Here is a 54509-nt window from a genome sequence, read left to right as displayed (position 1 = left end):
GACAACTGGCGCGCCGTGCTCTCGCAGGGCGTGCTTGGCGCGGCGCTTCGCAGCCTCGAGGTCGGGCTCGTCACGGTTGCGCTGTCGCTACTCGTCGGCACGATGGGCGCGTACGCGATCTCGCGCTACAAGGCGGGCGGCCGGCTGTCACGGTTCGGCATCCTCGCCGCGCAGGTGCTGCCGCCCGCGGTGCTCGCGTTCCCGTTCCTCGCGTTCGCCTACACGCTGCGGCTCAATGACACGCTGGTCGCGGTCATGGCGGCACACCTGAGCTTCGTGCTGCCGGTCGTCACGTGGTTCCTCATCGGCTTCTTCGACGCGGTGCCGAAGGAGCTGGAGGAGCAGGCGCTCGTCGACGGGTACGGCAGGTTCGCCGCGTTCCGCAAGGTCGTGCTGCCGCAGGTGCTGCCCGGCGTCGGCGCGGCCGGCATCTTCGGCTTCGTGCTGAGCTGGAACGACCTCTTCTACGCCCTCATCCTCGCGCCGGGCAACGCGGCGACGCTGCCGGTCAGCATCGCGGGGTTCAACACGTTCCGCGGCGTCGAGCTCGGCGCCATGTGCGGGGCGATCATCGTGTCGGTCGTGCCGGTCCTCGTCGTGAGCGCGCTCGTCCAGCGCCGGCTGGTCCGCGGCATCAGCGGCGGCGCGGTCAAGTACTGAAGGAGGCAGGCATGGCGACCGTGACCCTGGAGAAGGTGACCAAGCGCTACGGCGACGTCGAGGCCGTCCGCGATCTCGACCTCGACATCGACGACGGGCGGTTCACCGTGCTCGTCGGGCCGTCCGGCTGCGGCAAGACGTCGACGCTGCGCATGGTCGCCGGCCTGGAGCCCGTGACCTCGGGTCGCGTCTGGATCGGGCCCACCGACGTGACGAGGCTGGAGCCGAAGGACCGCGACGTCGCGATGGTGTTCCAGAACTACGCGCTCTACCCGCACCTCACCGTCCGCGAGAACATCGCCTTCCCGCTGCGTGCCCGCGCGCTGAGCCGCACCGAGGTCGACCGCCGGGTCGGTGACGCCGCGCGCAGCCTGGGCATCGAGGCGCTGCTCGGGCGCAAGCCCAGGGCACTGTCCGGCGGTCAGCAGCAGCGGGTGGCGATCGGACGCGCCATCGTCCGGCAACCTCACGTCTTCCTGTTCGACGAACCGCTGTCGAACCTCGACGCCAAACTGCGAGTCGAGATGCGGACCGAGCTCGCGCGCCTGCAGCGCGAGCTGGGCACCACCGCCCTCTACGTCACGCACGACCAGGAGGAGGCCATGACGCTCTCGGACGAGATGGTCGTGCTGCGCGACGGCGAGGTCGCCCAGCGCGGCGCACCCGCCGACCTCTACGCGCGTCCGGTCGACGTCTTCGTCGCCGGGTTCGTCGGCAGCCCGCGGATGAACCTCGTCAAGGCCGACGCCGGCGACGGCACCGTCCACGTCGGCGCCGCGCGGATCGAACGGGCCGGCGTCCCGTCGGGACCCGTGACCGTCGGCGTGCGTCCCGAGGACGTGCTGGTCGGGGCGGCGGCGTCCGCGCCCGACCTGCGGGCCAGGGTCGAGCTCGTCGAGCTGCTCGGCCCCCGCGCGATCGTCACCCTCGACGCGGACGGCATGACGTTGACGGCGGTGGTGGAGGCGCGTCACCTCGACGGCGTGCACGAGGGCGTGACCGTGCCGGTGACGTTGAGCAGGGACGACCTGCACCTGTTCGGTCCCGACGACAGACGTCTGGAGGACTCATGAGCAGCCAAGCGGAGGCACTGGACAGCAGTGAGCTCGTCGAGCTGGCGGTCGAGGCCGCGCGGGCCGCGGGCAGGGTGCTGCTCGAACGACGCAAGGGGCCGCTGGCCGTCGAGACGAAGTCGTCGGCCACCGACGTGGTGTCGGACGCCGACCGCGCCGCGGAGGACGTCGCGACGACCACGATCGCGGCGGCAAGGCCGCACGACGCGGTGCTCGCCGAGGAGTCGGGCACCCGTCCTGGGGAGAGCGGGCTGCGCTGGGTGATCGACCCGCTCGACGGCACGGTGAACTACCTGTACGGGCGCGACGACTGGGCGGTGTCCGTGGCCGTCGAGGACGCCGAGCACACCCTCGCAAGCGCCGTGTACGTTCCGGTACGCGACGAGATGTACCACGCGACGCGGGGCGGCGGGGCGTACCGTAACGGCACCCGGCTCACCGTCAACGACCCGGTCGAGATCGGTCAGGCCCTCCTGGCCACCGGCTTCTCGTACGACGCCGCGCACCGCGGCGAGCAGGGCAACCTCGTCGCCGCCGTGCTCCCCCGGGTCAGGGACATCCGCCGCGCCGGCGCCTGTGCGGTCGACCTCGCCGACCTCGCCGCCGGCCGGGCAGACGCGTTCTACGAGGACGAGGTGAACCACTGGGACGTCGCCGGCGCCGGCCTCGTGGCCGCCGAGGCAGGCGCCACCGTCGGGCTCGACGTCGGCCGGGGCGGCCCACCGTCGGTCGCGGTGCTGGTCGCGGGACCGTCGCTGTACCCCGCGATCGCCGCGGCGCTCGGCTTCACGGGCAGCCTGCTGACCTGATTGCGGCGGCGAGGCGTGGTCACCGACGCGCCCTCCGACTGCGGTACCGGGCCCCGGCGCCGCCGATCCACAGCAGCATGACCGCGACGCCGACATAGGTGGCTCCCAGGATGCTCTGCGGCGACCCGTTGCCCACGCTCGCCAGACTCACCACGGTGTAGAGCCCGCCGACGACGGTGAGAGTGATGTGCGCCCACTGGCGCCCCTGCTGCGCGAACAACGCCAGGACGGTCACCGCGAGTCCGAGCAGCAGCGAGCCGCCACCCATGCCGAGGAGCAGCATGCGTTGGTCCGCGAGCGGCGAGGCGCCGAGGCCCGCCGCTCCCGCGAACCCCTCCACGAACGACTCGTTCAGCGAGCCGATAAGGATGACGGCCCCGAACAGCATCAGGGGACCCGCCCCCACGTAGGCCATGATCGTCGCGGCGAGGATCGTGCCCGGACGCCGCACCTCCTGGTGACCGCCGTACGCGCCGGCAGCCGGGAAGGCGGGCGGAGGCGGTTGCCCCCACGGTCCGCCCTGCGGTCGCAGCCACGGCGGAGCCGGGCGCCCCGGCGCGACTACACCCTGCTGCCACGGGTTCTGCTGGTGCGTGCTGTAGGTCACGGTCGGCCCCCTGACGTCGTGTGGTCGGCGAGGTCCGGCACACGTTAATCGCGGAGCGCCGCAGGCGTCGTTCGTTGTCCACAGGCGCCGTGGGGCCGCGCCGGTCACCTCCCCAGGCGGGCGATTCCCGGGGCCGCGGCGACGAGGGTGGCCACGCTCTCGTCGGTCCACGGGCCCGTGGTGACGAGGGACACGTGGTCGATGCCGAGGTCGACGAAGCTCTCGCACCGGGCGACGAACGCCTCGGCGGACTCGCCTTCCGCGAGGCGGGTGGCGATCGTCTTCTCGATCTCGTCGTACGGCCGCCCGATCTCGTCGCAGAGCTTGGCGAGCACGCCGAGCTTGTGCCGCACGGTCGCGCCGCCGTCAGGGATGTCGAACACGTGGCACGCGTCCGCGTACCTCGCGACCAGCGGCAGCGTGCGGCGCTCCCCCGTGCCGCCGACGAGGATCGGCGGGTGCGGGCGGGAGACCGGCGCCGGGCTGCCGACCGGGGCGGTGAGCGTGTAGTGCGTGCCCTCGAACGGAGACTCGTCGCCCGCCCACATCTGCTTGGCGATCCGCAGCGTCTCCTCCAGCCGGTCGAACCGCTCCGGGATCGGCGGCATGTGCAGCCCCATCGCGGCCGCCTCGTCGGCCTCGTAGCCGGCGCCGATGCCGAGCACCGCGCGGCCCTTCGACAGTACGTCGAGCGTGGTGACGGCCTTGACCAGCAGCGCCGGCGGCCGGAACGTCACGCCGGTCACCATCGTGCCGAGCTGCACCCGCTCGGTGACCCCGGCGAGGAACCCGAGGGCGGTGTACGCCTCAAGCATCTCGGTCTCTCCCGGCCGCGCGCCGTACGGGTCGGCCTGGAGCAGGTGGTCGGCGACCCAGACGGCGTCGATCCCGCCTCTGTCGGCGGCCTGGGCGATCTGCGCGAGGCGCGTGCCGAGGTCACCGTCTCGCCACGAGAAGTTGGTGACGCTGATACTGAGTCGCATGGTCAGACCTCCTGGGGTGTGGTGGTGCGTCGTCTGAGCAGGGCGGCCGCGACGCTGAGGTACGCGGCGCCGAGAGCCACGGCGCAGCCCGCGAGGACTGCGAGCGTGACCGGGTGCAACTGGTCGAGTGGCAACTGCCGGAACGCGTGGACGAGCAGCAGGACCATCGCCGTGCCGACGCTCGCCACCATGACGGCGACCGTCCGCAGCTGGCGGCGCAGGCGCATCGCCGTACCGGTGAGCAGCACGGCCGGCACCGCGAGCAGGAGCAGACCGTGCACGCCGATCGCGTGGACGAGGACGAGGTCACCGCCGTCGGTCGACGGGCGCACCATCAGGTACTGCGGACCGACGGTCGCCGCGTCGGGACCGAGGTAGCGTCCGATCTCGCGGGTGAAGTTCTCCCCGACGCTGCCCTGGAAGACACCGCTGTTGTTGAAGACCATCACCAGCCCGATCACGCAGCCGACGAGCAGGACGCCGATCCCCGCGGTCACGCCGAGGCGGACGCTCGCGGCGGTGGCGCGCGAGCGCAGCGCCACGACCAGCAGCACGATGACGCCGACCAGGAAGACCCCGGCGGTGCCTGCAGCGCCGCCGCGCATGAGCGCCGCATCGAGCGGGGTCGTGAAGTTGTAGTGGCTCGGCACGCCCCGCCACGCCTGGAAACCGATCACGGCGGTCTCGACGAAGCCGAAGAGGAGCACGGTGGTGCCGATGACATGGCGCTGCCAGGCGCGGGTGCGCAGGAGCGGCAGCACGAGCGCCACCGACCACGCGACGAGCCACCCGGTCTCGGCGAACGTCGCCGGCTTGCGCAGCGACACCGGCCCGGTCACCGGTCCGCCGGTGATGACCAGCGCGACGAGGTGGAACACCATCGCGGCCAGCAGGACCGTACCGGCGGCGAGGAGCACCCGCGGCCAGCCGGGTCGGCGGAGGCTGTCGAACACGGGGGACTCCGTTCTCGGGCGGATCTAAAGTTAGTGTGACTCTAAACGTCGATCGACTCTACGTCAAGTGGTACGCTCCCGGCATGGCGGAGCAGGGACTGCGGGAGCGCAAGAAGCAGCGGACCAGGCAGCTGATCGCCACGACGGCGCACGCACTGTTCGTCGAGCGCGGCTTCGACGCCGTGACCGTGGCCGAGGTGGCGAGGCGGGCGGACGTCTCCGTGGCCACCGTCTTCAACTACTTCCCGACGAAGGAAGATCTCGTCTACAGCCAGATGGAAGCGTTCCAGACCGCCCTCGTCGAGGCCATCGGGAACCGCGGTCCCGGCGTCCCTGTTTCCGCCGCGTTCCGCGGGTTCGTGTTCGAGTACCCGCAGGGCCTGCTCGCCGACCACGATCCCGACGCCCTGGAGGATCTCGTCGCGGGCGCGCGGATGATCGCCGGCAGCCCGGCCCTGCGGGCGCGCGAGCGGCAGACGTTCGACGAGTGCATCGCCTCGCTGGCCGAGGTCCTCGCCGCGGAGGTCGACGGCCCCGACGACGACGTGGAGGCGTGGGTCGTCGCCAACGCCCTCGTCGGCGTGCAGCGCGCCCTCGTCACGTCGGTGCGTCGCATGCTGCTCGCCGGCACTCCGGGCCCGGAGCTGGCCCGCGCCGTGCGCACCCAGGGCGAACGCGCCCTCGCGACCCTGGAGTCCGGCCTCGGCACGCGCCCCTCGACCACCTGAACTCGTGAGGGGCACCCTCACCGTGCCATGACGCGGTGGGGGTGCCCCTCACGAGTTCGGACTCGCCCGCCCCCGGCGTGCTACGGCTTACGCGGTGGTGCTGACCGCGTCGCGCACCGCCGTGACCGTGAGCGCGTCGGTGGCCTCGTCGAGGTCGACCCGCACCGTGTCACCGTCGTGGATCTCGCCGGACAGCAGCGCCTTGGCGAGCCGGTCGCCGATCGCCGACTGGACGAGCCGCCGCAGCGGTCGCGCGCCGTACATCGGGTCGAACCCGGTCATCGCGAGCCACTCCCGTGCGGCAGGCGTGACGTCGAGCGCGAGGCGCCGGTCGCCGAGGCGCTTCGCGAGCCGGTCGACCGTGATGTCGACGATGCGGCTCAGCTCCTGGGTGCCGAGCGAGTGGAAGACCACCATCTCGTCGAGCCGGTTGAGGAACTCGGGCTTGAACGTCGCGCGCACGACCTGGAGCACCTGCTGGGTCTTGGTCTCCTCGTCGATTCCTTCCTTGACGAGGTAGTTGGACCCGAGATTGGAGGTGAGGATCAGCACGACGTTGCGGAAGTCGACCGTGCGTCCCTGACCGTCGGTGAGGCGGCCGTCGTCGAAGACCTGCAGCAGGATGTCGAACACCTCGCTGTGGGCCTTCTCGATCTCGTCGAGCAGCACCACGCAGTACGGCCGCCGGCGCACGCTCTCGGTCAGCTGGCCGCCCTCCTCGTGCCCGACGTAGCCGGGTGGCGCACCGACGAGCCGAGCCACCGAGTGCTTCTCGGAGTACTCGCTCATGTCGATGCGGACCATCGCCCGCTCGTCGTCGAACAGGAAGTCGGCGAGCGCCTTGGCCAGCTCGGTCTTGCCGACGCCGGTGGGCCCGAGGAACAGGAACGACCCGATCGGCCGGTCGGGATCGGCGACGCCCGCGCGGGCGCGGCGTACGGCATCGGAGACGGCACGCAACGCCTCGGCCTGGCCGACGACGCGCTTGGTGAGGTCGTCCTCCATGCGCAGCAGCTTCGCCATCTCGCCCTCGAGCAGGCGCCCGGCCGGGATGCCGGTCCACGCCGACACCACGTCGGCGACGTCGTCGGGACCCACCTGGTCCTTGACCATCGGCGAGCGCGACTCCGGGTCGGCCTCGGACTCGGCCTCCGCCGCCTGCGCGAGCTCCTTCTCGAGCTCGGGGATGCGCCCGTACAGCAGCTCGGACGCACCGGCGAGGTCGTTCTCCCGCTGCCGACGCTCGGCCTCCATCCGGAGCTCGTCGACCTGCTTCTTCAGCTCACCGACCCGGTTGAGGCCGGACTTCTCCTTCTCCCACCTGGCGTTGAGTCCGGCCAGCTGCTCCTGCCGGTCGGCGAGGTCGGCGCGCAGGCGCGAGAGACGTTCGATGCTGGCGGAGTCATGCTCCTTCTCGAGCGCGATCTCCTCCATCTTCAGCCGGTCGACGGTGCGCTGCAGCTCGTCGATCTCGACGGGCCGCGAGTCGATCTCCATGCGCAGCCGGGAGGCGGCCTCGTCGACGAGGTCGATGGCCTTGTCCGGCAGGAAGCGGTCGGAGAGGTAACGGTCCGAGAGCGCGGCCGCCGTGACCAGCGCGGCGTCGGCGATCTGCACCTGGTGGTGACCCTCGTACCGCTCCTTGAGCCCGCGCAGGATCGCGACGGTGTCGTCGACCGACGGCTCACCCACGAAGACCGGTTGGAATCGCCGTTCGAGCGCCGGGTCCTTCTCGATGCGCTCGCGGTACTCGTCGAGTGTGGTCGCGCCGATCATCCGCAGCTCGCCCCTGGCGAGCAGCGGCTTCAGCATGTTGCTGGCGTCCATCGCGCCCTCGGCCGCGCCGGCACCCACGACGGTGTGCAGCTCGTCGATGAACGTGACGACCTGGCCGTCGCTCTCGGTGATCTCCTTGAGCACCGACTTGAGCCGCTCCTCGAACTGCCCGCGGTACTGCGCGCCGGCCACCATGGCGGCGAGGTCGAGCGCCATCAGCCGCTTGCCCTCGAGCGACGCCGGCACGTCGCCGGCGACGATGCGCTGGGCGAGCCCTTCGGCGATGGCGGTCTTGCCGACGCCGGGCTCGCCGATCAGGACCGGGTTGTTCTTGGTCCGGCGCGACAGCACCTGCACGACGCGGCGGATCTCGGAGTCGCGCCCGATGACCGGGTCGATCTTGCCCGCCCGCGCCCGATCGGTGAGGTCGATCGCGTACTTCTGCAGGGCCTGGTAGGTGTTCTCGGGGTCGGGACTGGTCACCCGCGCGTTGCCGCGGATCTTCTGGAACGCGGCGAGCAGCGCCTCGGGCGTCGCGCCGAGTTCCCGCAGCAGGGTGGCGACCTGCCCGCCGGCCGTGGCGAGGCCGACCATCAGGTGCTCGGTCGAGACGTACTCGTCACCGAGGTCACGCGCCCGCTCGTGCCCGGTCGTGAGCACCTGGACGGTCTCGCGCGACAGCTCAGGCGCGGCGACCGTCGACCCGTGCGCCTTCGGCAGCTGGTCGAGCAGCTCCTCCGCGCGCTTGCGCGTGGCCTTCCAGTCGACGCCAGCCGCGTCGAGCAGCGGGCCCGCGGTGCCCTCGGACTGGCCGAGCAGCGCGAGCAGCAGGTGCACGGGCGACACGTGCGGGTGTCCCTCGGCGGTCGCCCGGCGCACCGCGTCGGACACCGCCTCCTGACTCTTGGTGGTGAGCTTGAAGTCCATGGCTGTGTCGTCCCCCCGTCAGAGGTCCCGCGGCGCCTGCCACGGGAGGATGGCTGTCTCGTCGACGCGCCGCACGTCACGGGCCTGTCCACGGGGGCTCGCGGTCCGTGGCCCCGACTGCGGCGGTGACGACTGCGCGCGCCTGAGCGTGGTGTGCGCGACGGCGAGCTCCTGCTCGAGCTGGACGACGCGCACCGCGAGCCGCGTCACCTGCTGCTGCAGGGCGAGCAGCCGCTTGATGCCCGCGAGGTTGACGCCCTCCTGGGAGAGGCGCTGCACCTCGCGGAGCAGCTCGATGTCGCGCAACGAGTAGCGGCGACCGCGCCCCGGCGTACGGTCGGGCGACACGAGGCCGAGACGGTCGTACTGCCGGAGCGTCTGCGGATGCATGCCGGCGAGCTGCGACGCCACCGAGATCACGTAGACCGGCGTCTCGTCAGTCAACTCGAAGTGATCGCTCACGCCGTCACACCCCTCCCTACGTCGACGTGCCCTCGTCGCCTGACGTCGCCGCCCGGTACTTCTCGAGCAGGCCGCGTGCCTCGTCGTCGACCTGGTCGGGCACCTCGACCTGCACGGTCGCCAGCAGATCGCCCCTGGTGCCGTCCTTGCGGAGCACGCCTCGCCCGCGGACCCGGAAGACGCGCCCGTTGGGCGTGCCGGCCGGCACCCGCAGCGTGACCCGCGAGCCCTCCAGCGTGGGCACGCGTACCTCGCCGCCCAGCACGGCGTCGGGGAACGACACCGGCACCTGGACGGTGAGGTTGTCCGCGCTGCGGCCGAACGTGTCGTGCGGTGTGACCCGCACCAGGATGTAGAGATCGCCGGCGTTGCCGCCGTTCTCCCCCGGCGCGCCCTTGCCCCGCAGCCGGATGCGCTGACCGTCGGCGACACCGGCGGGGATGCGTGCCCGGACGGTGTGCTCGCTCGTCGCGCGCCCGCTGCCGGCGCACATGTCGCACGGGTCGTCGACGACGAGACCGCGGCCACGGCAGTCGCGGCACGGCTCGGACAGCGCGAAACCGCCCTGCCCCTTCGCCGTCACGCCCGTGCCCTCACAGGTCGGGCAGACCCGAGGCAGGCTGCCGGCCTTGGCCCCCGTGCCCGAGCACTTCGGGCACGGACGCGGGCTCGTCATCTTGATCGGCACGGTCGTGCCGGCGATGGCGTCGTCGAACGACAGCGTCGCCTCGGTCTCGATGTCGGCACCCCGCCGGGCCCGCCGCGCGGACGTGCCCGTCGTGGGCCCCGGCCTGCCGCGCTGACCGAACAGGCCACCGAGCAGGTCACCGAGGCCGCCGCCCTGGTTGGTCGACGTGCCGCTCCCGCCGAAGAGGTCGCCGAAGTCGAACGTCTGGCCGCCCCCGGAGCTGCCGGGGAAGCGGAACCCACCGCCCCCGCCGAACAGGGTGCGCGCCTCGTCGTACTCCTTGCGCCGTTTCTCGTCGGCGAGGACGTCGTACGCCTCGGAGATCGCCTTGAACCGCTCCTCGGCGTCCGCGTCGTTCTTGTTCGAGTCCGGGTGATACTGGCGCGCGAGCTTGCGGTACGCCTTCTTGATCTCCGCGGTGCCGGCGTCCTTGGTGACGCCCAGGACCTTGTAGTAGTCCTTCTCCACGTAATCCCTGGTACTCACGCGCCCGCCTCCTCCCGCGCCTCCGGCAGGGGCCGCGAGCTGGCTGCACGTGGTATGGGCAGTGACGCAACCCCTACCTCCACCGCGCTCGTCGAGCTCCTGCGCTTAGAAGTACTCAATGTCGCCCTCTCAGGACGTCGTGCTGTCGCCGCCGGTGGCCTCGTCGCCCGGCGTGTCGTCGAGGGTGAGCGCACCCTCGACCGACGCCGGCACCGCGCCGCCCTCGGCCTCGGTCACCGCGACGCGGGCCGCACGCAGGATGCGCGTGCCCACCCGGTAGCCGGGCTGGTAGATGCGGGTGGCCACGATGCCGTCGACGTCGGCGGAGTACTCGTGGGTCAGCGCCTCGTGGACGGTCGGATCGAAGGGCTCGCCCTCCGCGCCGTACCGCTCCAGACCCAGCCCGCTGGTGATCCGCTCCAACGCCTCGGCGACGGCCTTGAAGCCGCCCTCGAGCTCGCCGTGCTCCCTGGCCCGGTCGAGGTCGTCGAGCACCGGGAGGAGGGCGCCGAGCACCTTGCCGGTGGTCTCGGCCTTCAGCGCCTCACGGTCGCGGTCGACGCGCCTGCGGTAGTTGACGTACTCGGCCTGGACGCGTTGGACGTCGGCGGTGCGCTCGGCGAGTGCCATGCGCAGGTCCGCCACCTCGTCGCCGTCGGCGGGAGGCTCACCGGTCGCGGCGCCGCCCGCGGCAGGAGCCGACTCGCCGGCCGGCTCCTGCTCGGGGGTGCGGACCTCGCCCGTCTCGGGGTCGATCCTGCGCCTGTCTCGGAAGACGAAGCCACCCTGTTCCTCCGGCGACGGACCCTCAGGACCTGTCGCTGGAGTCATGCGCCGCCGCCCTCGCGCTTGGTGTTGTCCTCGTCGACGATCTCGGCGTCGACGACGTCGTCGTCGGTCGCCGACTGCTGCGAGTCGGAGCCGCCGGCATCACCGGCGTCACCGGCGTCGGCCTGCGGGCCGCCCTGCTGGGCCGCCTGCTGCTCCTGCTGCGCCTGCGCGTACATCGCCGCACCGAGCTGCTGGCTCGCGTTGCCGAGCTTCTCGACGCTGTTCTTGATGGTGTCGAGGTCGTTGCCCTCGAGCGCCTTCTTCGCCTCGGCGAGCGCGTCGTCGACCTCGGACTTGCGGTCGGCCGGGATCTTGTCGGCGTTCTCCTTGAGCAGCTTCTCGGTCGAGTAGACGAGCGTCTCGCCCTGGTTACGGATCTCGGCCTTCTCCCGCTCCTTGCGGTCGGCCTCGGCGTACTCCTCGGCGTCGCGGACCATCTTCGCGATGTCCTCCTTCGGCAGCGCCGAGCCGCCGGAGATGGTCATCGACTGGTTCTTACCGGTCGCGAGGTCCTTCGCCGAGACATTGACGATGCCGTTGGCGTCGATGTCGAACGCGACCTCGACCTGCGGCACACCCCGCGGCGCGGGCGGCAGCCCATCGAGCTCGAACGTGCCGAGCTTCTTGTTGTACGCCGCGATGTCACGCTCACCCTGGTAGACTTGGATGCCCACCGTCGGCTGGTTGTCGTCCGCCGTGGTGAAGATCTCCGACTTCCGCGTCGGGATCGTGGTGTTGCGCTCGATCAGCCGGGTGAAGATGCCGCCCTTGGTCTCGATGCCGAGCGACAGCGGTGTGACGTCGAGGAGCAGGACGTCCTTGACCTCGCCCTTCAGCACACCGGACTGCAGCGTGGCACCGACAGCGACGACCTCGTCCGGGTTCACGCCCTTGTTCGGCTCCTTGCCACCGGTCAGCTCACGCACGAGCTCCTGCACCGCGGGCATCCGGGTCGATCCGCCGACCAGCACGACCTGGTCGATCTTCGAGACGTCGACACGGGCGTCCTTGATGACCTGGTGGAACGGCGCCTTACACCGGTCAGTCAGATCAGACGTCATCTGCTGGAACTGCGCACGGCTCAGCGACTCGTCGATGAACAGCGGGTTCTTGTCACCGTCGACAGTGATATACGGCAGGTTGATCGAGGTCTGCTGCGTGGTCGACAGCTCGATCTTCGCCTTCTCCGCCTGCTCACGGATCCGCTGCATCGCCATCTTGTCCTTCGACAGATCGATACCGTTGGCGGCCTTGAACCGGTCGACCAACCAGTCGACGACCCGCTGGTCCCAGTCGTCACCACCAAGGTGGTTGTCGCCATTGGTGGCCTTCACCTCGATCGTGGAGAAACCATCGTCGTCCTTCGCCACGTCGAGCAGCGACACGTCGAACGTACCGCCACCAAGGTCGAAGACGAGGATCGTCTGATCCTCCTGCTTGTCGAGCCCGTACGCCAGCGCGGCAGCCGTCGGCTCATTGATGATCCGCAGCACGTTCAGCCCCGCGATCTCCCCGGCCTCCTTCGTCGCCTGCCGCTGCGCGTCGTCGAAATACGCCGGCACAGTCACGACCGCATCAGTGACGTCCTCACCGAGGTAACCCTCCGCATCGCGCTTGAGCTTCTGCAAGATGAACGCGGAGATCTGCTGCGGCTTGTAGGTCTTACCATCGGCCTCAGTAGACCAACCAGTGCCCATGTGCCGCTTAACCGAACGGATCGTACGGTCAGCATTCGTCACCGCCTGCCGCTTAGCGACCTCACCAACGAGCACCTCGCCGTTCTTCGCGAACGCCACGACCGACGGCGTGATACGCGCTCCCTCGGCATTCGCGATGACAGTGCCCTCACCGCCTTCAAGGACCGACACCACCGAATTCGTCGTCCCCAGGTCGATCCCGACCGCTCGTCCCATCAGGTTGCCTCCGTTGACCAGCTTGGAAAGAAGATTGAGTGCTACGGGCTCAAAGCTAGACAGGTCGATTCCGATCGTCAAGCTCCTTGAGTCCATTGGACTCAACTTTACTACGCGAGCGCGGGTCGTGGGTGCGGAAACCCCGCATCCCGAGGGGTGAGCGGGTCCCTTGGTTACCGACGGGTAACATCTAGTCTGTACGCGTCCCTGGCCCGCGCCGGCCCCGAGGAGGCCCCCGAGGTGATCGTGTCGTGATGTGGGTACGGATCGTTGTCGGTCTCGGTCTGACGGTGGTGGCGGCCGTGGTGGCCGGCCGCCGGCTGTGGTGGTTCTATCGGGTGGTGCGCACCGGCCAGCCCGCGCCGGACCGCACCGAGGGCATCGGCCGCCGGCTCGGCACGCAGGTCACCGAGGTGCTCGGCCAGCGCAAGCTGCTGAAGTGGTCGGTGCCTGGTCTCGCGCACGCGTTCACGTTCTGGGCGTTCCTCGTCCTGCTCACCGTCTACATCGAGGCGTATGGTGCGCTGTTCGACCCGCACTTCCACATCCCGCTGATCGGCACCTGGCCGGCGCTCGGCTTCCTGCAGGACACCATCGCCGTGTTGTGTCTGCTCTCGCTGGTCGTGTTCGCGGTCATCCGGGTGCGTAACTCGCCGAAGCGCCTCGACCGCAGGTCGCGCTTCAAGGGCTCGCACCTCGGCGGCGCCTGGCTCATCCTCTTCATGATCTTCAACGTCATCTGGACGCTGTTCGTGCTGCGCGCCGCCGCGATCGTCGCCGGCGAGTTCCCGTACGAGAGCGGCGCGTGGATGTCTGAGCTGGTGGCGACGGCGCTGGCGCCGATCGGCCAGCCGGCCGGTGAGGTGCTGGCCACCGTGATGATCCTCGCCCACCTCGCGGTGATGCTGAGCTTCCTGATCATCGTCGTGCACAGCAAGCACATGCACATCGTCCTGGCGCCTCCGAACGTCCTCACGTCCCGCCGTCCCGACGCCCTCGGCCCGCTGCTGCCGATGACGAGCAACGGCAAGCCGCTCGACTTCGAGGAGGCCGACCCCGACACCGATGTCTTCGGGCGCGGCAAGATCGAGGACTTCACGTGGAAGGGCCTCCTCGACTTCGCCACCTGCACCGAGTGCGGCCGCTGTCAGTCACAGTGCCCGGCGTGGAACACCGACAAGCCGCTGTCGCCGAAGATGCTCATCACCGACCTGCGCGACCACCTGTATGCGAAGGCGCCGTACCTGCTGACGCCCGAGGACCAACGCGACGCGCTGCCCGACGCCCTCAAGGCCGAGGCCGCGCGGCCGCTCGTCGGCGGCACGGACGTGAACGGCGTGATCGACCCCGACGTGCTGTGGTCGTGCACCAACTGCGGCGCCTGTGTCGAGCAGTGCCCCGTCGACATCGAGCACATCGACCACATCGCCGACATGCGCCGCTACCAGGTGCTCATCGAGTCGAACTTCCCCTCCGAGGCCGGCACGATGCTGAAGAACCTCGAGAACAAGGGCAACCCCTGGGGCATGAACGCCTCGGCGCGGCTCGACTGGACCAAGGGTCTGCCGTTCGAGGTCCGCGTCGTCGAGGACTCCATCCCCGACGACGTGGAGTACCTGTTCTGGGTCGGCTGCGCGGGCGCACTGGAGGACCGTGCGAAGAAGACGACCCGCGCGGTGGCGGAGCTACTGCACATGGCCGGCGTCGAGTTCGCCGTCCTCGGCCCGACGGAGAGCTGCACCGGCGACCCGGCGCGGCGGCTGGGCAACGAGTTCGTCTACCAGATGCTCGCGCAGCAGAACGTCGAGACCCTCAACGAGCTCGGCGCGAAGAAGATCGTCGCCACCTGCCCGCACTGCTTCAACACCATCGCCAGGGAGTACCCGCAGATCGGCGGGAACTACGAGACGATCCACCACACCCAGCTGCTCGCCCGGCTCGTCGACGAGAGCCGACTCAAGCCCGTCACGGCGGTCGAGGAGAAGGTCACCTACCACGATCCCTGCTTCCTCGGCCGGCACAACAAGGTCTACACCCCGCCTCGCGAGCTGCTCGGCAGCGTGCCCGGGCTCACCTCCCAGGAGATGCACCGGTGCAAGGACCGCGGCTTCTGCTGCGGCGCGGGTGGCGCGCGGATGTGGATGGAGGAGACCATCGGCAAGCGGGTCAACACCGAGCGTGTCGAGGAGGCGCTCGCCCTCGACCCCGACACCGTGTCGACCGCATGCCCGTACTGCCTGGTCATGCTCGGCGACGCGATCAAGGCGAAACAGAGCGAGGGCGCGGCCCGCGACGGCGTCGAGGTGGTCGACGTCTCGCATCTGCTGCTGAGGTCGATGAAGACCGACACGCCCGCCGCCGCGTCGACCGACTGAGAACGCGTCACGGGCACCGCGGAGCGCCACGGCCCACTACGCTTCGGCCGTGGCCATCGATCGCGCACAGCTGCTCGACTCCGTACGTTCCCTCGGACTGCCGGACGGCGAGTACGTCGTCTTCGGCAGCGGACCGCTCGTCGTGCGCGGGCTTCGCGAGGGTGCGGACATCGACCTCGTCGTCACCCCCGAGCTGTACGAGCGCCTGCGCGCCGACGGCTGGGAGGCCCGTACGCGACCCGACGGCGGCGAGACACTGAGCCGCGGCGACCTCGACGTCATGTGCCGCCTCGATTTCCCCGGCTACCGCCGCGACGCGCGCGCGCTCATCGCGAAGGCCGAGCGTATCGACGGCGTGCCGTTCCTCCGGCTCGACGAGCTGCGCGTCTTCAAGGTCGCTCTCGGCCGGCCGAAGGACCAGGTCGACCTCGACCTCATCGACCAGGCGCTGGCCAGACACGGTGCACCCGTCACCGAGGCCAGGCGCGAGCAGGCCCGCGCGGTGCTGTCCCGCCCGCCGGTCACGCGGACACCGGAGGCCGAGCCGTGGCTCGGCAACGGCCTGGACTTCGTCGTCGGCATGCTCACGCATCCGCGGCGTACGGCCAGGGAGGCCCGCGGCGCCACGATGTGGGGCACCGCGTACCTGCTGCTGCTCGTCGACGCGATCCTGCTGTGCCTGGCGGAGCCCCTGCGAAACGGCGGCTCGCCCGCCTGGCTGGTGTTCGCACCGGTCGCGGCCGGGATCGCGCTCCTGATCGGCACGATCGTCGGACGCCTGGCGCTCTCCCTCGCGGCGTCCGGGGGCGGGCACGGCGAGCCGTCGGCGGCGGCGAGCCAGACCAACGTCGTCTTCGGCATGTTCAGCATCCCGCAGGGAGTCGCGACGCTCGTCTTCGGCGACGGCACGGTCGCGAACCTCATCTCGGCGGTCGTCCTGGTCGTGACCCTGGCCGTCCTGTCGCAGCTGTACGCGCACTCGTTCGACGTGTCGGTCGGGCGCGGTTTCGCGGGTGCGCTGGTCGGCTACCTCGGCGCGATCGCCGCGCTCATCGGCGTCGCACTGGTGGTCACGATGCTCGTGGCCGCCTGCGTCGCGTCCGCCTGACGCCGTCGCGGACGCCCGAATCGCGGCGACGTATCCTCGGGGTGTGCGAAAGCTGCTGCTGACCCCCAAGTGGCTGGGTATGACCGCCCTGGCCCTGCTGCTGATCGCGGCGTTCATCGGGCTCGCGTACTGGCAGCTGCAGCGCGGTGAGGCCGGCAACGCGCGCAGCTGGGGTTACGCCTTCCAGTGGCCCGCGTTCGCGATCTTCGTGGTCTACATGTGGATCCGTATGCTCCGCGAGGAGCTGAACCCGCAGCTCGACCCGCCGCACTCCGCCGAACGAGCCGCAGGCGACCCGCTGCCCGGCGCGGCGTCCGCGGAAGTGGAGCCGTACGAGGACGACGATGCCGACCCCGAGGCCGACGCCGAGCTGGCGGAGTACAACCGGTGGCTCACCGAGCTCAACCGCCGGTCGGAGCGAGTGGGACGGTGACATGAGCAGCCAGGCACGAGAGGGCGACAGGGTCGACGCCGACACGCAGGCGTCCACGGACGGGCGGCGCAAGAGCGTACGCGGCGCGCTCGTCCGCTACCGGGTGATGGCGTACGTCACCGGCGTCCTGCTGATCACGCTGGTGTTCGTCGCGATGCCGCTCGACCGCATCTGGCACATCCCCGAGCCGGTCGCGGTGATCGGCCAGGTCCACGGCTACCTCTACATGGTCTACCTGGTCGCGGCCGCCGACCTCGCGCGGCGGGTGCGACTGAGCTTCACGCGCATGGTCGCGATGTTCCTCGCCGGCGTCGTGCCCACCGTCGCGTTCTTCTGCGAGCGCCGCGTCACGCGCTGGGTGAAGGAGTCGCGCTACTGGCGGACGTAAGGCCCGTCAGATCGTCGAGCGGTGGAAGTTCAGGTACGAACGCGACGGCGTCGGACCCCGCTGACCCTGGTACCGCGACCCTGACGCGCCCGTGCCGTACGGCTGCTCGGCCGGCGAGGTGAGCCGGAAGAAGCACAGCTGGCCGATCTTCATGCCGGGCCACAGCTTGATCGGCAACGTCGCGACGTTGGACAGCTCCAGCGTGACGTGCCCGTTGAAGCCGGCGTCGATGAAGCCGGCCGTGGAGTGCGTGAGCAGGCCGAGACGGCCGAGGCTCGACTTCCCCTCCAACCTCGCCGACACGTCGTCGGGCAGGCTAACGATCTCGTAGGTGGACCCGAGGACGAACTCGCCGGGGTGCAGGATGAACGGCTCCTGACCCTTCGGCTCGACCATGCGGGTGAGGTCGTCCTGCTCGAGCGCGGGGTCGATGTGCGGGTACTTGTGGTTCTCGAACACCCGGAAGTACCTGTCCAGCCGCACGTCGATGCTCGACGGCTGGACCAGGGACGCGTCGTACGGCTCGAGCCCGATCCGTCCCTTGTCGACTTGGGCCCTGATATCGCGGTCAGAGAGCAACACGCGGGAAGCGTACCTGGTCGGCCCGGACACGTTGGGTGAGCAAGGTCGCGCACCGTGTGAGTGCCGCGGGGTGGCCAACGGCGCACGGTCTCCCGTGCGTGCACATAGTAAGGAGCCCACGACCTGGGAGCACCAGTGAAGACACCCACGAGGTACGTCAGACACCTGATCGTCTCCGCCGCCGCGGCGACCGCGCTCGCCGTACCTATGGCCGTGGTGACCGCCGGATCGGCGTCGGCCGCCACGCCACCGTGCACCAACGACACGGTCAGCGCCTGTGTCGACCTCTCCGCGAAACGGGCGTGGCTGATGCAGGACGGCGAGGTCACGTACGGCCCGGTGAAGATCACGTCCGGCCGCGCCGGCTACGAGACCGACCGCGGCAGGTTCACCGTGGACTACAAGGACATCGACCACGTGAGCTCGATCTACGACGCGCCCATGCCGTACTCGGTCTTCTACAACGGCGGTGAGGCGTTCCACGAGGGCAGCCTCGGCGAGAAGTCGCACGGCTGCGTCCACCTGGGACACAAGGCAGCGAAGCGGTTCTACCGCGAGCTGCACAAGGGCGACCTCGTCGCCGTGCGTGCCTAGTCCGCCGTCACGGCCAGCAGGCGGGGCAGCTCGCGCATGTCGTCGAACACGACGGTGTCCGGTCCCGCGAGCCAGTCGGCGGGCGTGATCCCGCCCGCGTAACCGAAGGACCGCATGCCCGCGGCACGCGCGGCCTGCACGCCGTAGTGGCTGTCCTCGACGACGACGCAGCCGGACGGCTCGACGCCCATGCGTGCCGCCGCGTGCAGGAACAGGTCGGGCTCCGGCTTGCCGTGGGCGACCTCGGTGGCGCTGAAGATACGGCCCTCGAAGCGTTCGTACAGGCCGGTGTGCCCGAGCGTGTGCCGCATCTTCTCGTGGCTGCCACTCGACGCGACGCACATCGGCAGGTCGAGCACGTCGAGCACGTCGAGCACGTCGACGACGCCCTCGACCGGCTTCAGCTCGACGTCGAGCGCGGCGAGGTAGCGGCGCTCGAAGTCCGCCTCCCAGCCGTCCGGCAGCCGGTTGCCGAGGTGGGCGCTGATCTCGTCGTACATGTGCCGCTGCGTGCGACCGAGGAACCGCTGGATGATCTCCTCGTCGCCGAGTGGCCAGCCGAGCTCGGCGAGCACCTCGGCGTCGACGCGTACGGCGATCCGCTCGGTGTCGACGAGCACGCCGTCGCAGTCGAAGATCACGAGGTCGGGTCGGGTGGTCGTCACCCGTTCACCCTACTGAGCAGGACGATCGCGTAACGTCGAGCCCGATGACGACCGACACCATGCACCGCGTGACCGGACGCCTCCTTCCGGTCGACCACGACGATCGGGTCCTGCTGCTCCACGGCTTCGACCCCGCACGCCCGGACGAGCCCTTCTGGTTCACCGTCGGCGGCGCCGTCGACCCGGGCGAGAGCACGGCGCAGGCCGCGGCCCGCGAGGCGTACGAGGAGACCGGGCTGGTCGTCTCGGCGGACCAGCTGGGCGAGGCCGCTTGGTCGTCGGCCACCAGGTTCAGCTTCGACGGCCGCCCGATCCACCAGACGATGGACTTCTACGTGGCGCGCGTCGCGCCGTTCGAGGTCACGTTCGCCGGGCACGACGAGGTCGAGCGCGGCTGCGTCGACGGGCACCGCTGGTGGAGTCTCGACGAGCTGCGTGCGACCGGCGAGCGCTACTTCCCCGAGGACCTGCCGGCGCGGCTCGGCACCGCACTGACCGCATGAGGCTCGACTGGCCCGCGTGCGCCAACGCGCGCGACCTGGGTGACCTGCCGTCCGGTGACGGCCGGCGCATCCGGCCCGGCGTCCTCATCAGGTCCGACCGCCTCGGCCAGCTCACCGAGGCCGGACTGGCGACCGCCCGCGCCTGTGGCCTGTCGCTCGTGCTCGACCTGCGCAGCGAGGCCGAGTGCACCAACCAGCCGACGCCGTTCGCCGCAGAGGCGTTCTATCGCAACCTGCCGGTGCAGGATCCGGCCGTCCGCTACACCGGCGAAGGCACGCTCGCCGACCTCTACCTGGCGATGCTCGACCGGCGACCGGAGTGGTTCGCCGCGGCCCTCGCCGCGATCGCGGACGCTCCGGATGGTGCCGTCGTGGTGCACTGCCATGCGGGCAAGGACCGCACCGGTCTCGTCGTCGCGCTCGCGCTGACCCTCGCCGGCGTGGACCGGGACGTCATCACCGAGGACTACGTGTACTCCGATGTCGGGCTGCGCGAGGTGAACGAGGCGATCTACACCGGTATCGCCGACCCTGCCGAGCGACAGCGCTTGCGCCACCTGTGGGCCGCCCGGCCGGAGACGATCGCCGCGGCACTGGACCACCTGGACCGGCGCTACGGCGGTGCGGAGGGCTACCTGCGCGCGGGCGGGTTCACCGACGCCAACGTCGAGGCCGTCCGGCGTCGACTCCTTGGGTGACCGTCAGTCCCTGCGCCCTGTGAGCGCGACCCCGACGCCCAGGCCGATCATGGTGAGGCCGCTGGCCCCACCGACCACGCTGAGCCGGCGCGGCGACCGCGCGAACCAGGCCCGGGCCGCACCGGCGGCGAGGCCCCACACGGAGTCAGACACCAGCGCGATCGCGACGAACACCAAGCCGAGGACGAGCAGCTGCACCGACGCGTGCCCGGCCGACCCGTCCACGAACTGCGGCAGGACGGCGCCGAAGAACACGAGCGACTTGGGGTTGGTGACGCCGACGACGAACGCCTCCCGCCAGGTGCGCCAGCCGCCGCGCGGCGCCTCGACCTCGTTCATCATCGCGGCGAGGCTCCCGCGGCTGCGGAACGCGCGTACACCGAGGTAGACGAGGTAGCCGGCACCAACGAACTTCAGCACCGTGAACGCCACGATCGACCGTTCGATGATCGCGCCTATCCCGAACCCCACCGCGACGACCTGCACGTACTCGCCGACCGCGTTGCCGGCCACCGTGGCCAGTGCCGCACGCCGCCCCAGCGCAAGCGCGCGACTCACGACGAAGGCCACGCTGGGACCCGGGATGACGATGAGCACCAGGGACGCGAGGGCGAAGGCGGCGAGGCGCGCGGGGGCGATCACGCCCCCACCCTAGACACGCGCTCCTACCAGGGCACCAGGTTTACGCCGACCTCGGTGCCGCCGGGACGACGAGGGTCATCGCCGCCGCGACTGCGACGACGACGAGGACGGCCCACACGACCGCGAGCCGCTTCCACCACGTCCGCACCGCCCCGTCCGCCCGGCGTGCCCGTTCGGGCATCCACAGCTCGACCACGGACCTGGCGACGAACGCAGCAGCGGCGACGATGACGAGCCACACCCACCCTCCGTGCGCAGCTCGAGCGCCGAGAGGGCGATCCCGACACCGACCGCGCGCCGTCACGGTGCCCGGAGCGCGACCTGACATGGCACTACCGGTTCCGAACCAGCACAACCCAGGCATACGACCAGGCAGTGCCATGTGAAGTCGACGGCGTGGCCGGGACAGGCGCTCGGGTGACCGCGCAGCCGGCCACCGACACCGTCCTCGGTGACCCGCCCGGTACACTGACGCGGACGTGCCGGACGGCGCCGCGCGGGTGTAGTTCAGTGGTAGAACATCAGCTTCCCAAGCTGACAATGCGGGTTCGATTCCCGTCACCCGCTCCCAACTCGAAACCCTTACGCAGCAACGAGAGCCGGCGCCTACCCGGTTCGGCGGTAGGCGCCTTCGTCGTCCCTCGTGCTGTTCGCGTGCTGTTAGCCGGTCGGCACGAGCACACCCGCTGCCCCCTCGTCCGGTTCGTCGTCCTCGTCCGAGTTCGATCGGGTCGACTGCTTCCGACCGCGCTTTGTGGTCTTGTTCGTACGCTCCGCACGGACCTGGGCGTCCAGGACGTCCGCGATCAGCCGATCGGCCTTCGCGGTCGCGTGCTGGTAGATCAGCGCCGCCCGCTCGTTGTCGTGTCCCATCCGAGCCATGAGGTTCCGCGTGCTCACCCCGGCGTCGGCAGCGAGGGTGTTGCCCGTGTGCCGCAGGTCGTGGAAGTGCAGGCCGGTTGCCCCGATCGCGGCGACCGCGTCCCGCCAGCCGACCACCTTGTTGAAGTTTCCCCGTCGTACCGGTGACCCGTTCGGGACGGTGAAGACCAGGGCATCGTTGCCCGCCTTGGTGTGCTCGGCCAGGTGGCGGCGCAGGTCCGTGATCACCGCCGCCGGGAGCGAGACCGTCCGGACGCCTGCGCGCGACTTCGGCGGACCGGCGACCAGGCCCTGCCCCCGAACCTCCGTGAACGCCCGACGAACCTGCACCTTCCGCTCGTCGAGGTCGACGTCTCGACGCCGCAACGCGGTGACCTCACCGAAGCGCAGGCTCCCGAACGTCGCCAGCAGGACCAGCACTCGGAGCCGCGCGGGCATCCGGTCGGCGAGGGCGTAGACCTGCGCGACAGTCAGCACGGGTCGCTCGGTCGGTGTCTCGGTGCCCGCACCACGGATCCGGCACGGGTTGCGCACGATCAGCTCGTCATCCTCGGCGGCCGTCATCATGATCGCGCGGAACAGCCGGTACGCCTTCGCCACCATCGTTGCCGAAACACCGCCGCGTAGGAGCTTCGCCCGCCACCGCCGTACGGCTGCGGGGTCGATGTCCACCAGGTGCACCGACTCGAACGAGTCCAGGTACTTGACCAGCAGCCAGCGGTAGAGGTCAGCCGTGCGCGGCCGCAGTCCCGAACGCTCGTCGACCCACTCACGGCCGTAGGGCCCGAAGGGCATAGCTCCCCGCCTCGCCGGTGGTGCATCGCCACGCACCCGATCGGCCTCGCGCAGGGTGAGCCAGTCCCCCGCCTCGTCCTTGCTGGCGAAGGTGTGCGGCGCGTTCTGCCGGAGACCGTCCGCACCGAGATAGCTCGCCTGGTAGCGACCCGAGGGCAGCTTCCGCACCCAGCCGAACCGACGACGTCCCTTCCGCTTCGCCATCAGGCCACCGCCCGTCCGTAGCGGTCCCGCACGATGGGCTCGACCGTGTTGGCGTCGACGAACTCCCGCACCGCCGACTCCGGGATCCGCACATGCCGTCCGACCCGCACGAACCGGATACGCCGCTCCGCGATCAGCCGCCGAGGGAACCGGGGCCCGTTCGTGCCGAGCAGCTCGCCTGCCTGCTCCACCGTCAACAGCCGTTCCGTGTCGTGCCTCTCCGTCGTCATGCCGCCACCTCCTCGGCGGCTTCCTCGGTTGCCGAAAGATCCCGACCCGGTGGCCCGGCGCGTTGCTTGGCGTCCTCGTACTGCCCGCGCCAGCGTTGGCGCTCTTTGAGCAGGTCGAGCAGCAGCTCCCGGTAGGCAGGTACCTCGTGGGCGCGAACGGCGGTCCATACGAACCGAGGCCGCCCGTCAGCCGTGGTGACCTTGGTCGAGTACCGGTCGACGTCGGGAGCCTCGATCCCGGCTTCCTCGAGCACGGCCCGGACGACAGCAGCCCGGTCGGCCCTGTGCTGGGTGAGGGTCTTGCCGGTCCACTGCCGCGACACCAACACCCGACGACCACCACACCCGAGCGTGTCCCGCCGATGCGCCTTCCCCCGACACCTGCCCGGCTCCAACGTGGGCCGTGCGTCCTTGGGCTGCACGCCGTAGCGCAACCAGTTCCCGCACCGAGGCGAGCACGGCAGCCACCGGGCCTGCTCCCACAGCCGATCGACATGCGCGGAACGCCGTGCCGAGGGCTCCTCGTCGGGATGGGTGTCGGCGATCGACTTGTTCAGGTACTTGCACAGGTACCCCACCCGCCGATCGGCCTGCGAGGTCCCGGCGAGGATGCCTTGCAGGTCGGTCTGCTCCCCGAACCGGACCACGTGCCCAGGTCGGGCGTCGGGGTCGGTGTCGAGCCGATCGAGGGCCTGCTCCCAGGTCGGCAGCAACTCCCCGGTATCGGGGTCGACATAGCCGCCGGCGGAGTGATCCCAGCCGGGTAGCTCCTCATCGTCATAGACGGGCTCGTCGAACGCGGGCCACCACACCTGGTGATAGGTCCCGGCAATGACCTGCCGCATCACCACGCGAGGGATCGCACCCCGGATCGCCGCATGCAGGTGCGGCGCGAGACGCCGCTGGGGTTCGACGGCAGCGAAGTACTGCACCCGGTACCCGACCGCACGGCGCAGGTTCTGCCAGAACCGGTCCACCAGCTTCGGGAAGTGCATCGCGTCCAAGGCAGCCTGCCGGTAGTCGTACGAGCCCGGATCTACCGGAGTCCCGTCCGACCGAACCCGCCCATAGGACGGGAGCGTCATCGTGGCGAACATCGACGGCCGGTACGTCTTGCCGCCGTCGGTGGTGAACACCTGCCCGACCGTGCGGGCCTCGACTTCGTACGACGGCAGGTCGGGTGCGTCCTGGCGACGCCGAGTCGACCGGACCCGCCGCTCCGACCCCCCGTCGGCGTCGTCGGCCTGGTCCTCGGCGTCCTCGCCGTAACCGTCGTCCTCGTCGTGCTCGGGAGGGTCGGGTTCGGTGTCGAGGTGCCAGCCCTCCCGGCACTGCTGCATCCGCAACTTCCGGGCCTTGTCCGCACACGGCGGGCACTGCGCCTCCCGAGTCGAGCCGCACGGGATCGGCACCAGCCGCTTCTTGCCCGTCTCCACGTCATGTAGGTGGGACACGATCGGCCGGACGCACACGCCCTCGATCTCGGCGGCGGCGCGGATGACGTCGAGGGTGATCGCCGTCATGACCGCACCCATACCAGATCGGGCGAGTCGGCCCACGGGTCGGCACCGTCGAGCCCGAACTGTGGTCTGGCCTGGGTGGCGCAGTGGACGTGTTCGGCGTAGCCGTCGGGATCGCAGTGCGGGCACGGCCCCAGGCCGTCGAGGTACCCGAAGTCCAGGCACACCCCGCAGTCGAACCCGTCCATGACCGTCTCGCGGGTCTCCTCGATCCACGACCCGTCCAGGGTGATCGTGTCGGTGGGGGTCATGACTGGTCCTCCTGCCGGGTCTCGGTGTGCGTGGGATCGCTGGGATACGGGTCGACCGGGGCGGCGCCGGGTGGGTAGGTGACGGCGAGGCGGGTGATCTCCTCGTCGTCGACGTAGCCGAACCGGACCCGGACGGGTTCCTTCTCGGTCTCCACCGCGACGAACGCCACACCAGGGGTGTCCTCGGAGATCTCGTCACAGCGGGCACCGTTCTTCCGCGCCGTCGAGCCGAGGACCAGGTCGGTCTCCTCCGGCTCGTTCACCGCCAGCCCGATCCGGGTCGGGAACAGCCCCCGATCCGGCAGCACCTCCTTCCGGGCGTCTTGCAGCGCGGCGACGACGGTGATGCCGACCGCGCGGCCCTGACTGAGGAGGAGTCCGAGGGCGGCTTCGATCCGCTTCTTCGCCTCCCGATCCGTCACATACGCGGTCAGGCACGCCAGCTCGTCGATCAGCACGACGATGTGCGGGTCACCCGGCCGCGGCTTGTGCGTTCGGGACACGCCCCGCAGGTCCCGTTGCCGTTCCTGCATCCGGTCGACAAGGGTTTCCAGGAACTCAGCGAAGTCGAGTTGATACGCGCGCTTGCGGCCTTCGTCGTCGGTGTTGTTGTCGCCGTAGCAGTACCGGGCGAACAGGCCTTGTCCGGCGGCGAGTTCCATGCCGCCCTTGGGGTCGACGACCCACAGCTCGACCCACCGGTCCCGCACCGCCGAGGCGAGCGCACGGACGATCGACCACAACACCGAGCCCTTCCCCGCCCCCGTGCGACCAGCCACCAGGACGTGGGTGCCCCGGAGTCGCAGATGCCACGGGAGGCCGTCTTCGCGGTGAGCGACGCGGAGGCGGTGGAGGTTCGGCTTGTCCGGGATCGGGAACAGTGCGACTGGGTCCCGTAGCGGGTCGGTGACCAGGAACCACAGCTCCAGCAGGCGCGGCACGACCCGCGACCGGACCAGGGTCTTCCCTCGGAACCGGATGACCGGGGTGCGGACCGACCGGACGCGGCAGTCAATCGCACCGTTGGACGCGGCGAACCGCTCCGCGTTGCCCGCGTAGTCCGCCAGCACCTGACCCCGCAGGGTGCGGACGCGGAGCCGGTCCACGGTGTCGGTCGACCTGCACCGCCCCAGCACCGGGGCGAGCTCGCGGCCACGGAACGGCTTGACCAGGCCGGTGACGGCCACCAGCTCGTCCCAGCCCCGTCCATACCGGGCGACGCGGCGCCACCATGACCGCAGCGGCCAGGACACGACGAGCTTGAACGACCGGGCGTGCAGTACACGCCAGGCCACCAGCACCGTCACCAGGGCGAGAGCGGCCAGTGACAGGCCGTGGGTGTCGAACCGGGCGTGCACCCGCCAGGCGGCGTAGCCGAGCCCGACGACAAGCCAGACCGGCCACTGCCGGACCAGCCACCACACGACACGCCCGATCCCAGCGGCGATCGTGCCGCCGAGGACGGTCCAGAACCCGATCCGGAACGACTCCGCCCGCACCGTCGGGGAGGGCTTCTTGTAGGCGACGCCTCTCATGACGCACCACCGTCCGCGACCCGGTCCCACGGCGGGACCCGCTTCGCCCGAGGCCGACCACTCGACTCACTCGTCTTCGTCGTCTTGGCGGTGGTGGTCTTTTTCGCGGTACGAGGCTTCGCGGTCTTGCGCCGCGACCGAGGCGGGGTCGGTGCACACGTCGAGCACAGCCCGCCCGGCTCGGACACCAGGGAGCCGTTGCACAGCCCGCACGGGTACCGCCACTTCGGCTTGTCGCCCAGGGCGAGATTCTTGGCGACCTGGTCGACGCGGTAGGTGAACATCGCCGGCTGCTCCGGCTCCGGCGGCACGTGGTTGCTGCTTCTACGCTGGGACATGCCTGCTACGCCCTCTCTGGGGGTGTGGTGTGGAAGGCGCGGCAGCGGCGGGCCTGGAATCCTTCACCGCTGCCGCGCCGCTCTAGGAAGCAATCAGCTCCGGCTGACCGGACTCAGCCTGCCTCGCGCGAGTCATCGCGCCGACGAGCTTCGCCCGCGCCTCCCCCGCGACCGCGATGAGCCGGTTGGCGGTGTCCTCGTCCTCGATGAACAGCGACACCGTGGTCAAGCCGTCACCGAGGTCGACACTGACGAACGGCCCGCGCCGGTCGTTGGCGTCGAAGGCCGTCACACCGAACGGCATACCCGCGCGCAGGTGCACGTTCGTGGTCACCGCCAGCTCACGCCTCCGGGCCGTCATGCCGCCTGCTCCTTACCCTGCGAGCCCTGCCCGGACTGCGACCGCGAGCGAGACGCGGCCTTGGGGTCGGCGAAGCCGGTCGCCCAGACCCGGAACGCTAGGGACTTGTACTCGCCCTGACCGGTCACGTGCGGCTCGACATGCAGGCCGTCGAGGGCGATCGGGCGCATGCCCGGCAGCACCTCGTCACCGGGCGGGACCGGCTGCACGTCGGCGATGAACTGGATCTCGAACGACGCCCGCTTGGCCCGTCCCTCGTCCGGGTCGGTCGCCACGGCCTTCCAGATCCGCTTGCCCGACCGCTCGTCCACGCGCTGCTTGGCCTCACGGCCACGGTTGCGGTCCTCCTGCGACTGGTACTCCGTCGAAGCCTCCACATCCCCGATCAGGACAAGGCCCTTCGGAAACGCGTGCTCGAACGCCACCGGGAACCGCTCACCACGTTGAATCGCCATCAGTCACTACCTCCGCTTGTCGTCTCCTCTGCACGTCTAGAGGAGTTACCACATGTATAGAGGAGTTGGCGAAGCGGTGTCAAGCGACACACGGAACGGAGGCAGCCTACTTAGCGGGCAGGTCGTAGCTCAGCACGAACGAGTCGGCAGCCATGACCGTCTCGCAGACCTCCAGAGCCCGCCCGCTCGCGTCGCGGGCGACTCTGACGAGATCAAGGACCGGGACACCGGGCGCGAGCTGTAGCGCGGTGATCTCCTCCGGCGTCGGCATCCGCGCCCTGATGTCCTCGTGGAACGGGCCGAAGGTGTAGCCCTGCTCCTCCATCCGGGCGTAGATCCCACCCGGACCAGTGTCGGGTTCCTCGATCTTCGTCCCTCCTGCGACGTCCAGCGGGATGTACGAGGCCGCGACCTCGACCGGATGCCCGTCGAGCAGGTACCGCCGGCGCCGGACCACGACCTTCTTGCGGCCGTCCACGCCGAGCAGCTCGGCGACATCAGTGGGAGCCTTCTCTCGATCGATGCGCACGTTGTCCACCGAGTGCTGCTGCCCCGCGGCCTTCGCGTCCGCCACGAACGCCGCATGACCGGCCTCCCGGTGCCGCCGCGCGAACCGGTCACTACCCAGCCGCCGAGCCACCGGCCGAGGCCGCACGAACACCCCGCGCCCATGCTCGGCAACGACCAGGCCCTCACTCTTGAGCACTCCCAACGCCTGCCGGATCGTCATCCGCGCCACGCCGTAGTGATCGATTAGCGCAGCCTCAGAGGGCAGCCGTTCCCCCGCGCCAAGGCGCCCGCGCGTGATCTCCTCGCGAAGTTGATCCGCGATCTGCTGGAACACGGAGCGGTCGCTCGCCGTGTCCACGCTGCCAAGAGCCACTGACGCTCCCCTAGTCGAAAGTTCCTGGTACTTTCACTCCTCTAGACGACAGAGTAGCCATACGGGCCAGCAAGGGAGGCGAACGTGTCAAACGAGCGCCACTCCGTCAGCGTTGCCGCCGCCATCGTCCGCGACGACAACCGCGTTCTCCTCGTCCAACGGGCCGACAACGGCCACTGGGAACCACCAGGCGGCGTCCTCGAACTCGACGAGACCATCGAGCACGGCCTCGCCCGCGAGATCGCCGAGGAGACCGGCATGTCCGTCGAGGTCGACACGCTCTCCGGTGTCTACAAGAACATGACCCGAGGCATCGTCTCCCTCGTCTTCCGCTGCCGCCCGACCACCGAAGACCTCAGGGTCAACGACGAGGTCTCCGACTTCCGCTGGGCTACCGACGACGAGCTGGACGACCTCATGGACCCCGCCTATGTCGTCCGCGCCCGCGACGCGATCCGCTACAACGGCACACCCGCGATCCGCAACCACGACGGCGTACTACTAGTCGCCTAAGCCCTCGCAGTCGAGACGCGTGCATAGAGGGAGCCCAGGGTGCAGGTCACGGTACGAAGGGCCACAGAGGACGACGCTGTAGCGATGGCGGACCTTCGCCTGGCGGCGTTGACCGAGGGAGACAGCCGTGCCGTACCAGACGCCCTCGGCTTCGTTGACTCGTTCGCCAGTTGGATCAGCGACCATCTACCGACTCATCTCCCGTTCGTTGCCGAGCTGGGTGATGACGTGGTCGGAATGGCGTGGCTGGTGCTCACTGAACGGGTGCCCAGCCCCGAACGGCGATATCGACGTAGCGGCGACGTCCAATCGATGTATGTAGTGCCCGAGGTGCGCGACCACGGGATCGGTGCGGCGTTGCTAGAAGCAGTGCTGGCGGATGCGGACAGGCTGGCACTAGAGCACGTGACCGTCCATTCCAGTGACCAGGCAGTACCCCTCTATCAACGAGCCGGCTTCCAGCACGACCCACGCTGGCTCGGACGGGAACCGGGGTGAGGCCCGTCGATCATGCCCCGCGAAAGATCATGTCAAGCTTCAGCCGGCATGCCACTGTCAAGCATCAGGCGGCACAGGACACGGGTCCGGGTGTCCACCTTGCCGAGTTGACCTCTTGTAGATCAAGGCGCCGCTGACGCGGCGCCCGCGACCGTCGCTGCGGGCGGCGCGGAGCGCCGTCCTCGCGGACGGCCCGGACCAAGGTTGAATCAGCACACAGCGTGGTCAGATGTAGCTCAGCACCGCACTTCCGCAATATGAACAAGGGTCGTTGTTGCGCGATCTACGGTCCTGTTTTCGTCAGATACTCACTCATGCGGAAAGGTCGTGCAGTCACAGATGCCACGTAACCGCTCAGCGATGATGGAACTCGTCCATCCCGTCTACCTCGACGTGCCAATGCTCATTAGCTTTCTTGCCGCTTTGCAGGACGGCATTTCGTTCGAGAACAACATCATACAGGAGGTCCAGAGCGACAAAGCGACAGATGGTGAGATCGGTGCCAAGGTGGGCGTACCGACCATCTTCAGTCTCTTTGGCCTCAATGCCGACGGCCGATACAAACGGCACTCGGGAGCCGCGCAGCGCACGGAGACCCACGTTGTCCGCCAACACACAGAAGCGTCGCTCTTCAATCATCTTCGCCACACACTCACGCAGGAGGGCCGGGTCACCCTCGTCAGCGACCCCACCGAACTTCCTAGCCTGAAGCCCGGCCAGCTCGTCGAGCTGACGGGTGCCGTGCTCGGCAATCCGCTCGCCAAGGTTCTCGATCTCATGTACGCCATCGCACCATTCTTAGGGCTTGATCTCTCCGAAGAGGAGACCCCTTCCCAGGCTGTACCCCAGGACCGCGCAGCTAGGCGGCGAGCCCAGCGCGAACAGACCAGAGCTACCCAACCTCCCACGACTGACGACGACAGTGAGGACCCTGAGCAGATTGCCTACATGCTGCGAACAATGCACAAGGACGTCGAGAAATCGCCGATCATCGATCTAGTACTTCAGGGTGACCCGAGCCTTCGCGCCGTACTTACAGTAGCCCGCGAATACCTCCCACCCGAAGGTGAAGCACACCTTCTCGGCGGGCAATTCACCGTACTCGGAAAGATCACGAGTACCGTGGACACGAACGACGAGATCAACCTCTTCCGTCGCACCGCACTGGGCGCTGCCGGCTCGGACTTCTCGCGGTCCTTCATCAACGACCTCACCGAATCGTCCGATGGTGACCTCGACATCAACGCACCCGAGGCCATCGTTGCAGGTCCAGCACTCCAAATCCTTCCCCTCGCGATCTTCGTTTGAGTCGCAGAGGCCGTCCTCCTCGCCGGACCAGTCTCCGGCCTTCACTCCGTGCGTCAAGGGCGGCTTCGCCGTCGCTACGCGATCGAGCAAGCTCGACCCTTGACCCACTCCGCTACGGCCTACGAGCGGCTCCTATGAGGAGGACGGTGGAGGTGTGGGGGTCGTGCTGTCTGCGTGCTGTTACGGCCGGTCAGTCACGGTCAGTCGGGCGACCAGGCGGACCATCGATCACGCACAGAAGACCCGCTATACCCGGCCTTCGCTCGGATTCCCAAGCTGACAATGCGGGTTCGATTCCCGTCACCCGCTCCCAGACAGATGGCCTCTGACCTGCGGTTTTCCCCCTCGTAGCGTGCCATCGCCGCTAGTCCTCGGTTGCAGTTCTGGTTGCGGTTGTCGCCGATCCCCACAGTGCGCGGTTCATTCGCTCCGCGGCGTCCTGCGCCATCGGCGAGGCTACGTGGGTGTATCTCTCGGTCGTGGTGATCCGCGAGTGACCGAGGATCTCCTGCACGGTGCGCAGGTGCACACCGTGCTCGATCAGCAACGTGCCTGCAGTATGTCGACCGTCGTGCACGCGGACATCACGAACGCCGGCAGCGCGAAGCAGCGCCTTCCAGTCGCGCCAGTCGTCGTTGCGGGCGATGGCCCAACCGTCCGGCCGGCAGAACACGAGGTCGTTGTCCTGCCACAGCTCTCCCGCGACGAGCCGTTCACGACGCTGCGCGGTACGGTGCGCGCGCAGCAGCGGCACGAGCTCGGAGGGCAGCGGCACGGTGCGCTTGCCCTTGGCCTTCGGCTCGCGGAACGTCAGGCCGCCACCCTGTCGTTGCGGGCACTGCGCCGCGTGGCGGGTGCACCGCGGCGGGCACGGCTTCGGGCACCGGTGCGACGGCGTGCGGCAGTCCGACTCGCAGTTCCTGCGATGCCGGTGCTGCATGCACGCAGTCGCGCACGCGGCGCGGTGGAATCGCTTGCCGCAGGTGTGCGGGTCGGCACAGCCGTGCCGCCAGTTCGCGCGGCTGATCTGCTACCACACCCGCACGACCCCGGCGGCGAGGTCGACGTACGCCCAGCGCAGGCCGAGCGCCTCACCCTGCCGTAGTCCGAGCGCGAGGCCGACCGACCACCGGGCGCCGTTGCGCCGCGCGGCTGCGGCGGCGAGCACCTTCCGCGCCTCGGCCTCCGTGAGCGGCGTCAGCTCGGACTCGCCAGGCGACGGTGGGTCAACGAGCTTGCACACGTTCCGCGCGACCTTGCCGCGGCGCATCGCTATCTCAAGCGCGCGCGACAGCACCCGATGCACCTTCAGCGCGTGGTTCGACGAGCGTCCGGCCGCGATCATTCGCGCGTGCATCTGGTCGACGTGCTCCGGTAGCAGCCGGTCGAGCTGGTGCGCGCCGACGCTGGGGACGATCCACGTCCGCGTCTTAGACCAGTAGTCGTCGTACGAGCGGGGCGCGAGCTTCCGCACAGCGATCGTGTCGAGATAGGTCGTCATCCACTGCTCAACCGTGGGTGCCCGCCCTGCGTTCGCCGCGTTGCCCTTGTCCCGCTCACGCTCAAGGCCGTTCACCTTGCGCGTGACCTCGGTCTCGGATGAGCCCGTACGGTGACGACGGTCGGGTGAACCGTCATCCTTGATCCCCATCGTCACCCAGCCGTGCCAGCGCCCGTCGGTCTCGCTCAGGTAGATCGAGCTCCGTAGGTTCGGCTTCCGCTTGCTCACAAGCCGCGTCCCTTCCCTCGTCGCGCCGGCGGAAGGAAGCCGCGGAGACGCGCCTCGCGGATCCAGGTGTGGACAGTCGGCACCTTGATGCCGTGCTCGGCGGCCATCGCATCCGCTGGGTGCGCGACGTAGCGAGCCCAGGTGGTGTAGTGCTGTGCAACCAGATCGGAAAACTCTTCGGGTGGCATTCCCGGCTCCCGCTTGAGTGGCGGTAGGGCCTCGACCTCCGCACGGAAATCTCCGCCATCGACGGTGAGGTTCCACGAGTTCTCAAGCGCGGCGACAGGCACCTTTCGAAGACGGTCGGCAGTCACCGCCTCCCCGAGCAGGAGCACACCCGTCAGGAGCCACCGTCCCGTCGAGCCTTGCTCGAAGCGGGCGAACATCGCTGCCTCCGGCACGCCCGACGACTCTGCGGGCCAGCCCTTCCACTTGGGCCCAAGTCGACGGTCTAGCCACTTCTCCACCGTCCGTGTATCCGGGTTGCCCGGCATGTGCGTGTGGAGGTCATCTGCATCCGGTCCCCGTTGCGCCATGCCGGCGACAGTACGCGCGTTCACCACGGTTCGTCAACGTCCGCTGGACACGCCAATGAACCCAGCGGTATTTGACATCGATCCCGCTGCAGTGTCTCCTCATCTCAGAGGATCAATGTGGTCCGCTGGAGTCATGGAGGAACCGTGCAGAAGCCACTGCTTCTCAACCCCGAACAGGCCGCGCAGGAACTCGGTATCGGACGCACGCGCACGTTCGCCCTGATCGCCTCCGGCGAGCTGGAGTCGGTCAAGATCGGGCGGGCACGACGCATTCCGCGCGCTGCGCTAGAGGTGTACGTCGGGCGGCTTCTCGCCCAGCAGAACGGCGGCGCCGCCGCGTGAGGGCAGAGAGAAGGCGCCCGCCCCGGGGGCCGGACGCCCAACAGACCACCGCGACGAGGTCTCCTGACAGCCTAACCGAGCCCCGGGTGTCCGGGGTGCTGCGACTCGACCTCGCCGGCCACGTCGACTGCGACGGCGCGCTGACCGCCGGTTGGCCGCGTGACGTTGTCCCGGCGGGCGTCCGCGTGCTCGTCGACATCGGCGCCGCTGCACGACTGACCGTGGAGGCGCGTTCCCGGCTCGCCGCGGCCACGGTGGTGGCCCGAGAGATCGAGGTCGTCGGCGAGGATGCCCGCGGTGTCGCCGACGTGGTGACGGCGCTCTCTGGCGCTCTCCGCGGCGTCGAGCTCGGGCGGTGGCCGTACCTGGGTCCGCAGTGGGCGCGTCGGGCGACCGCCGACCTCGACGAGACGAGGTCGGCCTCATGAACCGCGACGACATCGGTGCGGCGGATGTCGTCGCCGCGCGGGTCCGTGCGCTGGCCCGGCGGCTCCTCGCATCCGAGTACGCCACGGCCAGCGCCAAGCACAGGGCCCGCATCGTCCTCGGCCTGCCAGCCGTCGACCTCGAGCGGGAGGTGCTCGACCTGCTCCGCAGCGAGCTCGGCGCGGAGGTGGCGCCGTGAGCGACTTCTCCTGGGACGACGAGCCCGCGCACAGCCACGCCGCCGCGGAGGTCACCACCAACGCCCCCGACCTCCTCGCCGGCCTCCGCAACGGGAAGTGGCTCGACGGGCAGGTGTTCCTACCGCTCACCTACGCCGTCCCTGGCGTGGTGCCCGAGGGTCTGTCATTGCTCGTCGGCGCGCCGAAGATCGGGAAGAGCTGGATGGTCCTCGACTTCGCCCTCGGCGTCGCGCACGGCGGGTACGCGCTCGGCTGCCTCCCAGCGGGGGAGGCGCGGCCGGTGTTCTACGCCGCGCTCGAGGACGGTGACCGGCGGATGCAGGACCGGTGCCGGCGGCTCCTCGACCGCGAGCCGATCCCCGAACGGCTCGACTACATGACGCAGGTGATGCCGGGCAACGTCGTCGCGACGCTCGCCGCGTGGCTGGGGATGCACGGCGCAGAGCGGCCGCTCGTCATCCTCGACACCCTCGGCAAGGTGATGCCGCCGGCGCTGCAGGGCGAGACGACGTACAGCCGCGACTACCGGATCGGATCGACGCTCAAGCGGCTCGCCGACGACCACCCCGGCGCCTGCCTCCTCGTCAACCACCACGACCGCAAGGCCGCATCCGAGGACTTCGTCGACGCAGTCTCCGGCACGAACGGGCTCGCCGGTGCCGCCGACTCCGTCCTCGTCGTCTCACGGGCGCGCGGCGAGACCACCGGCGTCCTGAGGGTCACCGGCCGCGACGCCCCGGAAGGCGAGTACGCCGTCACGTTCGACGACGCCGTCTGGACGCTCGACGGCGAAGACCTCGACGCCGCGGCACGGCGCGCCCGCGAGGCACGGGTGACCGCAGGACTCGGTGACCGGTCCGCCGAGGTCGTCGCCTTTGTCGGCAAGAACCCCGACGGCGTCCGCGCCCGCGATGTGGAGGCCGCACTCGGCGACGACGCTCGCCGCTACCTAGCCCGACTCGTCGACGCCGGCCGACTCCGCCGAGCATCCCGGGGCCTCTACACCCCTGTCCCAACCGTCCCGTTGTCCCAAGTCGACGGTGAGCGATTGGGACAACGGGACGGTTGGGACACAGTTCGTCGGTGCCGCGTCTGCGGATTCCCACTCGACCCGGCGCTCGGGGACGTCGACGCTCATGGGCACTGCGAGGAGGACCCATGTTCACCGCGGTGACCGGCGCAGGCGTCCGGGTCTCGGCGACGCCCGCAGCGCTAGCCGAGTGCCCAGTCTGCGAGAGCAGCGTGCGAGCCAAGTGCGGGCAGCTCGTCACGTGGCATTGGGCACACATCGATGCGCCATGCGGTGGCCGGCGGAAGCTCGTCGATCCCGAGCTCGGCGACACCACCCACCCCGGATGCGGATACCCGACGTGACCCGCCAACGGCGCCGCGGACAGCGCGGCGTACGACACGAGAGGAAGCACCGCATGGAGAACGAGCGACTCGGCGGGCTGCGCGCGATCCGCGACAGCCTCGCCGAGAAGGCCGTCCAGCTTGCGGAGTACCGCGCCCGCGTCGACCACAATGGCCGGCCGCTGCCCCGCGGCGCGGACAACGGCGTACGACAGGCCGGCGAGGTGCTGCCCGACGACACCCCACCGGCGGCAGCATGAGCGGCTGTCGTACGCCGGCCTACTGCCTGCCGCGCGGCAGATGCCTGTGCCCGCCAGGCAAGCCGTACGTAGGCCGCGAACCCGCCGTGAAGTCCCGACGCACGTACATCTCGACGTTCGGCATGACCGTCATCGACGACAGCGCCGAGCAACCCGACACCGAACACGAGGAGAACGACCATGGCGACGAAGACCAGTCCTGACCTGGCCGCACAGACCGCCGAGGCCGAGCGCCAGGCCGCAAACCTGCGAGCCCTGCTCGAGGAGGAGGAAGCCGAACGGCAGCGCGTCGAGGCAGAACGCCAGGCCCAGCGCGAGCGCCTTGCAGGCCAGTGGTGGCGGGAGCGTCGCTCGACGTTCAGCGACCGCAACCGCGGCCGGGTCGACACCGCGTGGGCCGCGTTCAAGGTGGCCGTGCGCGACGGCGGCGACACCCTAGCCGCGTGGCGCGAGTACCGCGTCGCCGTCCGCGAGGTCGCCGACGACCGGGTGACCATCGACCGGCACTTCGACGAGCTCGACCGGCGTGCGGTCACTGCCCGACGGGAGCACTTCAAGCGGGTAGGCGAAGAAGCCCACCTCCTATCCATGCTCCAGGTACCCAGAGACATCAGCCGGCAGGAGTACAACACCAGACTCGCCGCGTGGCGCACAGACGCCGAGGCGTACCGCGACGAGCCGATCAACGACACCGAGTTCCAGCGGTTCCGGCTGGCGCTGGCCCGCCTGCTACCCGCTCCGCCCGTCGAGTGGCACGGCCGACCCAGCGCCAGCAAGGAGGGCGAAGCCGCCCGCCGCGGACGTACCGCGTCGTACGCCGAGGCCGTCGACCTGGCCATGGCCGAGGTCGAGGATGCCGCCGTCCAAGCAGCAGCACTGCAGCGCGACCACGACCGTACGCAGTGGGTCGACCAGCATCTCGCCCCGCAGTAGACGTGTGGCGCGCGCGTCGAGCGCACTCCTCCCGCGCGGGAAACGACGCGCGCGCCACACCCCCTGGGCAGGTGGGGTTCCGGCCCCCAGTAAGCGGAACCGCCGGAGAGGTCGCTTCCTAGCCGGGACCCCTGAAACGAACGGAGTTGTCCGAGATGACCGAGTCGAAGGTGCCTAAGCCGCCGGCCGGCACGCGCTCGTCAGGCCGCCGGTTGTGGTCGAGCATCCTCGAGGAGTACGAGCTCGAGGAGCACGAAGTCGTCCTGCTGCGGGAGATGGTCCGGACGGTCGACCTGTGTGACGAGCTCGCCGCGATCGCGGCACGGGACGGGACGATGGTGCCGGGCCCCGGCATGGTCACGCGGGTGCATCCGGCGATCGTGGAGAGCCGGCAGGCGCGTATCACTCTGGCCAGGTTGTCGGCCGCGCTTCGGTTGCCGGCCGGCGAGGAGGGCGACGAGCAGCAGGGCGCGCGGCGGCCGCAGCGCCGTGCCGGTGCGCGTGGCGTGTACGGGATCCGGGGCGCGGTGTCGTGAGGCGTAGGAAGTCGGTGTTCACGGCGCCTGACGGGGTCGTGGTGCCTGCGGAGCTGCGCCGGCACCCGGGTTACGGGTCGGTGGAGGATTTCAGGGTGTGGCATGCGGCGCGGAAGGCGTTCGCCCGTGAGCATGGCCTGCTCGACCCGGACCGGCTGGGTGAGGTGATCGACTGGCGGAGGTGGCGCGCGGCGTGCCCGCCGGGCGACGGCCCAGACCCTCGGGAGTACCTGCGGCCGTGACGAACGCCCCGACGTCTAGTCGACGTCCGGGACCACGCGCGGCGTCGCCACCGCTGCCGTCCCCCTCGTCGGAGAGGAGCATCGGTTCGAGATGGTCGAGTGGCTGTCGTCGCGTATCGCTGCCGTGGGCCGGCTCGTTAGACGGTCATGAACGCCATCAGTGACCCGCCGGAGAGGTCGACAGACAAGGCCGTCGCCGCCACCATCATCGAAGCCGGGCTCTCGGCAGTGCCGGTGGTCGGCGGGCCGGTCGCCGTTATCTGGGCCGCCGTGGTCGGTGCCGCGTACGAGAAGCGGCGCGAGCAGTGGCAGAAGGACATCACCGAGGCAGTCCAGGATCTGCTCGACCAGGTCGACGAGCTCACCGCGGAGAGCCTCGCCCAGAACACGGAGTTCCTCGACGCTCTGGCGCATGCAACGGCGTCAGCGACCGCGACGGGCCAGCAGGACAAGCTCGACGCACTCCGCAACGCGGTACTCAACTCGGCGCTACCGAGCGACCTCGACAGTGACACGAGAGCGATGTTCCTGCGGTACGTACGGGACTTCACGCCGTCGCACCTCCGTCTTCTGAGACTGCTCGCGAACCCGCTCGACTGGTACGCCAGCCGAGGTCTCGCATGGCCGAACCTCAGCGCGGGAGGCCTGAGCCACATCATCGAGCGCGGCATCCCGGAGCTCAAGGGCCGACGCGACCTCTACGACCGGTTGTTCGCCGACATCGCAGCCGCCGGGTTCACCAACACGGGCAGCCTGCACGGGATGATGACCGGGCAAGGCCTGACCGCAGAGCGGACGACCGAGATGGGCAACGCGTTCCTTGCCTTCGTGACCGACCCGCGACCCGCGTCAGCACGCTAGCCGTACCGGTCGGGCGGTGTCGAACGGTCCCGTGAGGCGGCCGTGGCCGTGCTCCCGAGGGTCAGACGGGATCGCCCTGAACCGAGCGGTCACCTGCGGAGACCGTCTCCACGAAGGTCACGCCCTTGTGCTGAGTGAACACCAATGCGAAGCGACCGGGGCAGTGCTCACACCAGCCGGTGACGGCCATGCGGTGGCGACGACCCTCGTTCTGGGTTGGCCCGACGGGACCGGGCTCTGGCCGGTTCGTGACGACCTGGCCTGTGACGCCGTTCACCGAGATCTCGTTGAATGACCCGTCCTCGTGTCGAGCAGACACGTACACGATGTCGGTGTGCACCCACTCCGCGCCACAACTGGGACAAAGGAGCTGGTTGTCGGCATCGGTCTTGATCACGCGGGTCTCCATCATCCTCAGTGGGCAGATGCGAACATGGTTCGTTCAGGCAACGACCTACGACCGTCCGGGGATACGCGCTCGTCCTGAAGATCTCGAGCCCCCGACGGGTCCGAGGGGTCCAATCCTGTCCCGTCGAGGGCCGGGACGTGACGGCCGGCGGGTGTCCTGGGGGACAGCAGTGCCGACCGCCACGCCGCTCGCGGTGAACCGGCCGCACTGTCGGGGCGCCGCGACGGCCGGTCCACCAGCTCAGATGGAGTTCCAGACGGGGACGCGGTACTTCTCGGCGAGGCACATCGGGCACGGCTCCCGGTTGTCGTGCGGCTTGCACCGCTCCTCGTCGCCCTCGGTCGGCGTCGCCTGGTCCTCGCTCACTTCGGTGCCCCCAGTCACTCCCAGACTAAGTCGCGCATGGTCGTGAGCCTGCATCGGTGACGGCGTGAGCGGGAGTGCGTGCGTCGGGGGCGGGTGTGTGCACCGGGGGGCGTGCGTGCGTCGCGCAGACAGGTGGACTACAGGTAGGTGTGCCAGACTCGGGAGGCACGTCGAGGGGCGGGCGATGGCACGCAGACCGCGGGAACCGAACGGGCAGCTGCATCGGCTGCTCGTCGAGGCCGGGTGCTCGAACAAGGGATTCGCCCGGCGGGTCAACGATGCCGGGCGCGCCTACGGCATGCGGGACATGACCTACGACCACAGCTCGGTGATCCGGTGGCTTGCTGGCCAGCTGCCGCGACCGCCAACACCGGACCTGATCGCCGAGGTTCTCTCCGCGCTACTTGGCCGTGCGGTGACTCCCGCGGATGTGGGGATGCGGCCGGCGGCGGTCCGGCCGGATCTCGGCCTGGACTTCGCGCTCGCGTGGCCCGAGGGTCTGCGTACGGCGTCGCAGCTCTGGCACGGCGACCTGCAACGGCGAGGGTTCCTCGTCGACGCCACGTACGCGGCCGGCGCGTTCGCAGCCCCCGCCGTGCGGTGGCTGACCGCGCCGAACGACCCGCCGCCGACCGGCACCGGGTCACGTCGTGTCGGGCAGGTCGACGTCGCCGCGATGCGTGAGGTCACCGCGCTGTTCCGACGCCTGGACAACCGCTGGGGCGGCGGACACACCCGGTCGATGGTGGTCAAGTACCTCCACGAGGAGGTGCCGCCACTGCTCGCCGGGCAGTACCCCGAGCAGGTCGGTCGTGACCTGTTCGCCGCTGTCGCCGAGCTCACCCACCTTGCCGCCTGGATGGCGTACGACCTTGAGCAGCACGGCCTTGCGCAGCGGTACATGATCCAGGCGTTGCGGCTCGCCCGCACGGCGGGTGACTTCGGGTTCGGCGGGGAGATTCTCGCCGCGATGAGTCAGCAGGCGCAGTATGTCGGCCGACCTGGCGACGCCGTCGACCTCGCCCGCGCTGCCCTGGTGTCCGCACGCAAGGCCGCCGTGCCCGCCCTGGTCAGCGAGGCCCTGGTCACCGAGGCCCGCGCCCTCGCAGCGCTCGGCGACCGGACCGCCGCCGTCCGCGCCACCGCGGCCGCGGAGCGGGCCCTCGACCGGCACGATCCCGGCGCCGCGCCAGCGTGGATCGGCTACTACGACGCCGCCTACCTGGCCGCGCAGCTCGGGCACGCGCTGCGGGACCTCGGCGACTTCGCCGCCGCCGAGGATCACGCGCGCCGGTCGCTGCGGATGGTCGACGGGTACACCCGCGGCGAGACGTTCAACGTCACGCTGCTCGCCACCATCCACGCTCAGCAGGGCGAGGTCGAGCAAGCCTGCTCGGTCGGCAGTCAGGCCGCCGGTCTCGCCGCCGACGTGAAGTCGCGGCGCGCCCGCCGCCGGCTCTCCGAGCTGCACGCCGCGCTTGGCCCGTATGCCGAAGTCCCCATAGTCCAGGCGTTCGTCGAGCAGACGCGCGCGCTCACGGTGAACGGAGCAGGTGCAGCGCGGCGATGATCGTGGCCGCGCCGACGACCTCCCCAGCGGCGACCATCGCCGGCACGTCGGCGACCGGGAACCACGCGACGTCGGCGGCCTCGTTGATGTCCGGTGCCGCTCCTGTCTGCTCGGCGCCGTGCGCGACGTAGAGGTCCTGCGGGCAGTCACCTGAGCCGATGATGGGCTGGTAGGTCATCACGAAATCGATCGGCCCGGTCGGCCGCCAGCCGGTCTCCTCTTCCACCTCCCGCGCCGCCGCGAGAGCGCCGTCCTCGACGTGGTCGACGTAGCCGCCGGGCAGTTCCCACACCCACCGGTCGATGATCCACCGGTGCCGCCGGATCAGCAGGATGCGCTGCTCGTCGACGACGGCGGTCATCGCGCATCGCGGCATCCTGATGACGTACTGGTCGAACTCGACGCCGTCGGGCAGCGTCACCGACGCCACGCTCAGCCGGATGTGCCGGTTCTCGTCGACGAGTCGCTCGCCATGGATCGTCCACTGCGTCGGGTCGTGGTCGCTGGACACACGACGACCGTACCGGGACGCCAACCAGCCGGGTGCTCAGAGCACCCGGCTGGTTGGTGCGGCGTGCTAAGCGAGGTCGAGCCGGTCCGCCAGCGCGACCAGCATGCTGGCCAGCGACCGCGCTTCCCCGCTGGTGATCTGCACCTCGACGGACTGTCGCTGGCCGGGGATGCGTCCCCGGCCGGAGACGTCGACGTAGAGCAGCGGGATGTTGAGGTTCCCCGGTCCGTCGGGGTCGCTCTCCTGCCGGAGGCACAGCCCGACCGTGTCGCCGCCCGGCCGCTCGACCTGGCCGCGGACATGGTTGCGGATCTCGAGCAGGGAGAGCTCGGGAACGAACGCGCTGTGCGTGGTGCCGTCGTCGTCGGGGTCGCCGGCCGCATGTCCGCCGCACCAGGCGGGGCAGTCGCGGCAGCGGGCGTAGTCGGGGCGGGCATGGGATGTCAGACTCGTGTTCACGATCGGGGCCTTCTTCCTACGGTGTCGATCGAGGCCTCGGCTCGGTGTTGCTGCACCGGCCGGGGCCGCTCTGGTCTCTTGGCGCTCTGGGGAGCGCCTGCGCCTCCTTCCCGGGTGGTCGACGGGAGTTGCAGTCCTGGTTGCAGTTCATGGGGTGCCGTCCGGGTTCGCGGAGGTCCACGTATCCGGCCTGACCTGCACAGACGTACTACGGTGAACCTGCCCGTACGAACCTCATCCGCACTGACAATGCGGGTTCGATTCCCGTCACCCGCTCCAAACGATCTTGGTTGCCGAAACCGGCTCTACTCCATCAAGGCGCGCCTGCGGCGCGCTGGCCGCCGCCGCCGCGGGCGCCTGGGGGCCGTCCACGGACGGCGCGGCCAGCCACCGGACGCAACCTGAACCAGACAAGGCAACCCGAGCAAGCAGTCGGCCACATGCGCCACCAGGAGCCCGCACAACGGCCGCTCACGACACGTTCAGGTGGGTTCCCCCTCGCCCGACGCCCGGAGTGTGCGCCGAGCCGTCCTCGGCGTCCAGGGCGACAAGATCTTTCCGGCCACAGCCTCACTCGTCGATCGACCGCTACCGCTCGTGCGAGGACTCCGGGGCCGGAAACATCTTCCCGCTGATCCCTGGACCCCGACGCCGTCTCGGCTGGTTCGGCACCTATCGGGTGAGGGAGGGGAACGGTCAGCAGCAATCGCCTGGCAGACAAGCGCTCTCACCCCACTACAAGCCCCGAGTCCGCGTGATCTCAATCCGCAGTGGCGTTGGGAACCTCTCGCTGAACTTCTCCACGCTGCCAAACACCCGGGCCGCCTCATCGCCGTACTTGGCGATGTGAACCGGGTTCTCGTGGGCCGGCGGAACGTCCGTCGCCGGGCTCGCGGTGCCCGTGAAGACCACGATGTCACCGCCGGCGCCGTCGCCGTCGAAATGCAGGGCCACCCGGGGCCGATCGATGACATGCTTGATCCGGTTCGCCTTGGCGTCGTTGTAGATCAGGATCGAGTTGTCGTCCTGGAGCAGGAACCCGACCGGGTTCGGCTGTGGAGTGCCGTCCTTGTCGATCGTGATGATCCAGATGACCCGTTCCTCGCGCAACCGGCGCAGGACCCGTTCGCCGAACGGAGTGCTGGGGTCGGGGAGCACACTCTGCGTCATATCCACCAACCCTAGACACTCCCCGCTCGGCATATGTGGGCCACATCAGGGCCACACGTCACGGTCAGCCTGGGATCAGCCACGGTCAACAACGGACAGAACACCACACCAAACACCACGCACGAGCACGCACCAGCGCGAAGCACATCTTCCAAGCTGGCTATCTTGGTGCACCGACGTCCCCGCGACGAGAGGCGACCTATGTCCGTGCCGTACGACGTCATGTTGGGGGAGCTGGTCGATGAAGCGAAGCGAGACGAGGACGTGATCGGTCTTCTTCTGACTGGCTCACTCGCGCGAGGCGACGCGCTTCCCGGAACCGACATAGACCTACGGCTCATCCTCGCGGACGGCCTGAGCAGGCCGCGTCACGACGCACCGCGTGACGGGATCCTGGTGGAGCGCGGATACGCCGATGAGCCAGCTGCGCGAGCGAATCTCGAGTCAGACCCGATGCATGTCTACGCCTACCTCGACGGGCGAATCCTCTACGACTCAGGAGGAGTCCTCACTCGGCTGAGACAGCACGCTCAGCATGGCTTCGACACCTACCGGGTTACCGACCAACAAAAGTCAGACCTCGCCCAGCGTCTTCGCCACCCCCGCAGAGAAGATTCGTGTCGCCATGAGCGGTGGCGACTTACTAAAGGCCGCCTTCGTCACCGCGACCGCCTCCTGGCAGCTCATGGAGGGCCTGTGGGCAGCCAACAACCTGCCACTGCCCCCGAACAGCTCAGTGCGACGCCACCTGCGGGACCTGTCAGGTCCTCCCAACGTGGAGAACCTCTATCGGCAGCTCTTTCTCGCCGACACGCCACGGCGCGTTCAGGTCGCGCTCAACCTATACGGCTGGGTACTGGCCCGGCTGCCCTAGCGAGTCAACCACCGGACACCGACTGGGCGTCTGCACGGTGGTGGTACCTGCCGCCAACATAACCCAAACGGCACCCGCCGAAGTTTCACCCAGACGACACTGCAAGCCGCCGCTACCTGCTTGGCGCAGAGGACCGACCTTGCATTGCTCGCTCCTACAGATCACGCTTCGTGAGTCACGGTCCCGCCCTCCTCGCCGGACCAGTCTTCGGCCTTCACTCCGCGCGTCAACGGCACTTCTTGTCGCTTCGCGATCGAGCAAGCTCGACCCCTTGACCCACTCCGCTGCGGCCTACGAGCGGCTCCTATGAGGAGGACGGGGCAGAGTAGGGGTCGGCACGACTCTCCACGTCCTCGCGGCGCGAAAATGGCTCTGGCGACGAAAGGATACGCGTGAGTGCAGGTCACAAGCCCGCCGCAGAGGTACACATCGACGTGCCCCTGGTGCGCCGACTGCTCAATGCGCAGTTCCCACAGTGGGCAGACCTCCCGATCCAGCCCGTTGACGCCAGCGGATGGGACAACGCCATCTATCGCCTCGGATCGGACCTCGCCGTACGACTGCCTCGCCGAGGCATGAGCGCTGGACAAGTCGAGAAGGAGCACCAGTGGCTGCCGATGCTCGTCCCAGTGCTGCCACTCGCCATTCCCGCACCGCTCGGAAAGGGGACACCAGCGGAGGGCTACCCGTGGCATTGGACCGTATGCCGATGGCTGCACGGCGAGATCGCGGCCGCCGCACCCCTCGCCGACCCGGGGCAGGCAGCACTCGACTTGGCCCGGTTCATCAAGGCGCTTCGAACAGTCGCCACCACCAACGGACCCCGCAATGAGCTGCGCGGCGTTCCCCTGGCGACGCGCGACCAGTTCACCCGCGCCGACATCAACAGCGTCCGTGACCGATTCGACGTCACCACCGTGACCGCAGCCTGGGATGCCGCGCTGGCGGCTCCGCAATGGCAGGGTCCGCCGGTGTGGTTCCACGGCGACCTCCATCCCGCCAACCTGCTGGTCGAAGACGGTCAGTTGACCGCGGTCATCGACTTCGGCCTCCTAGCCGTGGGCGATCCCGCCTGCGACGTCATGGCCGCATGGACGGTCTTCTCCGCCGACGTCCGTAACGTATTCCGGACAGCGCTATCGGTCGACGACGCGACATGGGCGCGCGGTCGTGGCTGGGCACTACTCCTCGGCCTGCTCATGACAGCTCACTCGGCCGACAACCCCGTGCTCGATCACATCGGCCAACACACCGTGAACGAGGTTCTCGCCGACGATGAGCAGCAGCGACCGCCGTGCTATTGATGTGCTGTTACGCACGGTCAGCCACGGTCACTCGACAGCGCTCACGGACGATCCATCACGCACACCGACCGCTCGAAAGGCACCGTTGCTCGGACTCCCACGCTGACAATGCGGGTTCGATTCCAGTAACCCGCTCTAAGCTCGAAAGTCCATACGTAGCAACAGAAAGAGGCGCCGTCCAGGCTGTCTGGACAGGGCCTCCTTCTCCTTCCGATCGCCTTCGTGCAGTTGCCATCGCACCGCGGCATCCGGGTCACGTACTGGTGGGCGCGAACACCTCCGGCACAGTGCCATCGACGTACACCATGCCCGCCACCCGATCGGGCCATTGCGAGGCGAGCACACGGACGATGAAACTGCCGATCGAGTGCCCCACCAGCACGACCGTTCGGTCGACGCCGAGGCGGTCGTGGGTGACTCGCTGAAGGAGCACCGCGGTCTGGCACGTCCAACATGGCCCTTGGCTAGGTTGGGCAGATGCACCCAGGAACGGTGGAACCGTGATCCTGCCGAAGGAGCGCGACCCCCGCTTCATCACCATCCGCCGCGGGGGGACGCTCACGGACTCCGACCATCGGCTCCTGGCTTTGTGGGCTGCCGCGTGCGCAGAGCACGTTCTGCACCTCTTCGAGTCGGTGCAACCCTCGGCCCCGCAGCCCCGTCTGGCGATCGAGCAGATTCGGGCATGGACACGAGGCGAGATCACGATGTCTCAGTCCCCCGCGGCGGGTGGCCATGCCATGGCCGCGGCAAGAGAGTTGAGCGGAGCCGCTCGGCACGCCGCATATGCTGCCGGCCAGGCTGCGGTGGTGGCGCATGTCGCCGCACACGAGCTCGGTGCTGCGGCATACGCGATCAAGGCCGCGCGTGCGGCGGCCACCGGATGCGAGGGTGAGAGCGCCGGCCGGCTCGAGTGCCGTTGGCAGCGCGAACAGCTTCCGGATGCGATTCGCGAACTCGTCCTGGAGGATCAGCGGTTGCGAAACGAGATCTGCTGGTCGGTCTTCGACTGTTGACGGGCGTGACGGCTACGGTCATCGTCCACTCAGCCCGGGGTGCCCTGCATGAACGAGGGACGCCGACTGGCGGTCAGGTTCGATGAGGTGACACGGCACCGAGGGTGAGTGACTCGAGGAGCCGGCGCACGATCGCCACGATCTCGCGGCGCGCGGCGACCGGGTCCGCGTTGCTGACGACATACATCGCGGCCTCGTCGGCGACGGCGAGCAGGAGGTGTGCGAGCGGCGTGACGGGCTGCGGGTCGAGTGAGCCGTCCGCCATGCCCTGCGCGAGGGCGGTCGAGACGAGCCCGAGGATGTGCGGCTGACAGATCTCGCGCCACCGCACCCAGCCCAGTACCGACGGGCCGTCGACCAGCACGATGCGCTGGACCTCGGGTCGCTCACAGGCGTCGAGCCAGGCCTCGACGCAGCGGATCATGACCTCGACGAAGCCGCCGGAGGCATCGGCGCTCACGACGGCAGCGAGGTGACCCGACACCTCACCCTCGACGTCGTCGAGGACCGCCGCGAACAGCTCGGTCTTGTCCGCGAAGTGGTGATAGAGCGCGCCGCGGCTCACGGCGGCATCGTGGACGATCGCCTCGGTCCCCACTCCGGCGAACCCGTGCTCGGCGAAGAGCCGGCGCCCAGCACTGACGAGCGCGGCCCGGGTGGCGGCCGTGCGTTCGGCTTGCGTACGGCGTGATTTATTCATACAGTCTGCCTGTAAGTACATGGAGGTTGTCGGTAACTTGCACAGACTAGGGGACGCACCGTGACATCGATCGAACTCCCACACGGAATCGTGAACTTCCGCGCCGCCGGTCCGACCACCTCGGCCGCACCGCCGGTTCTCTTCGTCCACCCGTTCCTGATGGACGGGTCGCTCTGGTCAGGTGTCGCCGACCTGCTCGCGACACAGGGCATCCGCTCCTACGCCCCCGACTGGCCACTAGGCGCGCACCGCTCCCCCGTGAAGCCGGGAACCGACCAGTCACCGCGCGGAGTCGCCAAGCAGATCCTCTCCTTCATCGAGGCACTCGACCTGCGCGATGTCACGCTCGTGGGCGGCGACACCGGCGGCGCGCTGTGCCAGTTCCTGCTCGACACGGACACGCGCCGGATCGGCCGGGTCGTCCTCACCAACTGCGACGCGTTCGACACGTTCCCCCCGTTCCCGTTCACCATCATGTTCTCCCTGCTCAAGGGCGAGATCAGGATGAAGCTCAACCTGCAGCCGATGCGATCGCGCGCCTTCCGGCACTCGCCGATGGGACTGGGGCTGCTCGCCAACAATCTCGACCCCGCGCAGACACGGGCCTGGATCGAGCCGAGCCTCACGAACAAGGCGATCCGCAAGGACGCCGTCGCGTTCCTCGAGGCCGCCGATCCCAAGGACCTGCTCGACGTCTCGACCCGGCTCGGCCGGTTCAGCGGACCGGTCACGATCCTGTGGGGCACCGCCGACAACGCCTTCAAGACGACGCTCGGCCGCCGCCTGCAGCAGGCCTTCGGTGACGCCCGGTTCGTGGAGGTACCGAACGCCAGGACGCTCATCGCACTCGACGCTCCAGAGCAACTCGCCGACGCCATCGCCGCGGACACGAGACGACAACGACCGGGCTCGCCGTCCAGGCCGGTTGACCCACCGCGTCACGTGCCGGACACCGCCGAGACGGCAGGACGCAGCCGGCCGTGGCTGGGCCTTGACCAGGAGCCGACGTCGTCCCTGACCTGAAGCGTCGCGGCGTACCTGACCAGGCGGCTGAGCAAGGGCACATGGGCCTGAGTCGTCAGTAGGCTCGCCGCCCGCACCGTTTGATCACGTCCACGTGATCGGAGCGCACCCGTGAACGGCACCCTCACCGTGTCGGGGCACGGTGAGGGTGCCGTTCACGTGTTGCGGCCGCGAGGTGATCGGCACCACGGCCGAGGAAGCTCAGCCGGGTGCGAGTGCGAGGTCGGCGAGCAGGGAGCGGACGCGGGTGTCGATCTGGTCCCGGATCGCGCGCACGGTCTCGAGGGGTTGGCCGGCGGGGTCGGGCAGATCCCAGTCGAGGTACCGCTTGCCGGGGTAGACCGGGCAGGCGTCGCCGCAGCCCATGGTGACGACGACGTCGGCGGCCTGGACGGCCTCGTCGGTCAGAGGCTTGGGGAACTCCTTGGAGAGGTCGAGGCCGAGCTCGTCCATCGCCTCGACGACCGCGGGGTTGATCTGCGAGGCGGGAGTGGATCCGGCGGACCGGACGAGGACGCGGCCGGCGGCGTGGTGGTCGAGCAGGGCGGCGGCCATCTGTGAACGGCCGGCATTGTGCACGCAGACGAACAGGACCTCGGGCGTGGTGGGCATCAGGACTCCTCGGATCTTCGCGGTGGCACGGAGCCGGTCGTCGGCCAGCCGGGTCGCGAGTACGGGTAGGTAGGTGTGGATGCGGGCGGTCGCGGTCAGCCGGATGTAGGAGTCGCGGACGAGGTCGCGGACGGTCTCGTACGCGAAGGTGCCGGTGTAGCGCTCTGCCAGGTGCGCGGCAGCACGGTCGAGCACGGGCCCGGCATCGAGTACGTGACACGATTCCAGGTCGGCGCATCCGTCACGAGTCATCAGTCTGCCCTCCCGGTGCGGCGCTGCGGAGTCGCCGGCGCAGCGCCAGCGACAGGTAGACCAGGGCGACGAGGACGGGGACCTCGATCAGCGGGCCGACGACGCCGGCCAGGGCCTGGCCAGAGGTGACGCCGAAGGTGGCGATCGCGACCGCGATGGCGAGCTCGAAGTTGTTGCCCGCCGCGGTGAACGCCAGGGTCGTCGCCCGCTCGTACGGCAACCGCACCGCGCGACCGAACGCGTAGGCGCCGATCCACATCACCGCGAAGTACACCAGCAGGGGCACGGCGATCCGGGCCACGTCGAGCGGCCGGGACGTGATCGCGTCGCCCTGCAGCGCGAACAGGACCACGATGGTGAACAGCAGCCCGTACAGCGCCCACGGCCCCAGCCGCGGCAGGAACCGGGTCTCGTACCAGGTGCGGCCGCGCGCACGTTCGCCGAGGCGGCGGGTCAGGTAACCGGCGACCAGGGGAACACCGAGGAAGATCAGCACGCTGCGGGCGATCGCCCAGGCCGACACGTCGAGGCCGGCGGTGTCGAGACCGAGCCAGCCGGGCAGGACCCGCAGGTAGAACCAGCCGAGCGCGGCGAACGCGAGGACCTGGAACACCGAGTTGAGAGCGACGAGGACGGCGGCGGCCTCGCGGTCACCGCCGGCCAGGTCGTTCCAGATGATCACCATCGCGATGCAGCGGGCGAGCCCGACGATGATCAGTCCGGTCCGGTAGGCGGGCAGGTCGGGCAGGAACAGCCAGGCCAGCGCGAACATCAGCGCAGGTCCGACCAGCCAGTTCAGCACCAGCGACGGGACGAGCAGCCGGCGGTCACCGGTGACCGCGCCGAGCCGGTCATAGCGGACCTTCGCCAGCACCGGGTACATCATCACCAGCAGCCCGACCGCGATCGGGAGCGAGACCCCGTCGACGCTGACCGCGTCCACCGCCGCACCCATACCCGGCACCGTCCGGCCGGCGAGCAGCCCCACGGCCATCGCCGCGGCGATCCACACCGGCAACCACCGGTCCAGGCGCGACAGGCGAGCCGTGACCTGCGGCTCGCTCTCCGACGGCGTGGAGGGGAGAACGTCGGACCGAGGGGAGCGGGTCACGCGCCGACCAGCTCCCGAGCGGCCAGCAGCGCCGAGATCCGGCCGAGAACCCGGCCGTCGGCGCGGTAGTAGATCCAGGTGCCCCGACGTTCGGCGGCGATCAGGCCGGCCTCGCGCAGCACCTTCAGGTGATGCGAGATCGTCGGTGCGGTCAGCTCGAACGCGCCGGTCAGCTCACAGACACACGCCTCGCCACCCTCGTGGCACGCGATCAGCGACAGCAGCCGCAGCCGGACGGGATCCGCGATCGCCTTCAACAGCGGCGCCAGCTCGCTCGCCTCCGCCTCTCCCAGCGGTACGCACATCAGCGTGCCGCCGCACGCGTCGGCCGGAGCGGGAGCCGCACCTTGATTCGTCACCCATCTAATTTGACACTTATCGATCCAAGACGCAAGGCGGAGCGTGAGCGACGCCGAGCACGTGCGGGGTCGACGGTTGGGTGAAGCGCTCGGGGAACCGCAGCCGCCGACAGTCACCGACACGGAAGCCCGCGTCGGTGAGCGCCGCCACGGGGTCGGTCGAGGTGTGGCACCCACCGGTCAGCAGCGGCCACACGGTGGCGTCGGCGAGGCGCTGCACCATCCGGAGACCCGGCGTCTCCGCGCGGGTGTGCTCGAAGAACCGCAGGACGCCGCCGGGGCGGAGGACCCGCAGCAGCTCCGCGAGCGCCGCCGGACGGTCGTCCAGGGAGCACATCACCAGGCAAAGGACAGCGGCGTCGGCGGAGTCGTCGGCGAGTGGAAGCCGGTCGGCCCGGCCGGCGTGGACGGTCACGGGCACCGGCGCGGAGCCGGCAGCGCGGACGGCCAGCCCGCGCAGGTACGGCTCCGGCTCGACGGCCGCGACAGCCATGACCGAGGTCGGGTAGTGGCGGAAGTTCATGCCGTTGCCCGCGCCGATCTCTGCGACCTCGCCCGACAGGCCCGCGAGCAGCTCCCGGCGCAGTTCGGTGAGCCCCTCCGCCTCCAGCCGCTCACTGACCCGCGCGTAGTAGCGGCCGAACAGCGGCCTGGGTCGGTCCGCTGATCCTCCACCGTTGTCCGGGTTCGATTCGCGGCTCACCAGCGGATCCTCTCGAGCGTGGTCACGCCCGCGGCCCCCGATGGCGGGCGTTGGCCGAACCTTTTAGCCGGCAAGCGTACGGTCGCCCGCAACCTGGCGATGGGAGCGTGGATGGTCTCGTGCGATTCGACAGCTACAACCGAGCTTGTCGCCTTTCTCCAATACGACGGCAGGCCGTCGCGTCTACCGTGACGGCATGCATGGAAACCAGTTGATCGGACGGGCGTGCGCGCCCGTCGTGGAGATCGTCCGCGCCATCGGGCCCGACAAGCTCGACGCACAAACACCGTGCGCCGAGTACGACGTGCGCGGGCTCGTCAATCACCTGCTGTTCTTCGGACCGTCGCTGGAGGGGGCGGGCCGCAAGGCTCCCACACCGCCGCCGGCCGAGAACGAGTCGGACGTCGACCTGACCAAGGCCGACGACTGGGCCGGCGATCTCGTCGCGCAGCTGGAGCGGACCGCCGCGGCGTGGAGTGCGCCCGAGGCGTGGGAGGGCACGACGAGCATGGTCGGCCCCACGCCGATGCCGGCGCCCATGATCGGCGGCATGGTCGTCGGGGAGCTCGTCCTGCACGGGTGGGACCTCGCCCAGGCCACCGATCAGCGGCCGGTCTGGGACGACGACGTCCTCGCATTCGTGCACGGCGAGCTCGAGAACACCGCCCAGATGGGGCGCAAGATGGGCGCCTACGGCCCCGAGGTCCCAGTCCCTGCCGACGCCCCGCTGCTCCACCGCATCCTCGGCCTCGCCGGCCGCGCGGCGTCCTGACCCGGCGTTCGGCCGCGGCTCGTGGTCCCGGGTGATGTCGAGGGCGGTCGCTACGTGTCCGACGTCGTCGCGGTCACGCTGTCCCCGGGGTCGGCGGGTAGCCGACGAGACCGGAGGGAACCGTGCACGTGCGGCGTGACTCGAACGGGCCCGCAACGGACAAGGGGGTCGGCCGGACGTGGACCTCGAACAGATCGAGTTCGGCCACCTGTTCTGGGTGCTCGGGGCGTTCGTCGCGCTCGGCTGGTGCGCACTCGCGATCCTGGCTCCCCGGCACGCGTGGAACCTGAGTCACCTGTTCCGGTTGTGGCAGTACGAGAAGCTGCCCGAGCCCTCCCGTGCCGGGCTCACCTGGACGCGGGTGAGCGGCATCGCCGTCCTGGTGCTCTGTCTCGTGACGGTCATCCTCCGACTCGTCGTCCCGTGACCCGGTCGGACGCGACCGCCGTGGTCGCCTGAGCTCACCCGCGAACGCGAGCGACGTGGACGGTGCTGGCGGTCAGCAGGTACAGGTCGTCGCGCCGCTGCAGGCCCGCGGGGTCGTCGGGGTCGAGGAGGCGGTCCAGCGTGCCCAGGTCGTCGGCGGCGAGGACCTCCTGCACCCGGTCGCGCACGCCGCCCCACCGAGCAGTGACCACCGCCCGCGCCCGCTCGTCGAGCGGCGCGGGCAGGTCGGTGAGGAACGAGCGGCTGCCGCACGGGACGAGCCCCGCGCCGGCGAGGATCCCCGGCCAGTGCTCGACCGTCGCGACGGCATCGGGCTGGGCGGCGCGCATCTCGCCGAACCAGTCCTGCAGCGCGACGTCGATCCGCGCCTCGAGTCCCGGCCGGCCGACACCGATGTCGCGTGGCAGGGTGCGCTGCGGTAGCCCGCCCTCGCTGATCGCCAGCAGCCCACCCGGCCGGACGAGGGCGGCGATGCGGCGTATCGCGGCTGCCTGGTCGCCCAGGTGATGGACGACCCGGCTCGAGACGACGACGTCCGCGGGTTCGAGCGAGTCGAGGCCGTCGGGCAGCTGCCGTTCGGACGTGACGAAGCGGTCGCCGACCCCGAGTCCGGTCGCACGCTCCGCCGCCAGCGCCAGCAGGCGTGCCGAGCCGTCGACGGCCTCGGTCACCGCGTCGGGGAACGCGGCGGCGAGCACGCAGGCCTCCACGCCGGGGCCGCTCCCGAGGTCGAGCACGCGGTGGACGGGCCGGTCGCCGGTCAGCTGCGCGAGCCAGCGCGCCGACTCCTCGAGGGAGGCGATCGACAGCTCCGCCTCGCCCACCAGCCGGTCGGCCATCTCGTCCCAGTCGTCCTCGTAGGGATCGCCGTGTCCGTGCCCGTGTCCGTGCCCGCCCGCCGGTCTCCCGCTCACGGCACCCGCCCTCCTCGTGTCGACCCGTCCGAGCGAACGCTATCCCCCGCCGTCGCGCATGTCGGTGCGGTGGGCGACGGCCTCGTCGGTGCTCCACCTGTCGAGCCAGGCCTGTACGGCCCGCGTCGTGTCACCCATCGGCGATGTCCTCGTCACGCTGTGTGCCACTCCCGGTACGAGACCACCAGCCGGTGGTGACACTGCTACGCAGACGACCACCGGCACGTCCGGCGCACTCGTAAACTCCCCGCCATGGCTACGCAGGCGCTCTTCGGCGGACCCACCAGGCACGAGGCCGATCCCGACCGGGTCGCGGTGATCCTTCCCGGCGCCGGGTACACGGCCGCGCGACCCCTGCTCCACTACGCCAGAGCCGTCCTCGCCCACCACGACTGGTCGGTGCAGGAGGTGTGGTGGCATCACCCGCACGAGCTCGACTGGACCGAGACCATCGCCTGGGTGACCGGCCAGGCACAACGCGCACTCGACGCGGAGACCGCTGCACGACCGTTGCTGGTGGGCAAGTCGCTCGGGTCACTCGCCGCGTCCGTCGCCGCCGACCGGGGACTGCCGGCGATCTGGCTCACCCCGCTGCTGTCCAGGCCCGAGGTGCGCGAGGCCCTCGGCCGGGCCACCGCGCCCACCCTCCTGGTCGGCGGGACCGCCGACGGCACCTGGCACGGCGACGTGGCCAGGGCCCTGGGCCACGCGTACGTCGAGGTCGCCGGCGCCGACCACAGCTTGGAGGCGCCGGACGATCCGCTGAAGTCCGTCGAGAACCTCGGCGTCGTGACGGCCGGCATGAGCGAGTTCATGGCCGGACTCGGCCGGACAGGCGCGCGCTGACGCACGCGCCGGCGTGAGATTCTCGGCGGCATGTTCGAGTGGCACGGCTGGGCGACGATCCGCACGACGCCCGAGGTGGTGGACTTCGAGGACTCCGCGACCGGCGACACCGTGCAGGCCGTCGCCCGGCTCGTCGAGGGGGCCCAGGGAATCGTCAACGAGACGGTCGACCTCCGCTGGGCCAACGGCGACCTGCACCTGTGGGTGGCCGGCGCCCACAACCATGAGGGTCCCCGACAGCTCGAGCTCTACCAAGCCGTGGCACAGGCCGCGCCTGGGTCGTACGGCGTGCTCTACACGTTCGACCACGACGACGAGCATTGGAAGCGGTACGTGATGCGCCGCGGTGACGTGCGGCTCGAGGTGGACGAGTCGTTGTCACCGCACGTCCCGATGGTCGAGGACGAGGACACCGACGATTGAACGTCCGCTCGCGTCAGTCGATGACGAGACAGAACGGGTGCCCGGCAGGGTCGAGGTAGACCCGGAACGACGTGCCCGGCTGGAACTCGGCCTTGCGTGCGCCGAGTGCCAGCACGTCCGTCTCCCCTCGGTCGAGGTCGTCGACCTCGAAGTCGAGATGGAGCTGCTGCGGGTGACCGGCGTCTGGCCACCGCGGCGGCACGTGGTCGGGCGCGCGCTGGAACGCGATCGTCGCCCCGGACCCGGAGCGCAGCTGCACCCAGCCGTCGTCGGCGTCGTGCGGCTCGATCTCCCAGCCGGTCAGGTCGGCGTAGAACCGCGCGAGTCCCTCGGGATCGGGTGTGTCGAGTGCGACGAGCTGGAAGCGGGCGACGCCGGCCATGGGGCTGCCTCCGTACGGGTGGGCGGGTCGTTCGAACGTGCCCGCACAGTACCCAGGAGGACCGACACGGCGCCTAGATGAGTGATTCCTTGAAGGGCCTGGGCGCGTCGTGGCCGTGGATGTGGGGGAGGGTGTTCATGTTCGATGTGTGAGCAAAGATCTGAACACCCTCCTGACCGCACTGTACGTGTTGATCGACGATCACGTGGTT

The 54509-nt window shown here is 69.8% G+C and carries 66 protein-coding genes, 1 tRNA gene and 2 pseudogenes (1 of these 69 running past the window's edge); 34 read left to right on the top strand and 35 right to left on the bottom strand.

Going from position 1 to position 54509, the window contains the following annotated elements:
- The 3 genes in view from GEV10_06600 to GEV10_06590 are tightly spaced (at most 11 nt apart) and all read left to right on the top strand, a layout consistent with a single transcriptional unit that may run on beyond the window.
- A protein-coding gene (locus GEV10_06600; GenBank protein ID MQA78134.1) for an ABC transporter permease subunit crosses the window boundary here: on the top strand, window positions 1–660 show its 3' portion. It extends 159 nt beyond the left edge of the window; only the last 660 of its 819 coding nucleotides appear in the window; the start codon falls outside the window, past its left edge; its stop codon occupies window positions 658–660.
- An 11-nt stretch (window positions 661–671) separates the two neighbouring features.
- Window positions 672–1733 carry a sn-glycerol-3-phosphate ABC transporter ATP-binding protein UgpC gene (gene ugpC, locus GEV10_06595; protein MQA78133.1) on the top strand — a complete coding sequence of 354 codons (1062 nt, stop codon included), beginning with the start codon at window positions 672–674 and terminating at the stop codon, window positions 1731–1733.
- Entirely contained in the window at window positions 1730–2542 is an 813-nt protein-coding gene (locus GEV10_06590; protein MQA78132.1) for an inositol monophosphatase, read from the top strand. The genes ugpC and GEV10_06590 overlap by 4 nt, the downstream gene beginning before the upstream one ends.
- Window positions 2543–2561: 19 nt before the next feature.
- On the opposite strand, the gene GEV10_06585 is transcribed toward GEV10_06590, so the two are convergent.
- The 3 genes from GEV10_06585 to GEV10_06575 form a co-directional block, all read right to left on the bottom strand.
- On the bottom strand, window positions 2562–3149 hold the full coding sequence (locus GEV10_06585; protein ID MQA78131.1) for a hypothetical protein: 588 nt from the start codon (window positions 3147–3149) through the stop codon (window positions 2562–2564).
- Between the two features lie 104 nt (window positions 3150–3253).
- Window positions 3254–4132 carry a TIGR03560 family F420-dependent LLM class oxidoreductase gene (locus GEV10_06580; GenBank protein MQA78130.1) on the bottom strand — a complete coding sequence of 293 codons (879 nt, stop codon included), beginning with the start codon at window positions 4130–4132 and terminating at the stop codon, window positions 3254–3256.
- A gap of 2 nt (window positions 4133–4134) precedes the next feature.
- Window positions 4135–5085, bottom strand: coding sequence for a hypothetical protein (locus GEV10_06575; GenBank protein ID MQA78129.1), 951 nt, complete (start codon window positions 5083–5085; stop codon window positions 4135–4137).
- Between the two features lie 83 nt (window positions 5086–5168).
- Between GEV10_06575 and GEV10_06570 the strand changes: the two genes are divergently transcribed.
- The gene (locus GEV10_06570; protein ID MQA78128.1) at window positions 5169–5813 is read left to right on the top strand and encodes a TetR family transcriptional regulator; all 645 of its coding nucleotides are present in this window, start codon (window positions 5169–5171) and stop codon (window positions 5811–5813) included.
- An 87-nt stretch (window positions 5814–5900) separates the two neighbouring features.
- On the opposite strand, the gene clpB is transcribed toward GEV10_06570, so the two are convergent.
- The 5 genes from clpB to dnaK all read right to left on the bottom strand — a co-directional run bounded on the left by clpB (window position 5901) and on the right by dnaK (window position 12896).
- Window positions 5901–8516, bottom strand: coding sequence for an ATP-dependent chaperone ClpB (gene clpB, locus GEV10_06565; protein MQA78127.1), 2616 nt, complete (start codon window positions 8514–8516; stop codon window positions 5901–5903).
- Window positions 8517–8534: 18 nt separating this feature from the next.
- Window positions 8535–8906 (bottom strand): MerR family transcriptional regulator, encoded by a 372-nt coding sequence (locus tag GEV10_06560; protein ID MQA78126.1) that lies wholly within the window; start codon window positions 8904–8906, stop codon window positions 8535–8537.
- Window positions 8907–8994: 88 nt separating this feature from the next.
- Window positions 8995–10152: a molecular chaperone DnaJ gene (gene dnaJ / locus GEV10_06555; GenBank protein ID MQA78125.1), complete on the bottom strand. Its 1158-nt coding sequence runs from the start codon at window positions 10150–10152 to the stop codon at window positions 8995–8997.
- Window positions 10153–10281: 129 nt separating this feature from the next.
- Window positions 10282–10983 carry a nucleotide exchange factor GrpE gene (grpE, locus tag GEV10_06550; GenBank protein ID MQA78124.1) on the bottom strand — a complete coding sequence of 234 codons (702 nt, stop codon included), beginning with the start codon at window positions 10981–10983 and terminating at the stop codon, window positions 10282–10284.
- A complete protein-coding gene (dnaK, locus tag GEV10_06545) occupies window positions 10980–12896 on the bottom strand; it encodes a molecular chaperone DnaK (GenBank protein ID MQA78123.1) in 1917 nt (638 codons plus the stop codon). The genes grpE and dnaK overlap by 4 nt, the downstream gene beginning before the upstream one ends.
- 254 nt (window positions 12897–13150) lie before the next feature.
- Between dnaK and GEV10_06540 the strand changes: the two genes are divergently transcribed.
- Genes GEV10_06540 through GEV10_06525 form a run of 4 tightly spaced genes read left to right on the top strand, consistent with a single transcriptional unit; the run spans window position 13151 to window position 17200 of the window.
- Window positions 13151–15271, top strand: coding sequence for a 4Fe-4S dicluster domain-containing protein (locus tag GEV10_06540; GenBank protein ID MQA78122.1), 2121 nt, complete (start codon window positions 13151–13153; stop codon window positions 15269–15271).
- Between the two features lie 49 nt (window positions 15272–15320).
- Window positions 15321–16379: a hypothetical protein gene (locus GEV10_06535; GenBank protein MQA78121.1), complete on the top strand. Its 1059-nt coding sequence runs from the start codon at window positions 15321–15323 to the stop codon at window positions 16377–16379.
- Between the two features lie 19 nt (window positions 16380–16398).
- On the top strand, window positions 16399–16812 hold the full coding sequence (locus tag GEV10_06530; protein ID MQA78120.1) for a hypothetical protein: 414 nt from the start codon (window positions 16399–16401) through the stop codon (window positions 16810–16812).
- Between the two features lies 1 nt (window position 16813).
- Complete coding sequence (locus GEV10_06525) at window positions 16814–17200, top strand: DUF3817 domain-containing protein (protein ID MQA78119.1); 387 nt, start codon at window positions 16814–16816, stop codon at window positions 17198–17200.
- 6 nt (window positions 17201–17206) lie between these two features.
- Here GEV10_06525 and GEV10_06520 read toward each other — a convergent pair whose 3' ends face one another.
- Complete coding sequence (locus tag GEV10_06520; GenBank protein MQA78118.1) at window positions 17207–17782, bottom strand: dCTP deaminase; 576 nt, start codon at window positions 17780–17782, stop codon at window positions 17207–17209.
- 207 nt (window positions 17783–17989) lie between these two features.
- Between GEV10_06520 and GEV10_06515 the strand changes: the two genes are divergently transcribed.
- Window positions 17990–18376: a L,D-transpeptidase family protein gene (locus tag GEV10_06515; GenBank protein MQA78117.1), complete on the top strand. Its 387-nt coding sequence runs from the start codon at window positions 17990–17992 to the stop codon at window positions 18374–18376.
- On the opposite strand, the gene GEV10_06510 is transcribed toward GEV10_06515, so the two are convergent.
- Complete coding sequence (locus GEV10_06510) at window positions 18373–19017, bottom strand: HAD-IA family hydrolase (protein ID MQA78116.1); 645 nt, start codon at window positions 19015–19017, stop codon at window positions 18373–18375. The two genes, GEV10_06515 and GEV10_06510, sit on opposite strands and share 4 nt — an antisense overlap.
- An 83-nt stretch (window positions 19018–19100) precedes the next feature.
- On the opposite strand from GEV10_06510, the gene GEV10_06505 reads away from it, so the two are divergent.
- Entirely contained in the window at window positions 19101–19544 is a 444-nt protein-coding gene (locus GEV10_06505) for an NUDIX domain-containing protein (GenBank protein MQA78115.1), read from the top strand.
- A complete protein-coding gene (locus tag GEV10_06500) occupies window positions 19541–20242 on the top strand; it encodes a protein-tyrosine-phosphatase (GenBank protein MQA78114.1) in 702 nt (233 codons plus the stop codon). Before GEV10_06505 ends, GEV10_06500 begins: the two co-directional genes overlap by 4 nt.
- Window positions 20243–20245: 3 nt before the next feature.
- Here the strand turns inward: GEV10_06500 and GEV10_06495 are convergent, their stop codons facing one another.
- Together GEV10_06495 and GEV10_06490 are read right to left on the bottom strand one after the other, a co-directional pair.
- A complete protein-coding gene (locus GEV10_06495; GenBank protein ID MQA78113.1) occupies window positions 20246–20884 on the bottom strand; it encodes a LysE family translocator in 639 nt (212 codons plus the stop codon).
- A gap of 40 nt (window positions 20885–20924) precedes the next feature.
- Complete coding sequence (locus GEV10_06490) at window positions 20925–21125, bottom strand: hypothetical protein (GenBank protein ID MQA78112.1); 201 nt, start codon at window positions 21123–21125, stop codon at window positions 20925–20927.
- Between the two features lie 255 nt (window positions 21126–21380).
- Here GEV10_06490 and GEV10_06485 point away from each other — a divergent pair.
- A tRNA-Gly gene (locus GEV10_06485) sits at window positions 21381–21451 on the top strand.
- A gap of 93 nt (window positions 21452–21544) precedes the next feature.
- Here the strand turns inward: GEV10_06485 and GEV10_06480 are convergent.
- From GEV10_06480 to GEV10_06440, 9 genes are all read right to left on the bottom strand, one after another.
- A complete protein-coding gene (locus tag GEV10_06480) occupies window positions 21545–22765 on the bottom strand; it encodes a tyrosine-type recombinase/integrase (protein MQA78111.1) in 1221 nt (406 codons plus the stop codon).
- Window positions 22765–22995, bottom strand: coding sequence for a helix-turn-helix domain-containing protein (locus GEV10_06475; GenBank protein ID MQA78110.1), 231 nt, complete (start codon window positions 22993–22995; stop codon window positions 22765–22767). Before GEV10_06475 ends, GEV10_06480 begins: the two co-directional genes overlap by 1 nt.
- The gene (locus tag GEV10_06470) at window positions 22992–24518 is read right to left on the bottom strand and encodes a replication initiation protein (protein ID MQA78109.1); all 1527 of its coding nucleotides are present in this window, start codon (window positions 24516–24518) and stop codon (window positions 22992–22994) included. Before GEV10_06470 ends, GEV10_06475 begins: the two co-directional genes overlap by 4 nt.
- Window positions 24515–24766, bottom strand: coding sequence for a hypothetical protein (locus GEV10_06465; protein ID MQA78108.1), 252 nt, complete (start codon window positions 24764–24766; stop codon window positions 24515–24517). The genes GEV10_06470 and GEV10_06465 overlap by 4 nt, the downstream gene beginning before the upstream one ends.
- On the bottom strand, window positions 24763–26301 hold the full coding sequence (locus GEV10_06460) for a cell division protein FtsK (protein MQA78107.1): 1539 nt from the start codon (window positions 26299–26301) through the stop codon (window positions 24763–24765). The genes GEV10_06465 and GEV10_06460 overlap by 4 nt, the downstream gene beginning before the upstream one ends.
- Window positions 26298–26639, bottom strand: coding sequence for a hypothetical protein (locus tag GEV10_06455; GenBank protein MQA78106.1), 342 nt, complete (start codon window positions 26637–26639; stop codon window positions 26298–26300). The genes GEV10_06460 and GEV10_06455 overlap by 4 nt, the downstream gene beginning before the upstream one ends.
- Window positions 26640–26721: 82 nt before the next feature.
- Window positions 26722–27000 (bottom strand): hypothetical protein, encoded by a 279-nt coding sequence (locus tag GEV10_06450; protein ID MQA78105.1) that lies wholly within the window; start codon window positions 26998–27000, stop codon window positions 26722–26724.
- Window positions 26997–27455, bottom strand: a complete 459-nt coding sequence (locus tag GEV10_06445; protein ID MQA78104.1) for a hypothetical protein — start codon at window positions 27453–27455, stop codon at window positions 26997–26999. Before GEV10_06445 ends, GEV10_06450 begins: the two co-directional genes overlap by 4 nt.
- A gap of 106 nt (window positions 27456–27561) precedes the next feature.
- The gene (locus GEV10_06440; protein MQA78103.1) at window positions 27562–28338 is read right to left on the bottom strand and encodes a UTRA domain-containing protein; all 777 of its coding nucleotides are present in this window, start codon (window positions 28336–28338) and stop codon (window positions 27562–27564) included.
- 84 nt (window positions 28339–28422) lie between these two features.
- Here GEV10_06440 and GEV10_06435 point away from each other — a divergent pair, with 84 nt between their 5' ends.
- The 3 genes from GEV10_06435 to GEV10_06425 all read left to right on the top strand — a co-directional run bounded on the left by GEV10_06435 (window position 28423) and on the right by GEV10_06425 (window position 30657).
- Window positions 28423–28851: an NUDIX domain-containing protein gene (locus GEV10_06435; protein ID MQA78102.1), complete on the top strand. Its 429-nt coding sequence runs from the start codon at window positions 28423–28425 to the stop codon at window positions 28849–28851.
- A gap of 84 nt (window positions 28852–28935) precedes the next feature.
- Complete coding sequence (locus GEV10_06430) at window positions 28936–29349, top strand: GNAT family N-acetyltransferase (protein MQA78101.1); 414 nt, start codon at window positions 28936–28938, stop codon at window positions 29347–29349.
- Between the two features lie 360 nt (window positions 29350–29709).
- Window positions 29710–30657 (top strand): hypothetical protein, encoded by a 948-nt coding sequence (locus GEV10_06425; protein MQA78100.1) that lies wholly within the window; start codon window positions 29710–29712, stop codon window positions 30655–30657.
- 364 nt (window positions 30658–31021) lie between these two features.
- Here GEV10_06425 and GEV10_06420 read toward each other — a convergent pair.
- Both GEV10_06420 and GEV10_06415 read right to left on the bottom strand, forming a co-directional pair.
- Window positions 31022–32308 (bottom strand): annotated as a pseudogene (locus tag GEV10_06420) (tyrosine-type recombinase/integrase).
- Window positions 32309–32382: 74 nt separating this feature from the next.
- Window positions 32383–32787 (bottom strand): hypothetical protein, encoded by a 405-nt coding sequence (locus GEV10_06415; protein MQA78099.1) that lies wholly within the window; start codon window positions 32785–32787, stop codon window positions 32383–32385.
- Between the two features lie 279 nt (window positions 32788–33066).
- Here GEV10_06415 and GEV10_06410 point away from each other — a divergent pair, with 279 nt between their 5' ends.
- The 10 genes from GEV10_06410 (at window position 33067) to GEV10_06365 (ending at window position 38075) form a co-directional block, all read left to right on the top strand.
- Window positions 33067–33264 carry a helix-turn-helix domain-containing protein gene (locus GEV10_06410; protein ID MQA78098.1) on the top strand — a complete coding sequence of 66 codons (198 nt, stop codon included), beginning with the start codon at window positions 33067–33069 and terminating at the stop codon, window positions 33262–33264.
- 95 nt (window positions 33265–33359) lie between these two features.
- Window positions 33360–33692 carry a hypothetical protein gene (locus GEV10_06405; GenBank protein MQA78097.1) on the top strand — a complete coding sequence of 111 codons (333 nt, stop codon included), beginning with the start codon at window positions 33360–33362 and terminating at the stop codon, window positions 33690–33692.
- A complete protein-coding gene (locus tag GEV10_06400) occupies window positions 33689–33889 on the top strand; it encodes a hypothetical protein (GenBank protein ID MQA78096.1) in 201 nt (66 codons plus the stop codon). The genes GEV10_06405 and GEV10_06400 overlap by 4 nt, the downstream gene beginning before the upstream one ends.
- Complete coding sequence (locus GEV10_06395; GenBank protein MQA78095.1) at window positions 33886–35064, top strand: AAA family ATPase; 1179 nt, start codon at window positions 33886–33888, stop codon at window positions 35062–35064. The genes GEV10_06400 and GEV10_06395 overlap by 4 nt, the downstream gene beginning before the upstream one ends.
- A 253-nt stretch (window positions 35065–35317) precedes the next feature.
- Window positions 35318–35503 (top strand): hypothetical protein, encoded by a 186-nt coding sequence (locus GEV10_06390; protein MQA78094.1) that lies wholly within the window; start codon window positions 35318–35320, stop codon window positions 35501–35503.
- Window positions 35500–35706, top strand: coding sequence for a hypothetical protein (locus tag GEV10_06385; protein ID MQA78093.1), 207 nt, complete (start codon window positions 35500–35502; stop codon window positions 35704–35706). Before GEV10_06390 ends, GEV10_06385 begins: the two co-directional genes overlap by 4 nt.
- Window positions 35684–36436, top strand: a complete 753-nt coding sequence (locus GEV10_06380; GenBank protein MQA78092.1) for a hypothetical protein — start codon at window positions 35684–35686, stop codon at window positions 36434–36436. The genes GEV10_06385 and GEV10_06380 overlap by 23 nt, the downstream gene beginning before the upstream one ends.
- A 155-nt stretch (window positions 36437–36591) precedes the next feature.
- Complete coding sequence (locus GEV10_06375) at window positions 36592–36972, top strand: terminase (protein MQA78091.1); 381 nt, start codon at window positions 36592–36594, stop codon at window positions 36970–36972.
- Complete coding sequence (locus GEV10_06370) at window positions 36969–37214, top strand: hypothetical protein (GenBank protein ID MQA78090.1); 246 nt, start codon at window positions 36969–36971, stop codon at window positions 37212–37214. The genes GEV10_06375 and GEV10_06370 overlap by 4 nt, the downstream gene beginning before the upstream one ends.
- 147 nt (window positions 37215–37361) lie before the next feature.
- On the top strand, window positions 37362–38075 hold the full coding sequence (locus GEV10_06365) for a hypothetical protein (protein MQA78089.1): 714 nt from the start codon (window positions 37362–37364) through the stop codon (window positions 38073–38075).
- Between the two features lie 61 nt (window positions 38076–38136).
- On the opposite strand, the gene GEV10_06360 is transcribed toward GEV10_06365, so the two are convergent.
- Window positions 38137–38472 (bottom strand): hypothetical protein, encoded by a 336-nt coding sequence (locus GEV10_06360; GenBank protein ID MQA78088.1) that lies wholly within the window; start codon window positions 38470–38472, stop codon window positions 38137–38139.
- 562 nt (window positions 38473–39034) lie between these two features.
- Between GEV10_06360 and GEV10_06355 the strand changes: the two are divergent.
- Window positions 39035–40342: pseudogene (locus GEV10_06355) on the top strand (hypothetical protein).
- 43 nt (window positions 40343–40385) lie between these two features.
- Here GEV10_06355 and GEV10_06350 read toward each other — a convergent pair.
- The 3 genes from GEV10_06350 to GEV10_06340 form a co-directional block, all read right to left on the bottom strand.
- Window positions 40386–40931, bottom strand: coding sequence for an NUDIX domain-containing protein (locus GEV10_06350; GenBank protein MQA78087.1), 546 nt, complete (start codon window positions 40929–40931; stop codon window positions 40386–40388).
- 66 nt (window positions 40932–40997) lie between these two features.
- Complete coding sequence (locus GEV10_06345) at window positions 40998–41390, bottom strand: hypothetical protein (GenBank protein MQA78086.1); 393 nt, start codon at window positions 41388–41390, stop codon at window positions 40998–41000.
- 735 nt (window positions 41391–42125) lie between these two features.
- Window positions 42126–42560, bottom strand: a complete 435-nt coding sequence (locus tag GEV10_06340; protein MQA78085.1) for a TIGR03667 family PPOX class F420-dependent oxidoreductase — start codon at window positions 42558–42560, stop codon at window positions 42126–42128.
- A gap of 33 nt (window positions 42561–42593) precedes the next feature.
- Between GEV10_06340 and GEV10_06335 the strand changes: the two genes are divergently transcribed.
- Window positions 42594–43496 carry a hypothetical protein gene (locus tag GEV10_06335; protein MQA78084.1) on the top strand — a complete coding sequence of 301 codons (903 nt, stop codon included), beginning with the start codon at window positions 42594–42596 and terminating at the stop codon, window positions 43494–43496.
- Window positions 43497–43826: 330 nt separating this feature from the next.
- Window positions 43827–44738, top strand: a complete 912-nt coding sequence (locus GEV10_06330; GenBank protein ID MQA78083.1) for a phosphotransferase — start codon at window positions 43827–43829, stop codon at window positions 44736–44738.
- Between the two features lie 253 nt (window positions 44739–44991).
- Here GEV10_06330 and GEV10_06325 read toward each other — a convergent pair whose 3' ends face one another.
- A complete protein-coding gene (locus tag GEV10_06325; protein ID MQA78082.1) occupies window positions 44992–45279 on the bottom strand; it encodes an alpha/beta fold hydrolase in 288 nt (95 codons plus the stop codon).
- On the opposite strand from GEV10_06325, the gene GEV10_06320 reads away from it, so the two are divergent.
- On the top strand, window positions 45239–45754 hold the full coding sequence (locus GEV10_06320) for a hypothetical protein (protein MQA78081.1): 516 nt from the start codon (window positions 45239–45241) through the stop codon (window positions 45752–45754). The genes GEV10_06325 and GEV10_06320 overlap by 41 nt on opposite strands.
- Window positions 45755–45827: 73 nt before the next feature.
- Here GEV10_06320 and GEV10_06315 read toward each other — a convergent pair whose 3' ends face one another.
- The gene (locus GEV10_06315) at window positions 45828–46454 is read right to left on the bottom strand and encodes a TetR family transcriptional regulator (protein ID MQA78080.1); all 627 of its coding nucleotides are present in this window, start codon (window positions 46452–46454) and stop codon (window positions 45828–45830) included.
- A gap of 60 nt (window positions 46455–46514) precedes the next feature.
- On the opposite strand from GEV10_06315, the gene GEV10_06310 reads away from it, so the two are divergent.
- A complete protein-coding gene (locus GEV10_06310) occupies window positions 46515–47477 on the top strand; it encodes an alpha/beta fold hydrolase (GenBank protein ID MQA78079.1) in 963 nt (320 codons plus the stop codon).
- 201 nt (window positions 47478–47678) lie between these two features.
- On the opposite strand, the gene GEV10_06305 is transcribed toward GEV10_06310, so the two are convergent.
- From GEV10_06305 to GEV10_06290, 4 genes are all read right to left on the bottom strand, one after another.
- The gene (locus tag GEV10_06305) at window positions 47679–48341 is read right to left on the bottom strand and encodes an arsenate reductase ArsC (GenBank protein ID MQA78078.1); all 663 of its coding nucleotides are present in this window, start codon (window positions 48339–48341) and stop codon (window positions 47679–47681) included.
- Complete coding sequence (gene arsB, locus GEV10_06300; protein MQA78077.1) at window positions 48331–49452, bottom strand: ACR3 family arsenite efflux transporter; 1122 nt, start codon at window positions 49450–49452, stop codon at window positions 48331–48333. The genes GEV10_06305 and arsB overlap by 11 nt, the downstream gene beginning before the upstream one ends.
- Window positions 49449–49757 (bottom strand): metalloregulator ArsR/SmtB family transcription factor, encoded by a 309-nt coding sequence (locus GEV10_06295; GenBank protein MQA78076.1) that lies wholly within the window; start codon window positions 49755–49757, stop codon window positions 49449–49451. Before GEV10_06295 ends, arsB begins: the two co-directional genes overlap by 4 nt.
- 70 nt (window positions 49758–49827) lie before the next feature.
- Window positions 49828–50514: a methyltransferase domain-containing protein gene (locus tag GEV10_06290; GenBank protein MQA78075.1), complete on the bottom strand. Its 687-nt coding sequence runs from the start codon at window positions 50512–50514 to the stop codon at window positions 49828–49830.
- 196 nt (window positions 50515–50710) lie between these two features.
- Here GEV10_06290 and GEV10_06285 point away from each other — a divergent pair, with 196 nt between their 5' ends.
- Both GEV10_06285 and GEV10_06280 read left to right on the top strand, forming a co-directional pair.
- Entirely contained in the window at window positions 50711–51286 is a 576-nt protein-coding gene (locus GEV10_06285; GenBank protein MQA78074.1) for a TIGR03086 family protein, read from the top strand.
- A 178-nt stretch (window positions 51287–51464) separates the two neighbouring features.
- Window positions 51465–51713 (top strand): hypothetical protein, encoded by a 249-nt coding sequence (locus GEV10_06280; protein MQA78073.1) that lies wholly within the window; start codon window positions 51465–51467, stop codon window positions 51711–51713.
- Between the two features lie 34 nt (window positions 51714–51747).
- On the opposite strand, the gene GEV10_06275 is transcribed toward GEV10_06280, so the two are convergent.
- Window positions 51748–52572, bottom strand: a complete 825-nt coding sequence (locus tag GEV10_06275) for a methyltransferase domain-containing protein (GenBank protein MQA78072.1) — start codon at window positions 52570–52572, stop codon at window positions 51748–51750.
- A gap of 327 nt (window positions 52573–52899) precedes the next feature.
- Between GEV10_06275 and GEV10_06270 the strand changes: the two genes are divergently transcribed.
- A complete protein-coding gene (locus tag GEV10_06270; protein ID MQA78071.1) occupies window positions 52900–53493 on the top strand; it encodes an alpha/beta hydrolase in 594 nt (197 codons plus the stop codon).
- A gap of 30 nt (window positions 53494–53523) precedes the next feature.
- Entirely contained in the window at window positions 53524–53916 is a 393-nt protein-coding gene (locus GEV10_06265; GenBank protein MQA78070.1) for a hypothetical protein, read from the top strand.
- A gap of 13 nt (window positions 53917–53929) precedes the next feature.
- Here GEV10_06265 and GEV10_06260 read toward each other — a convergent pair whose 3' ends face one another.
- Complete coding sequence (locus GEV10_06260; GenBank protein MQA78069.1) at window positions 53930–54298, bottom strand: VOC family protein; 369 nt, start codon at window positions 54296–54298, stop codon at window positions 53930–53932.
- Window positions 54299–54509: the final 211 nt, after the last annotated feature.

Source organism: Streptosporangiales bacterium, from assembly GCA_009379955.1.
Taxonomy (GTDB): domain Bacteria; phylum Actinomycetota; class Actinomycetes; order Streptosporangiales; family WHST01; genus WHST01.
The sequence above is the reverse complement of the archived record's forward strand: the minus strand, read 5'-3'. Positions and strand labels throughout refer to the sequence as shown.

Excerpts from the sequence above, each read along its gene's own strand:
- GEV10_06285 (MQA78074.1), top strand. The coding sequence starts at position 50,711 with ATGCATGGAAACCAGTTGATCGGACGGGCGTGCGCGCCCGTCGTGGAG.
- ugpC (MQA78133.1), top strand. The coding sequence starts at position 672 with ATGGCGACCGTGACCCTGGAGAAGGTGACCAAGCGCTACGGCGACGTC.
- GEV10_06295 (MQA78076.1), bottom strand. The coding sequence starts at position 49,757 with ATGTGCGTACCGCTGGGAGAGGCGGAGGCGAGCGAGCTGGCGCCGCTG.
- GEV10_06305 (MQA78078.1), bottom strand. The coding sequence starts at position 48,341 with ATGACTCGTGACGGATGCGCCGACCTGGAATCGTGTCACGTACTCGAT.
- GEV10_06380 (MQA78092.1), top strand. The coding sequence starts at position 35,684 with ATGGCGACGAAGACCAGTCCTGACCTGGCCGCACAGACCGCCGAGGCC.
- GEV10_06465 (MQA78108.1), bottom strand. The coding sequence starts at position 24,766 with ATGACCCCCACCGACACGATCACCCTGGACGGGTCGTGGATCGAGGAG.
- GEV10_06560 (MQA78126.1), bottom strand. The coding sequence starts at position 8,906 with ATGCATCCGCAGACGCTCCGGCAGTACGACCGTCTCGGCCTCGTGTCG.
- GEV10_06400 (MQA78096.1), top strand. The coding sequence starts at position 33,689 with ATGAACCGCGACGACATCGGTGCGGCGGATGTCGTCGCCGCGCGGGTC.
- GEV10_06270 (MQA78071.1), top strand. The coding sequence starts at position 52,900 with ATGGCTACGCAGGCGCTCTTCGGCGGACCCACCAGGCACGAGGCCGAT.
- GEV10_06590 (MQA78132.1), top strand. The coding sequence starts at position 1,730 with ATGAGCAGCCAAGCGGAGGCACTGGACAGCAGTGAGCTCGTCGAGCTG.
- GEV10_06365 (MQA78089.1), top strand. The coding sequence starts at position 37,362 with ATGAACGCCATCAGTGACCCGCCGGAGAGGTCGACAGACAAGGCCGTC.
- GEV10_06335 (MQA78084.1), top strand. The coding sequence starts at position 42,594 with ATGTGGGCCACATCAGGGCCACACGTCACGGTCAGCCTGGGATCAGCC.
- GEV10_06450 (MQA78105.1), bottom strand. The coding sequence starts at position 27,000 with ATGACGGCCCGGAGGCGTGAGCTGGCGGTGACCACGAACGTGCACCTG.
- GEV10_06540 (MQA78122.1), top strand. The coding sequence starts at position 13,151 with ATGTGGGTACGGATCGTTGTCGGTCTCGGTCTGACGGTGGTGGCGGCC.
- GEV10_06570 (MQA78128.1), top strand. The coding sequence starts at position 5,169 with ATGGCGGAGCAGGGACTGCGGGAGCGCAAGAAGCAGCGGACCAGGCAG.
- GEV10_06580 (MQA78130.1), bottom strand. The coding sequence starts at position 4,132 with ATGCGACTCAGTATCAGCGTCACCAACTTCTCGTGGCGAGACGGTGAC.
- GEV10_06425 (MQA78100.1), top strand. The coding sequence starts at position 29,710 with ATGATGGAACTCGTCCATCCCGTCTACCTCGACGTGCCAATGCTCATT.
- GEV10_06480 (MQA78111.1), bottom strand. The coding sequence starts at position 22,765 with ATGGCGAAGCGGAAGGGACGTCGTCGGTTCGGCTGGGTGCGGAAGCTG.
- dnaK (MQA78123.1), bottom strand. The coding sequence starts at position 12,896 with ATGGGACGAGCGGTCGGGATCGACCTGGGGACGACGAATTCGGTGGTG.
- GEV10_06505 (MQA78115.1), top strand. The coding sequence starts at position 19,101 with ATGCACCGCGTGACCGGACGCCTCCTTCCGGTCGACCACGACGATCGG.
- GEV10_06390 (MQA78094.1), top strand. The coding sequence starts at position 35,318 with ATGGAGAACGAGCGACTCGGCGGGCTGCGCGCGATCCGCGACAGCCTC.
- GEV10_06515 (MQA78117.1), top strand. The coding sequence starts at position 17,990 with ATGGCCGTGGTGACCGCCGGATCGGCGTCGGCCGCCACGCCACCGTGC.
- GEV10_06340 (MQA78085.1), bottom strand. The coding sequence starts at position 42,560 with ATGACGCAGAGTGTGCTCCCCGACCCCAGCACTCCGTTCGGCGAACGG.
- GEV10_06265 (MQA78070.1), top strand. The coding sequence starts at position 53,524 with ATGTTCGAGTGGCACGGCTGGGCGACGATCCGCACGACGCCCGAGGTG.
- GEV10_06445 (MQA78104.1), bottom strand. The coding sequence starts at position 27,455 with ATGGCGATTCAACGTGGTGAGCGGTTCCCGGTGGCGTTCGAGCACGCG.
- GEV10_06375 (MQA78091.1), top strand. The coding sequence starts at position 36,592 with ATGACCGAGTCGAAGGTGCCTAAGCCGCCGGCCGGCACGCGCTCGTCA.
- GEV10_06475 (MQA78110.1), bottom strand. The coding sequence starts at position 22,995 with ATGACGACGGAGAGGCACGACACGGAACGGCTGTTGACGGTGGAGCAG.
- GEV10_06525 (MQA78119.1), top strand. The coding sequence starts at position 16,814 with ATGAGCAGCCAGGCACGAGAGGGCGACAGGGTCGACGCCGACACGCAG.
- GEV10_06325 (MQA78082.1), bottom strand. The coding sequence starts at position 45,279 with ATGGTGATGAAGCGGGGGTCGCGCTCCTTCGGCAGGATCACGGTTCCA.
- GEV10_06500 (MQA78114.1), top strand. The coding sequence starts at position 19,541 with ATGAGGCTCGACTGGCCCGCGTGCGCCAACGCGCGCGACCTGGGTGAC.
- GEV10_06385 (MQA78093.1), top strand. The coding sequence starts at position 35,500 with ATGAGCGGCTGTCGTACGCCGGCCTACTGCCTGCCGCGCGGCAGATGC.
- GEV10_06275 (MQA78072.1), bottom strand. The coding sequence starts at position 52,572 with ATGGCCGACCGGCTGGTGGGCGAGGCGGAGCTGTCGATCGCCTCCCTC.
- GEV10_06455 (MQA78106.1), bottom strand. The coding sequence starts at position 26,639 with ATGTCCCAGCGTAGAAGCAGCAACCACGTGCCGCCGGAGCCGGAGCAG.
- clpB (MQA78127.1), bottom strand. The coding sequence starts at position 8,516 with ATGGACTTCAAGCTCACCACCAAGAGTCAGGAGGCGGTGTCCGACGCG.
- grpE (MQA78124.1), bottom strand. The coding sequence starts at position 10,983 with ATGACTCCAGCGACAGGTCCTGAGGGTCCGTCGCCGGAGGAACAGGGT.
- GEV10_06470 (MQA78109.1), bottom strand. The coding sequence starts at position 24,518 with ATGACGGCGATCACCCTCGACGTCATCCGCGCCGCCGCCGAGATCGAG.
- GEV10_06260 (MQA78069.1), bottom strand. The coding sequence starts at position 54,298 with ATGGCCGGCGTCGCCCGCTTCCAGCTCGTCGCACTCGACACACCCGAT.
- GEV10_06460 (MQA78107.1), bottom strand. The coding sequence starts at position 26,301 with ATGAGAGGCGTCGCCTACAAGAAGCCCTCCCCGACGGTGCGGGCGGAG.
- GEV10_06315 (MQA78080.1), bottom strand. The coding sequence starts at position 46,454 with ATGAATAAATCACGCCGTACGCAAGCCGAACGCACGGCCGCCACCCGG.
- GEV10_06430 (MQA78101.1), top strand. The coding sequence starts at position 28,936 with ATGGCGGACCTTCGCCTGGCGGCGTTGACCGAGGGAGACAGCCGTGCC.